General features: G+C 67.2%; 46 protein-coding genes and 4 tRNA genes. 22 read left to right on the forward strand and 28 right to left on the reverse strand.

Annotated features, from left to right (window positions below; genetic code table 11):
- The 6 genes from AC5P5V_RS16085 to AC5P5V_RS16110 all read right to left on the reverse strand — a co-directional run.
- Positions 1 to 258: GTP-binding protein (locus tag AC5P5V_RS16085; protein ID WP_308140924.1), on the reverse strand; the 258-nt coding region annotated here is incomplete at its 3' end.
- 41 nt (positions 259 to 299) lie between these two features.
- Positions 300 to 375 (reverse strand) — tRNA-Thr (locus AC5P5V_RS16090).
- 49 nt (positions 376 to 424) lie between these two features.
- A tRNA-Gly gene (locus tag AC5P5V_RS16095) sits at positions 425 to 498 on the reverse strand.
- 24 nt (positions 499 to 522) lie between these two features.
- Positions 523 to 608, reverse strand: a tRNA-Tyr gene (locus tag AC5P5V_RS16100).
- Between the two features lie 137 nt (positions 609 to 745).
- Entirely contained in the window at positions 746 to 1,762 is a 1,017-nt protein-coding gene (locus AC5P5V_RS16105; RefSeq protein WP_082783363.1) for an isoaspartyl peptidase/L-asparaginase family protein, read from the reverse strand.
- Between the two features lie 138 nt (positions 1,763 to 1,900).
- Positions 1,901 to 2,920, reverse strand: coding sequence for a cyanophycinase (locus tag AC5P5V_RS16110; RefSeq protein ID WP_111202210.1), 1,020 nt, complete (start codon positions 2,918 to 2,920; stop codon positions 1,901 to 1,903).
- Between the two features lie 170 nt (positions 2,921 to 3,090).
- Here AC5P5V_RS16110 and AC5P5V_RS16115 point away from each other — a divergent pair, with 170 nt between their 5' ends.
- Positions 3,091 to 5,829: a TonB-dependent receptor plug domain-containing protein gene (locus AC5P5V_RS16115; protein WP_134968935.1), complete on the forward strand. Its 2,739-nt coding sequence runs from the start codon at positions 3,091 to 3,093 to the stop codon at positions 5,827 to 5,829.
- A 609-nt stretch (positions 5,830 to 6,438) separates the two neighbouring features.
- Here the strand turns inward: AC5P5V_RS16115 and ychF are convergent.
- The 9 genes from ychF to AC5P5V_RS16160 form a co-directional block, all read right to left on the reverse strand.
- Complete coding sequence (ychF, locus tag AC5P5V_RS16120) at positions 6,439 to 7,530, reverse strand: redox-regulated ATPase YchF (RefSeq protein WP_134968934.1); 1,092 nt, start codon at positions 7,528 to 7,530, stop codon at positions 6,439 to 6,441.
- Between the two features lie 98 nt (positions 7,531 to 7,628).
- The gene (locus AC5P5V_RS16125; protein WP_181357902.1) at positions 7,629 to 8,210 is read right to left on the reverse strand and encodes a DMP19 family protein; all 582 of its coding nucleotides are present in this window, start codon (positions 8,208 to 8,210) and stop codon (positions 7,629 to 7,631) included.
- A gap of 41 nt (positions 8,211 to 8,251) precedes the next feature.
- Positions 8,252 to 8,830: an aminoacyl-tRNA hydrolase gene (pth, locus tag AC5P5V_RS16130; protein WP_134968932.1), complete on the reverse strand. Its 579-nt coding sequence runs from the start codon at positions 8,828 to 8,830 to the stop codon at positions 8,252 to 8,254.
- A gap of 48 nt (positions 8,831 to 8,878) precedes the next feature.
- Positions 8,879 to 9,496 carry a 50S ribosomal protein L25/general stress protein Ctc gene (locus tag AC5P5V_RS16135; RefSeq protein ID WP_005408191.1) on the reverse strand — a complete coding sequence of 206 codons (618 nt, stop codon included), beginning with the start codon at positions 9,494 to 9,496 and terminating at the stop codon, positions 8,879 to 8,881.
- 110 nt (positions 9,497 to 9,606) lie between these two features.
- Positions 9,607 to 10,566: a ribose-phosphate diphosphokinase gene (locus AC5P5V_RS16140; RefSeq protein ID WP_005415400.1), complete on the reverse strand. Its 960-nt coding sequence runs from the start codon at positions 10,564 to 10,566 to the stop codon at positions 9,607 to 9,609.
- Positions 10,567 to 10,706: 140 nt separating this feature from the next.
- Positions 10,707 to 10,783 (reverse strand) — tRNA-Gln (locus tag AC5P5V_RS16145).
- 11 nt (positions 10,784 to 10,794) lie between these two features.
- Positions 10,795 to 11,664 carry a 4-(cytidine 5'-diphospho)-2-C-methyl-D-erythritol kinase gene (gene ispE, locus AC5P5V_RS16150; protein WP_231352562.1) on the reverse strand — a complete coding sequence of 290 codons (870 nt, stop codon included), beginning with the start codon at positions 11,662 to 11,664 and terminating at the stop codon, positions 10,795 to 10,797.
- Positions 11,661 to 12,320 carry a lipoprotein insertase outer membrane protein LolB gene (gene lolB / locus AC5P5V_RS16155; RefSeq protein ID WP_134968931.1) on the reverse strand — a complete coding sequence of 220 codons (660 nt, stop codon included), beginning with the start codon at positions 12,318 to 12,320 and terminating at the stop codon, positions 11,661 to 11,663. The genes ispE and lolB overlap by 4 nt, the downstream gene beginning before the upstream one ends.
- Complete coding sequence (locus AC5P5V_RS16160; protein ID WP_172412111.1) at positions 12,317 to 14,002, reverse strand: tetratricopeptide repeat protein; 1,686 nt, start codon at positions 14,000 to 14,002, stop codon at positions 12,317 to 12,319. Before AC5P5V_RS16160 ends, lolB begins: the two co-directional genes overlap by 4 nt.
- Before the next feature lie 63 nt (positions 14,003 to 14,065).
- Here AC5P5V_RS16160 and hemA point away from each other — a divergent pair, with 63 nt between their 5' ends.
- From hemA to ppk2, 4 genes are read left to right on the forward strand one after another with little or no spacing between them, the layout of a single operon-like run.
- Positions 14,066 to 15,349, forward strand: a complete 1,284-nt coding sequence (hemA, locus tag AC5P5V_RS16165; protein WP_231352561.1) for a glutamyl-tRNA reductase — start codon at positions 14,066 to 14,068, stop codon at positions 15,347 to 15,349.
- Positions 15,327 to 16,409, forward strand: a complete 1,083-nt coding sequence (prfA, locus tag AC5P5V_RS16170; protein WP_005415394.1) for a peptide chain release factor 1 — start codon at positions 15,327 to 15,329, stop codon at positions 16,407 to 16,409. The genes hemA and prfA overlap by 23 nt, the downstream gene beginning before the upstream one ends.
- Positions 16,410 to 16,414: 5 nt before the next feature.
- Positions 16,415 to 18,121 (forward strand): O-linked N-acetylglucosamine transferase, SPINDLY family protein, encoded by a 1,707-nt coding sequence (locus tag AC5P5V_RS16175; RefSeq protein ID WP_231352560.1) that lies wholly within the window; start codon positions 16,415 to 16,417, stop codon positions 18,119 to 18,121.
- A gap of 46 nt (positions 18,122 to 18,167) precedes the next feature.
- The gene (gene ppk2, locus AC5P5V_RS16180; protein WP_049439764.1) at positions 18,168 to 18,950 is read left to right on the forward strand and encodes a polyphosphate kinase 2; all 783 of its coding nucleotides are present in this window, start codon (positions 18,168 to 18,170) and stop codon (positions 18,948 to 18,950) included.
- 534 nt (positions 18,951 to 19,484) lie between these two features.
- On the opposite strand, the gene AC5P5V_RS16185 is transcribed toward ppk2, so the two are convergent.
- Together AC5P5V_RS16185 and AC5P5V_RS16190 are read right to left on the reverse strand one after the other, a co-directional pair.
- Positions 19,485 to 20,057 carry a TlpA family protein disulfide reductase gene (locus AC5P5V_RS16185; protein ID WP_495215953.1) on the reverse strand — a complete coding sequence of 191 codons (573 nt, stop codon included), beginning with the start codon at positions 20,055 to 20,057 and terminating at the stop codon, positions 19,485 to 19,487.
- On the reverse strand, positions 20,054 to 21,328 hold the full coding sequence (locus AC5P5V_RS16190) for a YihY family inner membrane protein (RefSeq protein WP_154350266.1): 1,275 nt from the start codon (positions 21,326 to 21,328) through the stop codon (positions 20,054 to 20,056). The genes AC5P5V_RS16185 and AC5P5V_RS16190 overlap by 4 nt, the downstream gene beginning before the upstream one ends.
- 77 nt (positions 21,329 to 21,405) lie before the next feature.
- Between AC5P5V_RS16190 and wrbA the strand changes: the two genes are divergently transcribed.
- From wrbA to AC5P5V_RS16205, 3 genes are all read left to right on the forward strand, one after another.
- Positions 21,406 to 21,999, forward strand: coding sequence for an NAD(P)H:quinone oxidoreductase (gene wrbA, locus AC5P5V_RS16195; protein WP_049438254.1), 594 nt, complete (start codon positions 21,406 to 21,408; stop codon positions 21,997 to 21,999).
- Positions 21,996 to 22,331, forward strand: coding sequence for a DUF2069 domain-containing protein (locus AC5P5V_RS16200; RefSeq protein ID WP_164262196.1), 336 nt, complete (start codon positions 21,996 to 21,998; stop codon positions 22,329 to 22,331). Before wrbA ends, AC5P5V_RS16200 begins: the two co-directional genes overlap by 4 nt.
- Positions 22,332 to 22,410: 79 nt before the next feature.
- Positions 22,411 to 22,896 carry an asparaginase domain-containing protein gene (locus AC5P5V_RS16205; RefSeq protein WP_010481766.1) on the forward strand — a complete coding sequence of 162 codons (486 nt, stop codon included), beginning with the start codon at positions 22,411 to 22,413 and terminating at the stop codon, positions 22,894 to 22,896.
- A 189-nt stretch (positions 22,897 to 23,085) separates the two neighbouring features.
- Here the strand turns inward: AC5P5V_RS16205 and AC5P5V_RS16210 are convergent, their stop codons facing one another.
- The 3 genes from AC5P5V_RS16210 to sufT all read right to left on the reverse strand — a co-directional run bounded on the left by AC5P5V_RS16210 (position 23,086) and on the right by sufT (position 26,944).
- The gene (locus tag AC5P5V_RS16210; protein ID WP_061480116.1) at positions 23,086 to 24,828 is read right to left on the reverse strand and encodes a S8 family peptidase; all 1,743 of its coding nucleotides are present in this window, start codon (positions 24,826 to 24,828) and stop codon (positions 23,086 to 23,088) included.
- A 410-nt stretch (positions 24,829 to 25,238) separates the two neighbouring features.
- Complete coding sequence (locus tag AC5P5V_RS16215; RefSeq protein ID WP_061480117.1) at positions 25,239 to 26,333, reverse strand: branched-chain amino acid aminotransferase; 1,095 nt, start codon at positions 26,331 to 26,333, stop codon at positions 25,239 to 25,241.
- A 59-nt stretch (positions 26,334 to 26,392) separates the two neighbouring features.
- Positions 26,393 to 26,944, reverse strand: coding sequence for a putative Fe-S cluster assembly protein SufT (gene sufT / locus AC5P5V_RS16220; protein WP_005415385.1), 552 nt, complete (start codon positions 26,942 to 26,944; stop codon positions 26,393 to 26,395).
- A gap of 122 nt (positions 26,945 to 27,066) precedes the next feature.
- Here sufT and AC5P5V_RS16225 point away from each other — a divergent pair, with 122 nt between their 5' ends.
- The gene (locus AC5P5V_RS16225; protein ID WP_061480118.1) at positions 27,067 to 27,486 is read left to right on the forward strand and encodes a hypothetical protein; all 420 of its coding nucleotides are present in this window, start codon (positions 27,067 to 27,069) and stop codon (positions 27,484 to 27,486) included.
- A gap of 111 nt (positions 27,487 to 27,597) precedes the next feature.
- On the opposite strand, the gene AC5P5V_RS16230 is transcribed toward AC5P5V_RS16225, so the two are convergent.
- On the reverse strand, positions 27,598 to 29,058 hold the full coding sequence (locus tag AC5P5V_RS16230; RefSeq protein WP_134969499.1) for an NAD(P)(+) transhydrogenase (Re/Si-specific) subunit beta: 1,461 nt from the start codon (positions 29,056 to 29,058) through the stop codon (positions 27,598 to 27,600).
- Entirely contained in the window at positions 29,055 to 29,375 is a 321-nt protein-coding gene (locus AC5P5V_RS16235) for an NAD(P) transhydrogenase subunit alpha part 2 (RefSeq protein ID WP_005415382.1), read from the reverse strand. The genes AC5P5V_RS16230 and AC5P5V_RS16235 overlap by 4 nt, the downstream gene beginning before the upstream one ends.
- A gap of 98 nt (positions 29,376 to 29,473) precedes the next feature.
- Between AC5P5V_RS16235 and AC5P5V_RS16240 the strand changes: the two genes are divergently transcribed.
- From AC5P5V_RS16240 to AC5P5V_RS16250, 3 genes are read left to right on the forward strand one after another with little or no spacing between them, the layout of a single operon-like run.
- Positions 29,474 to 30,058, forward strand: a complete 585-nt coding sequence (locus AC5P5V_RS16240; RefSeq protein ID WP_082783364.1) for an RNA polymerase sigma factor — start codon at positions 29,474 to 29,476, stop codon at positions 30,056 to 30,058.
- Complete coding sequence (locus AC5P5V_RS16245) at positions 30,055 to 30,381, forward strand: hypothetical protein (protein ID WP_111201058.1); 327 nt, start codon at positions 30,055 to 30,057, stop codon at positions 30,379 to 30,381. Before AC5P5V_RS16240 ends, AC5P5V_RS16245 begins: the two co-directional genes overlap by 4 nt.
- Positions 30,382 to 30,384: 3 nt before the next feature.
- Positions 30,385 to 30,846, forward strand: a complete 462-nt coding sequence (locus AC5P5V_RS16250; protein ID WP_061480123.1) for a DUF3106 domain-containing protein — start codon at positions 30,385 to 30,387, stop codon at positions 30,844 to 30,846.
- A 102-nt stretch (positions 30,847 to 30,948) separates the two neighbouring features.
- On the opposite strand, the gene AC5P5V_RS16255 is transcribed toward AC5P5V_RS16250, so the two are convergent.
- Positions 30,949 to 32,028 carry an NAD(P) transhydrogenase subunit alpha gene (locus AC5P5V_RS16255; RefSeq protein ID WP_231352559.1) on the reverse strand — a complete coding sequence of 360 codons (1,080 nt, stop codon included), beginning with the start codon at positions 32,026 to 32,028 and terminating at the stop codon, positions 30,949 to 30,951.
- 51 nt (positions 32,029 to 32,079) lie between these two features.
- Positions 32,080 to 34,401, reverse strand: coding sequence for a PacR family protein (gene pacR / locus AC5P5V_RS16260; RefSeq protein WP_032953949.1), 2,322 nt, complete (start codon positions 34,399 to 34,401; stop codon positions 32,080 to 32,082).
- 331 nt (positions 34,402 to 34,732) lie between these two features.
- On the opposite strand from pacR, the gene AC5P5V_RS16265 reads away from it, so the two are divergent.
- From AC5P5V_RS16265 to AC5P5V_RS16280, 4 genes are read left to right on the forward strand one after another with little or no spacing between them, the layout of a single operon-like run.
- Complete coding sequence (locus AC5P5V_RS16265; protein WP_061480136.1) at positions 34,733 to 35,314, forward strand: nitroreductase family protein; 582 nt, start codon at positions 34,733 to 34,735, stop codon at positions 35,312 to 35,314.
- Positions 35,311 to 36,246 carry a 5'-3' exonuclease gene (locus tag AC5P5V_RS16270; protein WP_134969297.1) on the forward strand — a complete coding sequence of 312 codons (936 nt, stop codon included), beginning with the start codon at positions 35,311 to 35,313 and terminating at the stop codon, positions 36,244 to 36,246. Before AC5P5V_RS16265 ends, AC5P5V_RS16270 begins: the two co-directional genes overlap by 4 nt.
- Complete coding sequence (locus AC5P5V_RS16275; RefSeq protein WP_061480126.1) at positions 36,243 to 36,797, forward strand: NUDIX hydrolase; 555 nt, start codon at positions 36,243 to 36,245, stop codon at positions 36,795 to 36,797. Before AC5P5V_RS16270 ends, AC5P5V_RS16275 begins: the two co-directional genes overlap by 4 nt.
- Complete coding sequence (locus tag AC5P5V_RS16280; protein ID WP_134969298.1) at positions 36,790 to 37,587, forward strand: N-formylglutamate amidohydrolase; 798 nt, start codon at positions 36,790 to 36,792, stop codon at positions 37,585 to 37,587. Before AC5P5V_RS16275 ends, AC5P5V_RS16280 begins: the two co-directional genes overlap by 8 nt.
- Positions 37,588 to 37,660: 73 nt before the next feature.
- Here the strand turns inward: AC5P5V_RS16280 and AC5P5V_RS16285 are convergent, their stop codons facing one another.
- On the reverse strand, positions 37,661 to 39,073 hold the full coding sequence (locus AC5P5V_RS16285; protein WP_231352557.1) for an MFS transporter: 1,413 nt from the start codon (positions 39,071 to 39,073) through the stop codon (positions 37,661 to 37,663).
- Between the two features lie 105 nt (positions 39,074 to 39,178).
- Between AC5P5V_RS16285 and AC5P5V_RS16290 the strand changes: the two genes are divergently transcribed.
- Positions 39,179 to 40,063, forward strand: coding sequence for a LysR family transcriptional regulator (locus tag AC5P5V_RS16290; protein ID WP_134969135.1), 885 nt, complete (start codon positions 39,179 to 39,181; stop codon positions 40,061 to 40,063).
- 149 nt (positions 40,064 to 40,212) lie between these two features.
- Here AC5P5V_RS16290 and pip read toward each other — a convergent pair whose 3' ends face one another.
- A complete protein-coding gene (gene pip / locus AC5P5V_RS16295; RefSeq protein WP_134969133.1) occupies positions 40,213 to 41,154 on the reverse strand; it encodes a prolyl aminopeptidase in 942 nt (313 codons plus the stop codon).
- A gap of 48 nt (positions 41,155 to 41,202) precedes the next feature.
- Positions 41,203 to 42,060 (reverse strand): peptide chain release factor N(5)-glutamine methyltransferase, encoded by an 858-nt coding sequence (gene prmC / locus AC5P5V_RS16300; protein WP_061480130.1) that lies wholly within the window; start codon positions 42,058 to 42,060, stop codon positions 41,203 to 41,205.
- Positions 42,061 to 42,415: 355 nt separating this feature from the next.
- On the opposite strand from prmC, the gene ahpC reads away from it, so the two are divergent.
- The 5 genes from ahpC (at position 42,416) to AC5P5V_RS16325 (ending at position 47,379) form a co-directional block, all read left to right on the forward strand.
- Positions 42,416 to 42,979, forward strand: coding sequence for an alkyl hydroperoxide reductase subunit C (ahpC, locus tag AC5P5V_RS16305; protein ID WP_049436466.1), 564 nt, complete (start codon positions 42,416 to 42,418; stop codon positions 42,977 to 42,979).
- A 224-nt stretch (positions 42,980 to 43,203) separates the two neighbouring features.
- Positions 43,204 to 44,796 (forward strand): alkyl hydroperoxide reductase subunit F, encoded by a 1,593-nt coding sequence (ahpF, locus tag AC5P5V_RS16310; RefSeq protein WP_134969132.1) that lies wholly within the window; start codon positions 43,204 to 43,206, stop codon positions 44,794 to 44,796.
- Positions 44,797 to 44,881: 85 nt separating this feature from the next.
- A complete protein-coding gene (locus AC5P5V_RS16315; protein WP_049414506.1) occupies positions 44,882 to 45,844 on the forward strand; it encodes a LysR substrate-binding domain-containing protein in 963 nt (320 codons plus the stop codon).
- Positions 45,845 to 45,967: 123 nt separating this feature from the next.
- A complete protein-coding gene (gene rnk / locus AC5P5V_RS16320; RefSeq protein WP_134969131.1) occupies positions 45,968 to 46,372 on the forward strand; it encodes a nucleoside diphosphate kinase regulator in 405 nt (134 codons plus the stop codon).
- A 50-nt stretch (positions 46,373 to 46,422) separates the two neighbouring features.
- Positions 46,423 to 47,379 carry a transaldolase gene (locus tag AC5P5V_RS16325; RefSeq protein WP_134969130.1) on the forward strand — a complete coding sequence of 319 codons (957 nt, stop codon included), beginning with the start codon at positions 46,423 to 46,425 and terminating at the stop codon, positions 47,377 to 47,379.
- Between the two features lie 470 nt (positions 47,380 to 47,849).
- Here AC5P5V_RS16325 and AC5P5V_RS16330 read toward each other — a convergent pair.
- Positions 47,850 to 47,949 (reverse strand): IS3 family transposase (locus tag AC5P5V_RS16330; protein ID WP_197616391.1); only part of this gene is annotated, 100 nt, incomplete at its 5' end.

Genomic DNA, 47,949 nt, shown 5'->3' on the forward strand with positions numbered 1-47,949 from the left:
AGCGTGGCCCGGGCAGTCAACGTGGGCGTAGTGACGGATCGGGGATTCGTATTCGACGTGCGCGGTCGAGATCGTGATGCCACGCGCCTTTTCTTCCGGCGCGGCGTCGATCGAGGAGTAGTCCTTGAACTCGCCACCGAAGCGCTCGGCACCGATCTTGGTCAGTGCGGCGGTCAGCGTGGTCTTGCCGTGGTCGACGTGACCGATGGTGCCGACGTTGACGTGCGGCTTGGTGCGCTCGAACTTACCCTTGGCCATGGCTGCTTATCTCGAATTCGTCTGAGAGGTGATGCTTGAGATGGTGCTCACGAAAGGAATCGAACCTTCGACCTCTTCCTTACCAAGGAAGTGCTCTACCGACTGAGCTACGTGAGCCGAGTTTTGCATTATGACATGAACTCGATAATATTCAAAGTTCATTCAATGGAGCGGGAGACGGGAATCGAACCCGCACCATCAGCTTGGAAGGCTGAGGTTCTACCATTGAACTACTCCCGCGCCGGGAATGTCACAACGTGAAACTGGTGGAGGGAGGTGGATTCGAACCACCGAAGGCGTAAGCCAGCAGATTTACAGTCTGCCCCCGTTGGCCGCTTGGGTATCCCTCCTTACCACCCCAACCCGTTGCCGCCGAAGCGTTGCGGTGTGTGGTGGTGAGCCGCTTATTCTGCTGATCAGGCGGGGGGCTGTCAACGCTTTTTTCCATCTTTTTCACACGTTGTCGCAAACCCATTGATACGCAAGGTTATTGCCCAGGGACCGGCAGGGTCTCGCTGGCGAAAATTGCGACATGGGGGACGCCATCGGCGCCAATCCAGCCCCGATACATGCCCTGGGTGTTGAACGGCATGGCCATTTTTCCGTCTGCGGCAAGCACGATCGCGCCGCCGTCGCCGCCCATCTTCGGAATCATCTCGTTGATCACGCCCCTGCCGGCCTGCTCCGGCGTCTGCCGCTGGTAGCGCATGCGTGCACAGATCTCGTGCGCGGCCGCAGTCCGGATGTAGTACTCGCCCCACCCGGTGCCCGATACCGCGCAGCCCGCGTCGGCCCAGGTACCGGCGCCGATGATCGGCGAATCGCCCACACGGCCATAGCGCTTGTTGGTCATGCCACCGGTGGAGGTGCCGGCAGCAAGCTGCCCCTGCGCATCCAGCGCAACCGCGCCCACCGTGCCGAAGTGCCTTGCGGTCTCCAGGTCGGCGTGCGCCTGGCCACGGGCCTCTTCCTTCAATGCGCGCTGCAGTTGCTGCCAGCGCTTGTCGGTACGGAAATAGGATGGATCGACCAGGCTGATGCCCTGCTCCACCGCGAACGCCTCGGCCCCCTGCCCGACCATCATCACGTGCCTGGACTTCTGCATCACGGTCTGGGCCAGCAGGATCGGGTTGCGCACCCGCTGCACGCCGGCCACCGCACCTGCAGCCTGGGTGGCGCCATCCATCACCGCGGCATCCAGTTCGTTGTGGCCGTCATGGGTGAACACCGCACCCTTGCCGGCGTTGAAGGTCGGATCGTCCTCCAGCACGGTGATTGCCGCAGTGACGGCTGCAAGCGCCGGGCGACCGGCCGCTAGTTCGGCATGGCCCTTCAGCAGCGCCGCGCGCAACGCGCCGCGCGCAGCCTTCTCCTCAGCCGGCGACAGGTCCTTGCGCTCGACGCCGGCGCCGCCGTGGATGACCAGCAGCGGTGAAGCGGCCGGTGCGGCCTGGGCAAGCATGGGCAGGGACAGCAGCATAGACAGCGCCAGGCGCAGTTTCATCGGATACGTCTCCAGCAGGTGGGCAAGGGAGGCATCATCGTAGAGCCGAGCCCATGCTCGGCTGATGCCTCGATTGAAGAGCAGCCGAGCGCGGGCTCGGCTCTACAGCATCCCATGCGTGGCCACAGGATCGCCGGGTCACTGGCGGATGACTTCGATCTCGCCATCGCTGACGTCGGCCACGGCCTGGTAATCGGCCTCGGCCTGGAAATCATCCAGCCGCATGCGGCTGCCGCTGGCGACCACCGTCACCGGCACCGCATGGAAGCGCAGCGGTTCCCCCTCCACCAGGCGATCGGCGTCGCGGCCGGGGCTGACCACCCAGACCTTGCCTTCGCCATCTGCGCTGTAGACCTGGGCCCGGCCATCGGGCTCAACGCACAGGGCGGTGTCCTCATCGACGCCGATGCCGACGATGTCAGGGTCGCCGCTGTCCTGGGCGGCACGTGCCACGAACACGATCAGGCGGCCGAGCCGGTCCCGCTTGTCGAAATGGGTGTCGGTGACCACGCGCTGCAGGTAGGGCATCTGCAGGAAGCCGCTGTCCAGAGTCACGGCACTGCCCATCGGGTCGGCCAGCGCACCGGCCGAGGTGATGCTGCCGCCATCCATGGCGCCATAGGCATAGCCGCCGAGGATGGCCAGGCCAGCGCTGGTACCGGCAATCGGCTTGCCGGCGCGCACATGGGCGTTGAGTGCACGGTTGAGTGCGGTGCCCTTCCAGAAGCGGATATAGCGGGACTGGTCGCCGCCGGCAATGAAGATGGCATCGGCCGCGGCGACCACGCGCAGCACCGCCGGATCATCGGCACCGCGGCGGCTGTCGAAGACCAGGGTCTGCACTGCGGTGGTGCCGCCAATCTCGCGGTACAGGCGGTCCTGCAGTTCGTCGCCACCGGAGGCGCGCAGAATCAGCACACGGCCATTGCCGGCCTGCTTCAGCCACCACTGGAACGCCTCCGGCACCCACTCGCCACCGCCCATCAGCATCATGGCGGGCGCGCGCGGACCGGGACGCGGGGATTCCAGATCGCCGACTTCGTAATAGGCGAAGCCGGGGCCCTGCAGGTCCTGCGCGGGCGCGGCCAGTGGCCAGCCCAGCACCAGCAGCGCCAGCCAAGCGAAGGGGCCAGGCAGGGTCCGGTCGAGGCGTCGCATCTTGATCTCCCTGAACAAAATCGAGTTGCAAGCGTTTTCACTCTTTGCCAGATAGGGGCCCAGTAGTCAAGGACATGAAAAAGGCGTTAAATGCGCGCGCCCATTCCGGAAGTCTGAATGGGGGACAGGGCCCCTCCTCTGCGGGCCGGCTTCATTTCCGAGAATTCTTCATGCGTAGACAGGCGATAGCGTGCTCGATCCAGCTGGCGTTGATGGGCGTGGCTGCTTCCGCGGCGGCCCAGGCACCGGCTTCCTCTTCGGTGCAACAACTGGACGCGGTGCAGGTCACCGGCTCGCGCATTCCGCGCGCCCAGGTGGAAGGCCCCGCTCCGATCACGGTGATCAATGCCGAGCAGATCCGCTCCAGTGGCTTCACCAGCGTGCCGGACGTACTGCGTGCAATGACCCAGAACGGCGGTGAGACGCAGAGCCAGCAGTCTTCCAGTGGCGCCGACTTCTCGCCGGGCGCCCAGCAGGTGGACCTGCGCGGCCTGGGCCCGAACCACACGCTGGTGCTGGTCAATGGCCGGCGCATTGCCGATTTCCCGATGCCGTTCAAGGGCCGCAGCAACTTCACCGATGTCTCCAACATCCCGCTGGGCATGATCGAGCGCATCGAAGTGCTGACCGGCAGCGCCTCGGCCATCTACGGCTCGGACGCGATCGCCGGCGTGGTCAACTTCATCCTGAAGAAGAAGGCCGACGGCACCACGATCGACATGCGCATGGGCACCACCAGCGAAGGCGGTGGCGACTCGTTCGACATGAGCCTGGCCAGCGGTTTCAGCCGCGGCAATTTCAACGCGGTGTACAGCGTCGAGCTGCAGTCGCAGCGCCCGCTGTGGGCGTACGAGCGCGACATCCAGGATTCGACCCAGGACGGCCCCACCGAGGGCTCGCGCATCGCCCGCCGCGCTTACCTGCGCACGGACTACAACGACGACTACCTGGATCCGGGTACGGCCACCTGCGAAGCGCTGGCCGGGCAGAATCAGGGCAGCACCTACCGCGCGTACCGCCCGCGCTACGGCTACTACTGCGGCAGCGACAGCTCGATCGGCTACGGCACCATCCTCAGCAAGCGTCGCGGCGCCAATGGCTACGCGTCGCTGAGCTACGACTTCGACAACGGCCAGCAGTGGTTCGCCGATGTGCAGCTGGGCTACCACACGATGTCGCTGATGCGCGACGTCACCCAGTGGGGCCGCATGGATGCCAACGGTGATGAGTCGGGCTACTTCAACAACGAAGCCACTGGCGAGATCGAGTTCTGGCAGCGCCAGTTCTCGCCCGAGGAAATGGGCGGCCTGCGCAACGCCATGGTGCGCAGCACGCAGAAGACCTTCAGCGTGACCACCGGCTTCAAGGGCAACCTGATTGGCAACTGGGATTACGAAGCGGCGTTGAGCCATTCGCAGTACCAGTCGCGCATCAGCTGGGCACAGATCATTGCCGCCAAGGCCAATGACCTGTTCCTGGGCCCGCAGCTGGGCGTGGACGACGACGGTTTCCCGGTCTACAACGCCGATCCGTCACGGCTGTACCGTCCACTGACCCGCGCCGAGTACGACTCGATCGCGGCGCGTACCACTTACACCCCGAAGTCGCGGACCGAGACGGCCGCGTTCACGCTGACCAATTCCACGCTGTTCGGCCTGCCGGGCGGTGACGCCGGCTTCGCCGCGACCGTGGAAGTGGGCCAGCAGGCGTACTCGCTGAATCCCGATCCGCTGGCGACCCAGTACTACTACTACAGCTGGAAGGATTCGGGCGGCAACGGTTCGCGCAACCGCTGGGCGACGGCTGCGGAGCTGCGCATGCCGCTGCACGAGACGGTCAACCTGAGCGTGGCGGGCCGCTACGACCAGTACCGCTATTCCGGCCACACCATCGGCAAGGCGACCTGGAGCGGCGGCCTGGAATGGCGCCCGATCGATACCCTGCTGGTGCGCGGCTCCTACGGCACCGCATTCCGTGCACCGGACCTGCACTATGTGTTTGCCGGACCGGGCAACGACGAGACCAGCGCCGAGGATCTGTACACCTGCCGCCTTGAGGAAGCCAGCGACTGTTCCGATTACGAGCGCAACCTGATCCGCAGCCGCACCGGCAACCGCCAGCTCGACCCGGAAACCAGCACCTCGTGGAGCGCCGGCTTCGTCTGGTCGCCGGCGATCGGCCTGGACCTGTCGGTGGACTGGTTCGACATCGACATGCGCAACCAGGTGCAGGACATGGACGTGCGCGCGATACTGGCCAGTGAAGCGAACTGCCGCCTGGGTACTGCCGACATCAACTCGCCGACCTGCGTGGACGCGCTCGACCGCATCACCCGCACCAGTGATGGCCGCCTGTACGGCGTGCGTGTCGCCCCGATCAACGTCGCCCGCGAATCTACCTCCGGCATCGACGTCGGCCTGCGCTACCGCCTGCAGACCGGCATCGGCGACTTCGTCCTCAACGGCACGCACACCTGGGTGAAGAAGCACGACTTCCAGCGCTACCCCGGTGACCCCGTCGAAGATCAGTTCGCGGTCAACAGCGGTTTCGACATTCCGCGCACCAAGACCAGCCTGAGCGTGACCTGGGAGAAGGATGCGTGGTCGGCCACGGTCTATGGCTCGCGCCTGGGCAAGCTGCCGACCTCGGACAGCTACGACCAGATCTTCGAGTGGGACAGCGGTGACAGCCCGTACATCAAGGCGACCTACCGCTACAACGCGTCGCTGCAGTACCGCTTCGACGACCACGCGCGCCTGTCGCTGTCGGTGGTCAATGTGTTCAACAAGATGCCGCCGAAGGACCGTACGTACACCGCTTACCCGTACTACGACGTGTCCTGGTTCGACAGCGTCGGCCGCACGATCAACCTGCAGTACACCCACAAGTTCGGTGGCAGCGCATTGTAAGCGCGGTTACGCAGGACGTGGACGACGGGGCCCGCCATTGGCGGGCCTTGTTGTTTGGGAACCTGGCTCTGGTAGATGCCCACCTTGGTGGACACTGATATGCCACGCGCCCACCAAGGTGGGGCGACTACCAGAGCGGGCCACGCGGGTTTTCCACACCGCACGTGGAAAGCGATGGGAACTTGGTGTGGACAAGTGGGCGCGATCCTTGTCTCACAGGCATTTCCGGGCGTGGTGATTTTTTGTCCACGGCCCCGATTGTTTTCCACACGGTACGTGGAGAGCGATGGGAACTTGATGTGGACAAGTGGGTGCGAGCATTGCACCGCAGGCGTTTCGAAGCGCGGTGAAAATTTGTCCAGGTCACGCGGGCGAGAGCCGAGCCCACGCTCGGCTCCTGCTGGCATCAGCCGAGCATGGGCTCGGCTCTACATCAGGTTCGTCGGTTTTCCACACCTGGCGTGGAAAGCGATGGGAGTTTGCTGTGGACAAGTGCCGGCGAACGTCACGCCGCAAGCGTTTCGCAGCGTGGTGATTTTTTGTCCATCGCCGGAAACGCGAACGCCCCGCACAAGGCGGGGCGTCCGGGGTCGATCCGTTGCCGCCGGATCAGACGTTGAAGCGGAAGTGCAGGATGTCGCCTTCCTGCACGCGGTATTCCTTGCCTTCCAGGCGCAGGCGACCGGCTTCCTTGGCGCCAGCTTCGCCCTTGTACTTGATGAAGTCGTCATACGCGATGGTTTCGGCGCGGATGAAGCCCTTCTCGAAGTCGGTGTGGATGACCGCGGCGGCCTGGGGGGCAGTGGCACCCTTGCGCACCGTCCACGCGCGGACTTCCTTCACGCCTGCGGTGAAGTAGGTCTGCAGGCCCAGCAGGCTGTAGGCCGCATTGATCACGCGGTTCAGGCCCGGCTCGCTCAGGCCCAGGTCGGCCAGGAAGGTATCGCGGTCTTCGTCGTCGAGCTGGGACAGCTCTTCCTCGATCGCGGCCGACACCGGCACCACCTGCGCGCCTTCTGCGGCGGCATGCGCGCGCACGGCTTCCAGGTGCGGGTTGTTCTCGAAACCGTCTTCCAGCACGTTGGCGATGTACATCACCGGCTTCAGGGTCAGCAGGAACAGGTCGCGCACCAGCGCCTTCTCTTCCTCGTCCAGGCCGGCCGAGCGGCCGGCCTTGCCGTCGGACAGTGCCGCCTGCAGCTTGGCCAGCACCGGCTTGCGCGCCGCTGCATCCTTGTCGCCGCCCTTGGCCGCACGCTCGGCACGGTTCAGTGCCTTCTCGACGCTGTCCAGGTCGGCCAGCGCCAGCTCGGTATCGATGGTTTCGATGTCCGAGATCGGATCGACCTTGCCGGCCACGTGCACGATGTCGCCATGCTCGAAGCAGCGCACCACGTGAGTGATCGCATCGACTTCGCGGATGTGCGCCAGGAACTTGTTGCCCAGGCCTTCACCGCTGGCGGCACCGGCCACGAGGCCGGCGATGTCGACGAACTCGACCGCGGTCGGGATGACCTTCTGCGGGTTGATGATGCCCGCCAGCTCGTTCAGGCGCGGATCCGGCACCGGCACGATGCCGACGTTCGGCTCGATGGTGCAGAACGGGAAGTTCGCCGCGGCGATACCCGCCTTGGTCAGCGCATTGAACAGGGTCGACTTGCCGACGTTGGGCAGGCCGACGATGCCGCATTTGATACCCATGGGTTGAATCCGGGTTTGAGTGTAAGTGGATGATTCGGGATTCAAGGCTCGCCTGCGGGCATGCCCTCAATCCCCAATCGTCCTTCCAGTAGCCCAAGCTAGAACGCAGCGTACAGCTTGTGCTTCTCAGCATAGGCCTGCAGTGCAGCAGAAAGCTCTAGCCTCTCCTCAGTCTCACAAAATCTCTGGCTCAAGCGGTCCAGCAGAACTTCGACACCATCCGGCAACTCATTATGCTGACCGTACATTTTCTCCCACCGGACACCTTCGTCCTTGGGCACGGCGTCGTCACCGAACAGCACCATCTTGGCTTCTTTGAGCACGTCGCCCAATTCGACCAGCCCCATTTCTTCAAGACCTGCGAGCGTCTCTTCGTAATAGGCACCCGAGTAACTGTCGAAGTACGTACCAATGCCGCCACGCCAGACTTCGCTACTTGTCACCGAAACCGCGAAGTAGCGCTGATCTGGCGTCAGCATTCCTGAGAATCCACAGCCCGAACCGCCTTCCTGTTCCACCAGCCAGTTCCAGTGGCGCCCCGCAGCGGAATTCTCGTATCGGTCCAGCTCTTCGCGCATTTCCTTGTTTCGCACCTTCGCCTCTTCCATGCTTTGCCGCGTGCCATTCCGGCACGGCATGCATAGCCCATCGTTCCGGGCCGCCGTCGCCAGCAGGATCATGGCGCCACACACGGTGCAGGGAGTACGCGGGTCGGTCATGGTCAGCGCGGAGTATGCAGCCGCTTCATCGCTTCGTTGAAATCGCCCTGCACCGCCAGCGGCAGCACGTCGATCGCATCGTCGATGGCGCGCGCGATCAGCACGTCGTCTTCCTTGGATGGGCGACCGAGCACCCAGCCCACCACGCGGTCCTTGTGGCCGGGATGGCCGATGCCCACGCGCAGGCGATGGAACTTGCCGTGGCCGAGCAGGCGGATGGTGTCACGCAGGCCGTTCTGGCCACCGTGGCCGCCGTCGAACTTCAGCCGCGCCACGCCGGGCGCCAGGTCCAGTTCGTCGTGGGCCAGCAGGGTTTCTTCCGGTTCGATCTTCCAGAACCGCTGTGCGGCGGTGACCGACTTGCCGCTGAGGTTCATGAAGGTGGCGGGCTTGAGCAGCCACACCGTCTGCCCGGCGATCTCGACCTTGGCGGTCTCACCGAACAGCTTGCTGTCCACATTCCATCGCGCACCGGCTTTCTCCGCCAGGGCCTCAACGAAATGAAACCCGGCATTGTGCCGGGTCCGGGCGTGTTCCGATCCGGGATTGCCCAGACCGACGATCAGTCGCAGTCCTGCCATGGTTCCTTCCAATACGGTGCCTGCCCGCAGGCAGGCACCGTAACGGTATTACTCGGCGGCAGCCGCTTCTTCGTCAGCCTCGTCGGCCTTGCCGGCCTTGGCGGTGACGATGGCGTCGTCATGGTCCTTGCCCAGCGCCAGGGCCGGGATTTCCACGCCCTTCGGCAGCTTGATGTCGGACAGGTACACCACGTCACCGGCCTTCAGCTCGCCCAGGTCGACTTCGATCGACTCCGGCAGGTCCTTCGGCAGGCAGGTGATGGTCACTTCCTTCAGTTCGTGGGTGACCACGACGTCGGCAGCCTTGCCGGCCGGCGAGGTGTCTTCGTTGACGAAGTGCAGCGGGACCGAAGCGGTCAGGGCTTCGTTCTCGTTCACGCGCTGGAAGTCCAGGTGCATGATCAGCTGCTTGTACGGGTGGCGCTGCATGTCACGCAGCAGGACCTTCTGCACCTGGCCGTCCAGGTTCAGGTCCAGGATCGAGGCATAGAACCACTCGTTCTGCTGGGCCAGCCAGATTTCGTTGTGGTCCAGGCTGATGGCGACCGGCTCGGCGTTGCCGCCGTACACGATGGCCGGGATCACACCCGCGTGACGCAGGCGGCGGCTCGCACCCTTACGCTGCAGTTCACGCTTGGTGACCTTGATTTCATGGGTCTTCGACATTTTCGACTACTCAGGTTGTTGCCTCGCCTTTCGGCGTGGCGGTTGAAGATGCTTCCGCGACCAGAAGCACCCGGGGTATGTCCCCGCCGTTGCCGGCAGGGACGAAAAACTCAGTCGACGTACAGCGAGCTGACCGACTCGCCGAAGGCGATGCGGCGCATCGTTTCGGCCAGCATCTCCGCCACGCTCAGCTGGCGGATCTTGCTGCATACCCGCGCGGCATCCTTCAGCGGGATGGTGTCGGTCACCACCAGCTCGTCGAGCTGGGAATTGGTGATGTTGTCCACCGCCGGGCCCGACAGCACCGCGTGGGTGCAGTAGGCGGCGACCTTGAGCGCACCGCGCGCCTTCAGGGCAGCGGCAGCGGCGCACAGGGTGCCGGCGGTATCGACGATGTCATCGACCATCACGCAGGTCTTGCCTTCGACGTCACCGATGATGTTCATCACGGTGGAGACGTTGGCGCGCGGGCGGCGCTTGTCGATGATCGCCAGGTCGGCGTCATCCAGGCGCTTGGCCACCGCACGGGCGCGGACCACGCCGCCCACGTCCGGCGAGACGACGATCAGGTTCTCGGTGCCGTAGGCGCGCCAGATGTCGGCCAGCAGCAGCGGGGACGCATACACGTTGTCCACCGGAATATCGAAGAAGCCCTGGATCTGGTCGGCGTGCAGGTCGACGGTCAGCACGCGATCAGCGCCCGCGGTGCTGAACATCTTCGCCGCCAGCTTGGCGGTGATCGGCACGCGCGAGGAGCGCATGCGGCGATCCTGGCGCGAGTAGCCAAAGTACGGCACCACGGCGGTCACGCTGGCCACCGATGCGCGCTTGAGCGCGTCGATCAGCACCAGCAGTTCCATCAGGTTTTCCGCGCTCGGCGCGCAGGTCGGCTGGATCACGAACACGTCCTGCTTGCGGACGTTCTCTTCGATCTCCACCTGCACTTCGCCATCGGAGAAGTGCGAGACCAGCGCCTTGCCCGGGCGAACCCCCAGTTCCTTGCAGATGTTCTGCGCCAGACGTTTGTTGGCGTTGCCGGAAAAGACCAGCAGGTTCGGGGACTCTTGCATCATGATTGTCTCGGGCGGGGACGAGTGGCGGGGATCCGGGGGCGGCAAGGACCCGGATGGACCCTTGCTGCTGACAACACCGCGGTTGTTTCCACGTCCCGCGCGGGCGATGCGCTGGAAGGCGCGGACACAGCCGCTATTGGCAGGGGCGGTAGGATTCGAACCTACGAATGCCAGGATCAAAACCTGGTGCCTTGGGCCTCTTGGCGACGCCCCTGCATTGATAAATCAGTGTTGCTCGAGTGCATCCAGCAGTGGCGAACGCGCAACGCCCGCAGCCACCCTTGCCCGCAACTCCTTCGGCAATTTCGACCGTCCCTGCTCTGCAGCAGACTGCGACGCGAATTCGACGAAACAACCACTCCCCGAACCGGTCAGCCGCGCCGTGCCGATGTCGCTCAACGCGGCAAGCGCTGCCTCGACGGCAGGCTCACGGCGGCGCAGCACCGGTTCGAACGCGTTCCCGACCAGGGTCCCGGAAGCGAAGTCCTCTATTTTCGCCACTGGGCTGTCGCGCGTCAAATCCGGGTCTGCAAACAGGGCCGGCGTGGGAACATGAACGCCCGGTTCGACCACCACATACCAGGCCGGCGCCAGCGTGATCGGCTGCAGGCGCTCGCCCACCCCTTCGGCCCAGGCGTTGCGGCCGCGCACGAACACCGGCACGTCGGCGCCCAGGCGCAGGCCCAGCGCGGCCAGCGCCTCTTCGTCCAGCCCGGCCTGCCAGAGCCGGTTCAGCACCACTAGTACCGTGGCCGCATCGGACGAGCCGCCACCGAAGCCGCCACCGGCTGAAACATGCTTTTCAACGATGATGTCCGCACCTTGCGCGACATTGGTCGACTCTTTCAGCAGCTTCGCGGCACGTACCGCCAGATCGTCGGCCTCGGCCACGCCCGCCAGGCCCTCGCCGTGCCGGCGCACCTGGCCGTCTTCACGCAGGCGCAGGCCGATGCGATCGCCCCAGTCCAGCAGGCGGAACACGGTCTGCAGTTCGTGGTAGCCGTCGGCCCGGCGGCCGGTGACGTGCAGGAACAGGTTCAGCTTGGCCGGGGCCGGCCACCAGGACCAGCCCGCGTCGTCGACTGCCCCGCTCATGGCGTGACCTGGCCCCACTGGTCCACCAGCAGGCGCACCTTGGCGTCACCATTGCTGGCCTCGATCCGGCGCGGCAGCGCCGGCCGTCCGGCGTCGGCCGGGTACCAGTCCAGATACTGTACCTGCCAGCCCATCTGCTGCATGCGGCGGGGCCGGCCTTCGCCGTCGCGTTCGACCGTCTCGGGGCCGGCGGCGTCGCCGGCCACCAGGCCACGGATCCACTCCGGCAACTGGTTGACCGGAATGTCCCAGCCGGTCGCCTCCAGCAACAGCTGCTGGGCGTCCTCGCCGTCGCGCGGGCCGCCCGCCAGTCCTTCCAGGCGGCCAGCTTCGGAATGGGTATCGCCGGTCAGCTTCCAGCTCTGCCGGGTCACCGGCGCGCTCAACTCCACCACGTAGCGGCGGCCTTGCTGCTTCCAGTCGATGCGACCGCTGCCGCCGTCCTTGCCCTTGCTGACCGCGACCCGGCCCTGGAAGGCCCAGTCCGGCTGTGCATGCAGGGCGGCCACACGCGCCGCTTCGGCCTGCGCCGCTTCGGCCGAAACTGTCTCGACCACCGCCGGTGGCGGGGTCTTCTGCGTGCCCACGCTGGTACAGGCGGTCACCGCCAGGGTCGCAGCCGCCAACAGCAGCGGCCGGATCAGGGAAACACTCATGGATTGAATTTCTCGCGGGCGCGCAGCAGCGCGCGGTTTTCAGGGTCGAGCTTGGCCGCTTCGTCGAAGAAGTGGCGGGCCTCGTCATGCTTGCCCAGCACCCACAGCACTTCGCCGACATGGGCGGCAATCTCCGGGTCCTTGGCCAGGGTCCAGGCCCGGCGCAGCTGCACCAGCGCTTCGTCCTTGCGGCCCAGGCGATACAGCACCCAGCCATAGCTGTCGACGATGGCAGCGTTGTCCGGCTCGGCGACGCGGGCGCGGTCGATCAGCTCCAGCGCCTCCTGCAGGCGCCCGGTGCGGTCAGCCAGGGTATAGCCCAGCGCGTTCAGCGCCGGCACGTTTTCCGGATCGGTCACCAGGATCTTGCGCAGGTCGGCCTCGGCGCGCGGAATATCGTCACGACGCTCCCAGGTGAGCGCGCGGGCGTACAGCAGGCCATTGTCATCCGGGTAGGCGGCCAGGCCGCGGGCCAGCGCATCCAGTTCGCCAGCACTGTCATCGCCGCGCTGGCGCAGCTCGGCCTCCAGCAGATACGCGTCACGGCGCACATCATCATCGACCACCGCGTCGGACTGGATCGCGTGCACCTCATCCAGTGCCTGTGGCAGCCGTCCGGCCAGGGCCTGGGCGTTGGCCGCACGCAGGCGCGCCTCGCTCAGCTCATCACCGCCGGGCACACTGTGGTACCACTGCACCGCCTCGGGATAGCGCTTCAGGTATTCGGCGATCTTGCCCAGCAACAAGCGCTGCGCGGGGTCCGGCTTGGCCGCCTGCCGCGACAGTTCGTTGTAGAGGTTGGACAGCGCCGCCTTGTCGCCCTGCTTGGCCAACAGTGAAGCGCGCATGCCCCAGGTCTGCACATCCTGCGGGCCGAATGCCAGTACGCGCTCGGCCGCAGCCGGTTGCCCCAGGCTGTCGTAGGCGATGGCCACCGCATTGCGCAGCTCGGGGTCCTGCCGGGTCTTCGGCTCGACGTCGTGCAGCAGCGACAAGGCCTTGTCGGTCTCGCCGGCCTGCTGCAGCTGGCTGGCACGCAGCAACGCTACGCGCGGTTCTTCGGGGAAGCGCCTGACCACTTCATCGATCATGCGCCGCGCCAGGTCGGGCTTGTCCATGCGCAGGGCGAGGCGGCCGAACTCCTGCCAGGCCTCGATCTTCGGTGGAATCGCATTGGCATCGACCAGCTCGCCGAGCACCTGCGCCGGCACCGCCGGGTCGCGGCCACCGCCGATCAGCGCGGCCAGGGCGAACTTCCAGCCGCGCTCGTCGGGGTCGGCCAGCAGCGCCTGCAATTCAGTGCGGGCGGCCTTTACATCGCCCTGGCGCATGGCCAGCGCACCGGCGGCGCTGCGCATGGTCAACGAACGCGGGGCGCGCTGCTGCCACAGGGCCAGGCCCTTGGCGGCGCTGGCGTCATCGTTGGCAAGCATGGAGATACGGGTCGCGCGCTCGGCCAGGCCAGCATCGCCGTCAGTCTGCTGCGCGGCCTGCAGGTACCAGCGCGCGGCCTCGGCCAGCTTGCCGGCCTGCAGGGCGAACTCACCGGCCATCACCGGCTCCAGCGCCAGTTCCCCGGTGGCCGCGGCCCGCACGGGGGCCTTGGGCGGCACCGCCGCCAGGGCCTGGGCGCAGGCCAGGGACAGCAGCAGAACACTGGGGATGCGAATCAATGCGGGCATCGTCGGCATCGGGGCCTTAAAATGTCGTCCAATGGCCAGCAGCTTATCGCAAGCAACTGAACAATGACCCTGTGGGTGCTCGGACTGAATCACCAGACCGCACCGGTGGAGCTGCGCGAGCGCGCGGCCTTCGCCGGTGAGGCGTTGCCGCGTGCGCTGGGCTCGCTGCGCGATACCCCGCAGATCGCCGAGGCGGTCCTGCTGTCCACCTGCAACCGCACCGAGCTGTACGCCGTGGCCGAGTCGGCACAGGCGCTGGACCAGTGGCTGCGCAGCCAGGCCGGTGACCTGCAGGGTTATCTGTACCAGCATGCCGATGCCGAGGCTGTGCGCCACCTGTTCCGGGTCGCCACCGGGCTGGATTCGATGGTGCTGGGCGAACCGCAGATCCTCGGCCAGGTGAAGGACGCCTGGTCGACCGCGCGCGACCATGGCCTGCTCGGCCAGCGCCTGGACCGCCTGTTCCAGCAGACCTTCTCGGTGGCCAAGCGGGCGCGCACCGATACCCAGGTCGGTGCCAACCCGGTATCGGTGGCGTCGGCCGCGGTGCGCCTGGCGCAGAACGCGTTCGCCCGGCTGGACGACTCCACCGTGCTGCTGGTCGGTGCCGGCGAGACCATCGAGCTGGCTGCACGGCACCTGAGCGAAGGCAAGGTGCGGCGGCTGCTGATCGCCAACCGCACCCTGGCCCACGCGCAGGAACTGGCCAGCCGCCACGGCGGCGTGGCCCTGCCGCTGACCGAACTGGACCGCCACCTGGGCGAGGCCGACGTGGTGTTCTCGGCCACCGCCGCGCGCGAGCCGGTGATCCATCGCGAGATGGTGGCCAAGGCCCTGCGCGCCCGCCGGCACAAGCCGATGCTGCTGTTCGACCTGGCCGTTCCGCGCGACATCGAAGCCGAGGTCGGCACGCTCAACGATGCCTTCCTCTACACCGTCGATGACCTGGAACGCGCGGTGGAAGACAACCGCCGTGGCCGCCGCGAGGCCGCCGCCGAAGCCGAGGCGATCATCGACCTGCAGGTATCGCGTTACGTCGAGACCCAGCAGGCCAGTGCCCATCAGGCGCCTTTGCGGCAGCTGCGTGCGTTCGGCGAGGCCACCCGCGCCGAGTTGCTTGAGCGCGCACGCCAGCAGCTGGCCAACGGCAAGCCCGCCGACGAAGTGCTGGAACTGCTGGCGCACGGCCTGACCAACCGCCTGCTGCATCCGCCGACCGCCGCACTGCGCGCCGCCGCGCTGAGTGGCGATGCCGACCTGACCCGCGCCGCCGCGCGCCTGTTCCCGGCCACGCCGGGCTACCGCCACCCACCCGTGAGACCCGATGACGCCGACCCTGCGCCGTAAGCTGGAAGCGCTGGCCGAGCGCCGCGAAGAACTGGAACGCCTGCTCGCCGAACCCGATGTGGTCGCCGACAACACCCGTTTCCGCGACCTTTCGCGCGAATTCGCCCAACTGGAGCCGGTCGCTGCCGCGCTCGCCGATGAAGCCCGTGCCAAGGCCGACCTGGCCGCCGCCGAAGGCATGCGCGCCGACCCCGACCTGCGCGAGCTGGCCGACGAGGAAATCGCTGCTGCACAGGCGCGCCTGCAGGAACTGGAGCAGGAGCTGGCGCTGCTGCTGGTGCCGCGCGATCCGCGCGACGAAGGCAACCTGTTCCTGGAAGTGCGCGCCGGCACCGGCGGCGACGAAGCCGCGATCTTCGCCGGCGACCTGTTCCGCATGTACGCCCGCTATGCCGAGCGCCAGGGCTGGAAGGTCGAGATCGAATCGGACAACCCCGGCGAGCATGGCGGCTACAAGGAAGTGGTGGCGCGTGTGGTCGGCCGTGGTGCGTTCTCGCGCCTGAAGTTCGAATCGGGCACGCACCGCGTGCAGCGCGTGCCGGCCACCGAATCGCAGGGCCGCATCCATACCTCGGCCGCGACCGTGGCAATCATTCCCGAGGCCGACGAAGTCGATGACATCGTCATCAACCCGGCCGACCTGAAGGTGGATACGTTCCGCTCGTCCGGTGCCGGTGGCCAGCACGTCAACAAGACCGAGTCCGCGATCCGCATCACCCACGTGCCAACCGGCGTGGTGGTGGAGTGCCAGACCGAGCGCAGCCAGCACGCCAACCGCGACAAGGCGATGAAGCGCCTGAAGGCGCAGCTGCTCGATGCCGAGCGCCAGCGCCAGGACGCGGCACAGGCCGAGTCGAGGCGCCTGCAGGTCGGCAGCGGCGATCGCAGCCAGCGCATCCGCACCTACAACTTCCCGCAGGGCCGGATCACCGACCACCGCGTGGAAGGCCTGACGTTGTACGACCTGCCCAACATCCTGGCCGGTGACCTCGACCCGCTGCTGCAGCGGCTCAGCCACGAACACCAGGTCGACGCCCTGGCCCAGCTGTCGGCGGGCTGAGCACGATGACGGCCTGGCAGCAGCGGCAGCACCTGCAGCAGGCGATCGCACGCCAGCCCGGCGACTTCGTCGCCTGGGTGATGCTGGCCGACCTGGAACTGGAAGCCGGCGACATCGCTGCCGGCGAGCAGGCCGCACGACGTGCCCTGCAGCTGCGCCCCAACCACCCCGAAGCGCTGGCGCGGCTGGGGCGCGTGGCGTGGATGGCCGGCGCGCACGCCGACGCGGCGAAGCTGCTCGGCCAGGCCTCGGCATTGGCCCCGCAGCACCCGGGCATCGCGTTGTGGCTGGGCCACGCGCTGGAAGATGCCGATGACGCCGAAGGGGCGGCGACGGCCTATCGCCGCGCGCATGCGCTGATGCCGGGCGAACCCTACATCGCGGCCCAGCGCCTGGCCTGGCAGCGCCGCCTGTGCGACTGGCAGGACGTGGACACGCTGGCTGCGCAGGTGCGCAACGCGCTCGCCGCGGGTCAGGGCGCGGTGGAACCCTTCGCCTTCCTCAACGAAGACGCCAGCGCTGCGGAGCAGTTGGCCTGTGCGCGCGCACGCGCCGCGGTCGTTGCGTCGGCGGTGCGCCCCCTTCCTGCAGTGAAGGTTCGCGAGCACGGCGCGTTGCGCGTCGGCTTCCTCTCCAATGGCTTCGGCGCCCATCCCACCGGGCTGCTGACCGTGGCCCTGCTCGAACACCTGCGCCCTGACCCGGCGCTGCAGCTGCACCTGTTCGCGCTGAACCGCGCCGATGGCAGCCGCATCCGCGAACGCCTGCAGGCTGCGGCCCGCCTGCATGACGTGGCCGCACTGCGGCATGCCGACATCGCGGCCCGCATCCGTGCACAGGGCATCGACCTGCTGTTCGACCTGCGCGGCTGGGGGGGCGGCGGCACGCCCGAAGTGCTGGCCATGCGCCCGTCCCCGTTGCAGCTGAACTGGCTGGCCTACCCCGGCACATCAGGTGCGCGCTGGCTGGATGCCGTGGTCGCCGACGAATTCGTGCTGCCGGCATCGCTGGAACCTCACTTCAGCGAACGCGTCCTGCGCCTGCCACGTGCGTTCCAGCCCTCGGACAACACCCGCGTACTGGAACCGGCACCGTCCCGCGCCGAGTGCGGGCTGCCCGAACACGGCGTGGTGTTCTGCTGCTTCAACAACAGCTACAAGCTCAACCCGCGCAGCATGGGCCGCGCCTTCGCGGTGCTTCAGGCCGTGCCCGGCAGCGTGCTGTGGCTGCTGTCCGGGCCCGGCAAGGCCGATGCGCGCCTGCGTGCGGCCGCGCAGGCCGCCGGCCTGGATCCGGCGCGCCTGGTGTTCATGACCAAGCTGCCGCATCCGCAGTACCTGGCCCGCTATCAGCTGGCCGACCTGTTCCTCGACACACATCCCTACAACGCGCACACCACCGCCTCCGATGCGCTGTGGGCCGGCTGCCCGGTACTGACCTGCCCGGGCGATACCTTCGCCGCGCGCGTGGCCGGCAGCCTCAACCATCATCTGGGTCTTTCGCGGATGAACGTTGCCGACGATGCGGCGTTCATCGCCACCGCCAGCGCGCTGGGCAACAACCCGGCGGCGCTGGCAGCGTTGCGAGCCGAACTGGCGCAGGCACGCGAAGACAGTGGCCTGTTCGACATGGCCGGATTTGCCCACGACCTTTCGGCGCTGCTGCAGCATCTGGCGGGCGAACAGGGCTGGCAGGGCCTCGACATCGCCTGAGCGATCCCTGCGCTACGCTCGGGATTCCTCCCCGCGTGGTGTGACGATGGCCAAGCTCAAGCGCAAGGACTACGACGAACTGCTGCTGCCGCTGCAGCTGGAACTGACTGCAATGGCGCGCTGGGTTCAGTACAGCGGGCAACGCCTGCTGGTGCTGTTCGAAGGCCGCGATACAGCCGGCAAGGGCGGTGCGATCCAGGCCATCAGCCAGCATCTCAACCCGCGCCAATGCCGGGTGGTGGCGCTGCCCAAGCCCACCGACCGCGAAGCCACGCAGTGGTACTTCCAGCGTTACGCCGCGCATCTTCCCGCCGCCGGCGAGATCGTGCTGATGGACCGCAGCTGGTACAACCGTGCCGGTGTTGAACGGGTGATGGGTTATTGCAGCGAAACCGAGTACCAGCAGTTCCTGCGCCAGGCGCCGGTGTTCGAACAGCTGCTGGTGGACGACGGCATCCTGCTGTTCAAGTACTGGTTGTGCGTGGACCAGGAGCAGCAGGAAAAGCGCTTCGCCGAACGCCATCTCGATCCGCTGAAGGGCTGGAAGCTCTCACCGGTCGACCTGAAATCACGCAGCAAGTACAGCGCGTACACCGAGGCCCGCGAGGCGATGCTGCGTGCGACGCATCGCGAGGCGGCGCCGTGGACACTGGTGGATTTCAACGACCAGCGGCTGGGCCGGCTGACCCTGGTGCGAAACCTGCTGGACCGGTTGCCGGATACGCGGGTGGATGCACCGTTGCCGGAGCTGCCGAAGCTGAAGGGCAAGCTGCATCGCGAGCACTACGATGTGCTGAAGCCGATCGAGGACTTCCCGGTCGAGGGATAGGGTTGGTCGGCAGGGCCTGCGGCCCTGCACCTGCCGAAGCCAGAGCAACGGCAACAGCAACAGCAACGGCGGGCTTCCTGCGGGATGGCGGGGCGGGTCCGGGTGCGGGGGGCGCTGCAAGTACGTCCATGCAAGCTCGGTCGCCGCATCCATGCGGCTCACGCCCCCGCACCCGGCCCCACCCCGCCTTCGACAGATTTCCGCGATCTGTCGTTGATCCACACCATGTGTGGATGCTCTTCGAATTCAATTCGAAATATTCGATTTGTCTGGAGAATCATCCACGCATGGCGTGGATCTACCAGACATGAGGAATCTGTCAGAGGTGGGGCGGTGTCGGAGTGCGGGGTGTCAGCCGCATGGATGCGGCTGCCAAGCCTACATGGACGTACTTGCGGCGTCCCCGCACTCCGACACCGCCCCGCCATCCCACGGATAGCCCGCTGTTGCTGTTGCTTCGGCTGTTGCTGTTGCTGCCGGCCAGCGGCCGGCACTACCGCGGGTGCAGGGCCGCAGGCCCTGCCGACCAACCCACTACTTGGCAGCAGCGATCTGCTTTTCGATGTCGGCGGCGGTCACCGGGCCGAGGAACGTATGCGCCAGCTTGCCCTGCGGGTCCAGCAGATGGGTCAGCGGCAGGCCACGCGGCGTGGCGAAGTCGGCCGGCGGATCGAACGGGTCCACGATCACGATCGGATAGGTCACCGGATGCTTGGCCAGGAACGACTGCATCTCCGGCACTTCGATGTCCTCGTAAGCCAAGCCGACCACTTCGATGTTGCTGCGCATCGCATGCAGGGCCGACAGCTCGGGCATCTCCTTGCGGCACGGCGCGCACCAGGTGGCCCAGAAGTTCACCACCACCCACTTGCCGCGAAGCGCGGCCAGGTCGTAGTCGCTGCCATCCACCGCCTTCATCTTCAGCGTCGGGAACTCGGCGGTGGTGCGCTCGGCCGGGGTTTCCTCGACCGGTGCCGTGCTCGCCGTCGGCGCCTGTGCCGGCGGCTGGCTGCTGGCCGGTGCCGGCTCCTGGGCCGGTTTGCAGGCCGCCAGGGCCAGCAGCAGGGTCAACGGGAGCAGCAGCGGCAACGACGTGTTGCGGGTCATGGGGTCTCTCCAGAGTCGGTATAGATATCACTGACCTTGCGCTTCAGGCGTTCGCGCAGGGGCAGTCGCAGGTCATCCAGCGCCGCCAAGGCGGCACGGCCCAGGCTGTCGTCGCGATACGGCAGGTGCTGCTCGGCTACCGGGATGCGCAGCTGGGTGCATTCGTACAGATCGGCCAGGCTGACCTGGTCCAGGTCGCGCGACAGCAGCCACTCGCCGCGCTCATCGCGGCGCAGCAGGTCGATCTCCTGCAGGTTGCAGATCAGGTCCTGCAGCAGTGAATCGGTCAGCATCGGCTCCAGCCGCAGGATTTCGTCATCGGCCAGGCCTTTGCCCTTGGCCCGTGCATGCTGGAAGCGGCCAAGCAGGCGCAGCAGCCCATAGAACTCGTACCCCTGTGGCAGGCGCAGCTCGACCGGCTGGTAGCGGAAGGCGGCCATCGAGGAGGCCAGCGACGCACCCAGCAGCACCGCCACCCAGCACAGGTAGATCCACAGCAGCAGGATCGGCACGAAGGCGACCGTGCCATACAGCTTCTGGTAGGACTGGAAGCTGCCCAGATACGCGCCGATGCCCCACTTCACCAGTTCAAGGATGACCGCCGCCAGGATCGCGCCGGGCACGGCATGCCGCCATTTCACCGTGTGGTGCGGTACCACGCGGAACATCAGCGTGATGCAGACGAACTCGATCAGGATCGGTGCCAGCCGCAGCGCCAGTTCGGCCAGCCAACGGCCCTCCTGGGTACCGAACAACGGCATCGCGAACACCCTCGCCGATACTGCCAGCGACGCGGCGGCAAGCATCGCGCCCAGGGTCAGCACGGTCCAGTAGACCAGGAAGCGGGTCAGCTTGGGCCGGCTCGAGCCGACCCGCCAGATCTGGTTGAAGGTCTCTTCCACGCTGTTGAGCGTGATCAGCAGTGAAGCGACCAGTGCGATGAAGCCGGCGGCCGTCAGCTGGCCGGCACTGGCCGAAAACTGCCGCAGGTAACCCTCGGCCGCGCGCGCAGCGGAGGGCACGAAGTTGGAGAAGACGTAGTCGCTGAGCTGGTCGCTCCAGCGGTCGAAAACGGGGAAGGCCGAGAGCACGCCGAACACCACGATGGCCAGCGGCACCAGCGCGAACACCGTGGTGTACGCCAGCGCCGCCGCTGCCTGGAACAGGCGGTCGTCGAGGAAGCGATGCCACAGGAAGCGGCCGAAACTGATGGCCCGTGCGCGATCCCGCGCGCGCTCCATCCACAGGTTGAGCGTATCCAAAGGTTCCATCGGTGGAAGGGTACCCGATGCGGAATGCTCGCAGGATAGCCATACTGGTGACCACACGACGAGGAGAAGCGGGCACGATGGGCGAGATTCTGGTGCTGTATTACAGCCGGGGCGGTTCGGTGGCACGGCTGGCGCGCCAGATCGCGCGGGGCATCGGCGAAGTGCCGGGCATGACCGCGCGCCTGCGCACGGTGCCGCCGGTGGCCGCAGTGACCCAGACCGCGCAGCCGCCGGTACCCGACGATGGCGCCCCCTATGTAAGCGTGCAGGACCTGGTCGAATGCCAGGGCCTGCTGCTCGGCAGTCCGACCCGCTTCGGCAACATGGCCGCGCCGGTGAAGCATTTCCTGGATGGGCTGGGCGCCGAATGGGTCAATGGCACCCTCTCCGGCAAGCCGGCCGGCGTGTTCACGTCCACCGCATCCATGCATGGCGGGCAGGAATCGACCCTGCTGTCGATGCAGGTGCCGCTGCTGCACCATGGCTGCGTGATCGTCGGCATTCCGTTCACGGAACCGGCGCTGAGCCATACCACCAGTGGCGGCACACCCTATGGCGCCAGCCACGTCGCCGGTGCCGCCGACGACCCGCAGCCGACCGACGACGAAGCCGTGCTGGCGCGCGCGCTGGGGCGTCGGGTGGCCGGCATCGCGCAGCGGTTGGCCCGATGACCGCCGCGCCGCGCACGGTCCTGCTGCTGGCCCTGATGGGGCTGGCCGCGCTGTTCGCCGGCTGGTTCATCAATGACAAGCACTGGCTGGCGACCCAGCTGGTGTTCACCGCGCCGCCGCTGGCGCTGGCCATCGCCGTGCGCCTGGGCTGGCGCAAGGCCGGTTTCTGGGCCTCGGTGCTGGCGCTGGGCTGGTTCAGCCACGGCGTGATGAGCGCCTGGAGCCATCCGGAAACGCGCTGGCTGGCGCTGATCGAGATCGCGCTGGCCCTGCTGGTGATCTTCAGCGCCAGCCTGCCCGGCCTGCGCGCCCGCTTCGGCAAGCAACGCTGACGCTGCGCCCGCTGGGCCGTATCATCTGCATTCCTGGCCCCGCGCCGCAGTACCTGTCCTGGTTTCGCGCATGCACATGATGGAAGAGCTCCTGGTCGTCACCACCGGTGGCACGATCGACAAGATCTACTTCGACGACAAGTCGGACTACCAGATCGGCGATCCGCAGATCGGCATGATCCTGCGCGAGCTGGGCGTGACGTTCCGCTTCAACGTGATTCCGATCCTGCGCAAGGATTCGCTGCACATCAACGATGAGGACCGCGAGCTGATCCGCGCCACCATCGCCGCGCAGCCGACCCGGCACGTCCTGGTGACCCACGGCACCGACTCGATGGTGCAGACCGGCAAGGTGCTGGCGACGATCCCGGACAAGACCATCGTGATGACCGGTGCACTGAGCCCGGCACGCTTCCGCGGCTCGGATGCCGAGTTCAACATCGGCTGTGCGATCGGTGCGGTGCAGTCGTTGCCGAGCGGCGTGTACATCGCGATGAACGGGCGGATCTTCGACCCGCAGCACGTGCGCAAGAACGTGGCCGCGAACCGCTTCGAGTCGGTCTGAGGAACCGCGTGCCGACCAAGCTCGGCACCTGCCAGAGCGCTGCCCTTGTAGTGCCGAGCCATGCTCGGCAACCGCGTGCCAGCGCGGCACAACGGTCCGCAGCCAGAGCAGCCGAGCATGGGCTCGGCCCCACAGAAGCAAGAACGCCCCGGCCGAAGCCAGGGCGTGCCCTTGGAGAGGGACTTGGGCTCAGTACTGGGCGTTGAGGGTCACGCCCGAGAAGGTGCTGTAGGCCTTCACCCGCACATACCACGTGCCAGCGGCAGGGCTGTTGATGGTGCAGGTCTCGCTGTTGCCACTCAGGTACGGACGGCAGGTGTAGCTGGTATCGGTCGGGGCACTGCCCTGGCGCACGTACAGGTCGGCATCGCCGCTGCCGCCACTGATCGTCACGCGCAGCTGGCTGCTACCGGCCGGAACGGCGACGGTGTAGTTCAGCTCGGCACCGGTCGCGGCGCCCAGGCCGGTCACCGGCACGTTGTTCTGCAGCACGTTGCCACCCGGGTTCGGGTTGCCACCGCCGTTGATCGCCGCATCCACGGCCGCGTTGGCGTCGACGATGCCGGCGCCGCAGCCACCCGAGCAGGCGCCCGGCAGCGGGCGTGCAGTGCTCTTGATGATGCTTTCGACCTGTGCCGGACTCAGTGCGCTCGGCGCCACCGACTGCATCAGCGCAACCACGCCGGCCACGTGCGGCGCCGCCATCGAGGTGCCGTTGTAGGACGCATAGGTGGCGCTGCCCGGCGTGGTGGTGCCGGTGTTGAGGGTGGACAGGATGCTCTGGCCCGGGCCGGAAATGTCGATGCCGGCGCCGTAGTTGGAGAAGCTGGCACGCGCACCGGCCGAGGTCGTGGCCGCCACCGCGATCACGTTCGCGCAGTTGGCCGGCACCGACGAGGACACGTTGGTGTTGCTGTTGCCGGCGGCGACCACCACGGTGGTGCCACGGCTGACCGCGCCGTTGATGGCGTTCTGGTAGGTGGCCGAGCAGGTGCCGCCACCACCCAGCGACATGTTGATGACCTCGGCCGGGTTGGCGTTGGCCGGCACGCCACTGACGGTGCCGCCAGAGGCCCACACGATCGCGTCGGCGATGTCGGAGGTGTAACCGCCGCACTTGCCCAGCACGCGCACCGGGACGACCTTGGCATTGAACGCAGTACCGGCCACGCCGGTGCTGTTGTTGGTCACCGCCGCCACGGTGCCGGCGACGTGGGTACCGTGCCAGCTGGAGTTGGAGGCCGGGATGCCCGAGCCGCACTCGTTGGCGCCGTACCAGTCGCCCTCGTCATTCGGGTTGTTGTCGCGGCCACCGCCATCGCGCGCCATCGCGGCATCGCTGATGAAGTCATAGCCAGGCAGGATGTTGGCGTTGAGATCGGGATGGTTGGTGATGCCGGTATCGATCACGGCCACCACCACGCCGGTGCCGGTGGCCTTGTCCCAGGCCGGCCGCACGTTGATCGACGCGTTGGAGGTACCGAAGCCCCACTGCTCGCTGAAGCGGGTGTCATTCGGGGTCAGCGTCGCACGCATGATCTGGTCGACTTCGACGTATTCCACGTTCGGGTCGGCGGCGAGCTTGCGCATCAGCAGCTCGGATTCGGCCTGGTCAAGCGGGCGATCGGTCCTGACCAGGGTCGGGCCAACGGCCAGCTTGCGGACCTCCTGCAGGCCCAGCGCGCGGCCCTGGCTGCTGGCCAGGCCGGCGGCGGCAGTCTTCAGCGAAGAGGCCAGTGCGGTGGTGTTGGCCACCGGCGCACTGCCGTCGCGGTACTTCACGATGAAGCGCTGGTGCGTCGGCGCGGACTGCAGGCCGCTGAGCTGGACGTCACCGGCCAGCGCAGGCGTGGCCAGCAGCAGCGATGACAGAACGGACGCACCAAGGACCACCCACACTCGACGCACACGCGGTTGCGTTACCTGGGACATCAGTATTTCCCTTTCTTGTGGTGTGAATGCCGGAATCGGCAGAAGCACCGGCCCGAACCCTGGGCTGGCTTGCGTTGGCGAGGTTCGAAGTCCGATGAGTCAGCGGATCCCCCTAACGATCCGCCGTACATATGACGCTAATGGCCGAAACCGGACACCACAAGATTTTCAGCGTCTTTTCAGCAAGATGAAATGTTCGTTCTGAGACTTTTAGGGTCAAGGGTTTGTGAAGGTGAAGGAACTTCCTCGTGTCCTGCACAGACCTGACCGGGTCGTCACGTGTCCTGGAATGACTTTGCCGACATCGGCGTTCGGCCCCGGGCCCACAACGCAGAAAACCCGTCACGGGGACGGGCTTTCCGGAAGAGCAGCCGAGCGTCGGCTCGGCTCTACAGTTCAGCGTTGGGCGATCAGCCCAGCTTGACCAGCCAGTTGTGGCGGTCCGGCAGGCGGCCGTACTGGATATCGGTCAGTTCCTTGCGCAGCGACATGGTCACTTCGCCGGCCGGCGCGTTGATGTCGCCCACCGAGAAGCCCTCGCCCTTCAGCTGGCCGATCGGAGTGACCACCGCGGCGGTGCCACAGGCAAACACTTCGCTGATCGCACCGGAGGCAACGCCGTCCTTCCACTCGTCGATGCTGACCTTGCGTTCTTCGACCTTCATGCCACGGTCGCGGGCCAGCTGCAGGATGCTCTCGCGGGTGATGCCCTCGAGGATGCTGCCCGACAGTTCCGGGGTGACCAGCGTGCCGTCCTTGTAGACCAGGAACACGTTCATGCCGCCCAGTTCTTCCAGGTACTTGCCTTCGACCGGGTCGAGGAACAGTACCTGCGAGCAGCCCTGCGCCTGCGCCTTCTGCTGCGGGAGCAGCGAGGCGGCGTAGTTGCCACCGCACTTGGCGGCACCGGTGCCGCCCTTGGCCGCACGCGCGTACTCGGTGGACAGCCAGATCGACACCGGGGCAACACCCTTGGCGAAGTACGGGCCGGCCGGGCTGGCGATGACGTAGTAGCCGGCCTTGTGCGCGCCGCGCACGCCGAGGAAGGCCTCATCGCCGATCATGAACGGGCGGAAATACAGGCTCGACTCATCGGCCGAAGGCACCCAGTCACTGTCGACGGCGATCAGCTGCTTCAGCGATTCGACGAAGATCTCCACCGGCAGTTCCGGCAACGCCAGGCGCTGCGCCGAACGCTGCAGGCGACGGCCGTTGGCATCCGGGCGGAAGGTCCAGATCGAACCGTCGGCATGACGGTAGGCCTTGATGCCTTCGAAGATTTCCTGGCCGTAATGCAGCACGGCGGCGGCCGGGTCCAGCTGCAGCGGGCCGTAGGCGCGCACGTTGGCGTTGTGCCAGCCGGCATCCTTGTCCCAGCGCACTTCCACCATGTGGTCGGTGAAGTGCAGGCCGAAGCCCGGCTTCTCCAGGATCTGGGCGCGCTCTTCAGCGCTGCGCGGGTGGTCCGAACGGGTGACGGCGAAGCTGGGAATGGACTGGGACACCGGAGATTTCCTGTTCTGGTTGCGGGTAATGCCGGGCCCGCGTCACTGCGGGCCGTGGGTCAAAGCATGCCGGTCTCGAGCCGGGCCGCCTCGGACATCATGTGCTGGTTCCACGGCGGGTCGAACACCAGGTCGACGTCGGCCTCGGCCACCGTCGGGATCATTTCAAGCTTGCTGCGCACGTCGTCGACCAGGATCTCGCCCATGCCGCAGCCCGGGGCGGTCAGGGTCATCTTCACGTCGATCTCGCGCTTGCCCTCATCCAGGTGCTTGATCTCGACTTCATAGACCAGGCCCAGTTCCACGATGTTGACCGGAATTTCCGGATCGAAGCAGGTGCGCAGCTGCTGCCACACCAGCTGCTCCACCTGTTCATCGGTGGCGTCGGCCGGCAGCTCGAGCGGCGCCGGTGCCTCCTTGCCGATGGCATCGCCGTCCTTGCCGGCGATGCGGAACAGGTTGCCCTCGACGAACACCGAATAACTGCCGCCCAGCGCCTGGGTGATGTACCCATAGCTGCCGGCGGGCAGGGTCACGGTGTCGCCCTGCGGGACCATCACGGCCTCGCAATCGCGTTCGAAGTGGACAGGTTCGCTGCTACGGGAATACATGGGGACCGATATGGGGCCGTGGCCGAGGCCACGCAAGACGGCATTCTAGCCCAGCCGCCCCCGCACCGCCGGTGCACTGCGGCAAACCACAGTATCCTGTGGGTGATCTTCTGGGAGCTTCGATGTCCTCCAATGCCGCGCGTGCCAGGACCGTGACCTGGCTCTGGCCCCTCATGCTGCTGCTGGGCCTGTTTGTCGCTCCCCTCGCCTGGATGGTCCTGGCGCTGATGACCGGCCGGCAGGTCGGCTGGATGGCGGTGCTGGCCGCCCTGGAACTGGTGTTCATGCTGCGCCTGGGCACGCTGGGCCCAGGCCGGCTGCGCGTCGCCCTGGTCGTGCTCGGCACCCTGCTGGTGGCCGCCGTGGCCAACTGGGCCATCGCCAGCGCCTGGATGGGCGGCTCGATCGGCCTGGATCTGTGGGACGCCACGATGCGGATGGGCCCGCACCTGGCCTGGACCCTGATCACCCTCGCCAATGGCGCAATGGAATGGCTGTGGCTGGCCCTGGGCGTGGCCGTGGGCGCCTGGCTGGCGCGCTGAGCGCGCAGATTCACGCCACGCGTGGATGAGGGTAGCGCCGGGCCATGCCCGGCGAGCGCAGCGGTCCGCACGAAACGCCGCCGGGCATGGCCCGGCGCTACCGGTACGGCCTCAATGCCCGCCGTCGAGCGCCTTCAGCTCGCTCACCAGCGAGGCCGCCGCTTCGGCGCCGTCGCCATAGAGCATGCGGGTGTTGTCGGCGTAGAACAGCGCATTCTCGATGCCGGCAAAACCGGTGCCCTTGCCGCGCTTGATCACCACCACGTTGCGCGCGTTGACCACGTCCAGCACCGGCATGCCGTAGATCGGGCTGGCCGGGTCGGTCCGCGCCACCGGATTGACCACGTCGTTGGCACCGATCACCAGCACCACGTCGGTATTGGCGAATTCGGGGTTGATGTCGTCCATGTCGGCGATCAGGTCGTAGGGCACGCCGGCCTCGGCCAGCAGCACGTTCATGTGCCCGGGCATGCGCCCGGCCACCGGGTGGATCGCGAACTTCACTTTCACGCCACGCTGGCCCAGCCGCTGCGCCAGTTCCCAGATCTTGTGCTGGGCCTGCGCCACCGCCATGCCGTAGCCGGGCACGATCACCACGCGCTCGGCAAAGGCCATCATCGCCGCGACGTCCGACGCTTCGATGGGCTTCTGCGCGCCGGTGATCGCCTGTGCCTCGCCTCCGGCACCGCCGCCGAAGTTGGAGAAAAGCACGTTGCGGATCGGCCGGTTCATTGCCTTGGCCATCAACCGGGTCAGCAGGATGCCGGCCGCGCCGACCATCATGCCGGCGATGATCAGCGCCTCATTGCCCAGCACATAACCTTCGAAGGACACCGCCAGGCCGGTGAATGCGTTGTACAGCGAGATCACCACCGGCATGTCGGCGCCACCGATCGGCAGCGTCATCAGCACGCCCAGCGCCAGTGCCAGCACGAAGAAGGCGACGATTGCCGAGGTGTTGAGCGTGCTCGCGGCGATGATCGCCAGCACCACCACCGCCAGTGCCACCAGCAGGTTCATCACCTGCTGGCCGGGCCAGGTCACGCGCTTGTCCAGGCGCCCATCCAGCTTGGCCCAGGCGATCACCGAGCCGGACAGCGACACCGCACCGATCGCCGCGCCGACCACCGCCAGCAGCAGCACCATGCCCGACGGCTGCCGTGCGGCCAGGTCGGCCAGCGCCTGCTCGCTCCAATGGCGGGTATCGCGGTTGGCAAGGAAGGCATAGCGCAGCAGTTCCACCGCACCGATCGCCGCCGCCGAGCCACCGCCCATGCCGTTGTACAACGCCACCATCTGCGGCATGTCGGTGATGGCCACCTTGCCGGCCGACCACCAGGCCAGGCCCGCGCCCAGCAGCAGTGCGACCAGGATCAGCGGCACGTTGTGCAGTTCAGGCAGGAAGAAGGTCGCCACCGTGGCCAGCAGCATGCCCAGCCCGGCCCAGCGGATGCCGCTGCGCGCGGTCAGCGGCGAAGCCATGCGCTGCAGACCCAGCAGGAACAGCGTGGCGGCGACGAGGTAGCTGGCCTTGACCAGCCAGTCGAGCAGTTCGACGGTGCTGATGTTCAAGCCTGTGGCTCCTTCGGTTCGTCCCTGCCGCCCTTGGGCGCGCTCGGCTTGAACATCTCCAGCATGCGCGCGGTGACCACGTAGCCACCGGCGGCATTGCCGGCACCGAGCACCACGGCAAGGAAGCCCAGCGCCTTTTCCAGCGGCGTCTGCGCGTGCCCCAGCACCACCATCGCGCCGATCAGCACGATGCCGTGGATGAAGTTGGAACCCGACATCAGCGGGGTATGCAGGATCACCGGCACCCGCGAAATGATCACGTGGCCGGCGATGGCCGCCAGCATGAAGATGTACAGCGCTACGAACCCGTCACTCACTGGCAACGCTCCCGCTCTGTCTTCGTCGGCCCATCATAACCACGGGCTGAACCCGGCGCGCACCCGGCGTCAACCGCGGCGACGCTCACGCGTTGTCGATGGTGAGCCCGAGCGAGGAACCGTACCCTGTGCTGGTGAGCAGCCCCGTCCCCCCGAGCGCCGACACCGATGCCCTGCCGGCATCGCTGGAGGCGTTCCTGGCCAGCGTCGGCCCGCGCGCGTTCCGTTTCGCCGAGGCCGGCCTGCGCCAGCGCGAAGACGCCATGGACGCGGTGCAGGACGCGCTGATGCGCATGCTGGACTACGCCGACAAGCCGGCGGCCGAATGGGCGCCCCTGTTCTGGAGCATCCTGCGCCGCCGCGTGATCGACCTGCAGCGCCGGCGCCGTTTCCGCCTGCCGTTCTGGCGCGACAACCAGGACGCCGACGGAGTCGGGATCGACTGGGCCGACCCCGGCCCGGACCCGGCGCAGGCGCACGAACAGCGCCAGCAGTACCAGCAACTGGTGCAGGCGCTGCGTACCCTGCCCGCACGCCAGCGCGAGGCCTTCACCCTGCGCGTGCTGCAGGACCTGGACGGGGCCACCACCGCCCGCGCCATGGGCTGCAGCGAAGGCGCGGTAAAAACCCATCTGGCACGCGCCCGGCAGGCGCTGCAGGACTACCTGGAGACCCACCCGTGAACCGCTCCCTGCCTTCCGATGACACCCTGCGCGACCTGCACGCGCAGTCGCTGCAGGCGCTGTCGCCGGCCACGCTGGCACGGCTGCGCCTGGCGCGCCACGGCGCCAGCGCGGCCCGTCACGGGCGCTGGCGCTGGTGGCTGGCCAGCGCCTGCTCTCTGGTGGTGGCGCTGGGGATCGGCCTGCAGTTCAGCGGCCACAGCCCCCTGTCGCCCGCCGTGCCGGCACCGGTGCTGGCCTCGGTGGAAGACAACAGCGCCCTGTACGACGAAAATCCCGATCTGTACCTGTGGCTGGGCGATACCGACCTGGCGATGGAGTGAACCATGTCCCGACTGCATACCCTGCCGCTGCTGTTGACCCTGTTGCTGCTGCCGGTCTTCCCGGTACTGGCGCAGAGCGCAGCGCCCGCGCCTGCTGCACGCCCTGCGCCGGGCGCCACGCTGCCTGCGTGGGAGCAGCTGAGCGAATCCCAGCGTGAGTCCCTGCTGGCGCCGCTGCGCGACCGCTGGAACAGCGCCGATGCCGGCCAGCGCCAGCGCATGCTCTCGCATGGCCAGCGCTGGCAATCGATGAGCCCGGAGGAACGCGACAAGGCCCGCCGCGGCCTGCGCCGCTTCGAGCACATGAGCCCGGAACAGCGTGAGCAGGCCCGGGCCCTGTTCGGTCAGATGCGGGATCTGCCGCCCGCGCAGCGCGACGCACTGCGCGAGCGCTGGTCACAAATGACGCCGGAGCAGCGCAAGGACTGGGTGCGGGAGAACCCGCCGCCGGCGAAGCCGCGGTAAAGGCAACGTTCAACCCTTTGTGGAGCCGAGCCCACGCTCTGCTGCTCCATCGCGCCTGCGCAAGCCGAGCATGGGCTCGGCTCTACAGGAGCCACATGAGGTTCACGCCTGCCAGCGTGTCTTCGCCAGCAGTTCGTCGTCCCAGTCGAACGCCAGCTGGCCCTCGCGCACGAACAGCGCGACGAAGTTCAGCAGATTGCGTGCATACATTTCGCTGGCCTGGGTCGCGCCGCGGCTGGCCAGGCCCAGCGGACCGTCGATGGTCACGCCCTGGTGTTCGATGCACTGCCCCGGCAGGGTCAGTGCACAGTTGCCGCCGCTTTCCGCTGCCAGATCAACAATGACGCTGCCGGTGGCCATGCCTTCCACCATCGCAGCGGTCACGATGGTCGGCGCCGGGCGGCCGGGTACCGCAGCCGTGCAGATCACCACGTCCACACTGCGCAGGTGGTCGGCCAGCCGACGCTGCTGCTCGGCGCGCTCGTCATCGGTCAGCGCCCGCGCATAGCCTCCCTCGCCCGCCGCGCTGACCCCGAGGTCGAGGAAGCGTGCACCCAGTGACTGGATCTGCTCGCGGGTTTCCGGGCGCACGTCGAAGCCTTCCACCTGTGCACCGAGGCGGCGCGCAGTGGCGATGGCCTGCAGGCCCGCCACGCCGGCACCGATCACCAGCACCTTGGCCGGCCGCACGGTGCCGGCCGCAGTGGTCAGCATCGGGAAGAAGCGCGGCGCGCGTTCGGCGGCGATCAGCGCCGCCTTGTAGCCGGCCATGCCGGCCTGCGAACTGAGTACATCCATCGCCTGCGCACGGGTGGTGCGCGGCAGCTGCTGCAGCGGGAACAGCTGCAGGCGACCATCGGCCGCCAGCGCGGCCAGCGCCGGATCGCTGGTCGGGGCCAGCAGGCCGACCACGCTGGCGCCGGGCTTGAGCTGTTCCAGCACCGCCGCAGGCGGGGCCTGCACGCACAGCAGGATATCGATCTCGGCCCAGCGGCCCGCGTCGAAGACGCGTGCACCGGCATCGTCATAGGCGGCGTCGGTGAAACCAGCGGCCAAACCCGCGCCCGCCTCATACCAGACGGCAATGCCCAAGGCCCCGAGCCTGCGCGCGGTCTCCGGCGTCAGTGCCACGCGCCGTTCGCCCGGCGCGGTCTCCTTCATACCCAGCAACGCCACGGCCATGCAGGTCCCCGCTGATCGGTGAGTTTCCCGATCCTAGCAGGCAGCCCCCGCTCAGTGCAGCGTGGCGCTGCCGGGGTCGAGGCGATCGATCACGCCCTGCATGGCGCTGTCGAAGGCGCCATCATCAACGTGGGCACGCAGGCGGCCCAGCCGCATCATCACCGCCAGCTCTTCCGGCGAGGCCACGCAGAAGCGCACGCCGCGACGGTTGACGAACAGCAGGCGCGAGGAAATCGGGCTGACCCAGGACAGCTTGCCCGCCTGCACCTTGCCATCCTTGTCGACGAAGTCCAGCCAGTTGCCGATTTCCATGCGGCGGAAGCGGTCGGCATCGGCGTTGTCGAAATCGTCGGCATCAATCTGTCCGCCAAGCTCAACCGCCGGCGATTCAGCCACTGGCGGCGCCGGCAAGGCAACCTGCGGCAGCTCCGGCAGCGCACGCTGCAGTTCCGGCCGCGATTCGGCGATGCCCTGCAGGGTGTCATGCAGGGCATCAATCGCGGCGGTGGCCGCATCGCCGTGCACGCCGACGCTGGCAAACACCTTGGCCAGCACCGGCTGCCAGGCCTGCAGCCACGGCTTGCCGACGATCTGGCGGCGGGCCTCGGCCACTTCCTCAAGCAGGCCATCGCCAAGGCTCAATGCCTCGGCCACCGACGCGCCTTCTTCTCCCTCGCGCAGCAGCGCCAGGGTCAGATGATGCTGCCACGGCTGGCGCAGGAACTCGGCAATGGCCGGCGGCAGCGTGGCGTCACCGATGCGGCGGTCCAGTTCCGCACCGGCCCGGCTGCGGGCCATTTCCAGCTTTTCCTGGCCGCGCTGCGTTTCTGCGGCACGGCGCTCGGCGATTTCCACGCGGCGACGATGCTGCACCAGGAACTCGCGGAATTCCTCTTCCAGGGTCAGGAAGATCGCCAGGTTCTCGTTGAACTCGGCCACCAGGCGCTCGATGATCTCTTCGACCTTGGCCATCAGCATGCGCTCGGCCTGGCTCTCGCCGGTGTTGCCCTCGCAGGCCTCGGCCAGCGAGTTGAGCAGCTTGCGCGCCGGGTGGGTCTTCTGCACGAACATGCGGCGGTCGAGCATGGCGACCTTGACGAAAGGCACCACCAGGCGGCCGATCAGTTCGCGCGAGCGGCCTTCCAGTTCACGCTCGTCCAGCATCACGTCGAACAGCATGCCGACCAGGTCGATGGCGTCCTCATCCTGCGGGTCCAGCCGGGTCTGGCCCGGATCGACGCCAAGCTGGGTGGCGCTGGACAGCACTTCGCTCTTCAGGCGCTGCGCCAGCGATTCGCCGTCCTCGCCGATGGCCGCGCGCAGGGTGGCGCTGGGCGTGGCCTGCAGCAGCGACAGCACCGACATCATTTCGCGCTGGCTGAGCGGGCGCTGCTGGCCAACCGCCACCTGTGCCGCAGACGTGGCGTCCTCACGCACGTGGCGGGTCTGCTGCAGCAGTTCGTGCAGCGCTTCCAGCAGCATGCCCTGCTGGCCAGCGTAGGCCTCGCCGGTGGCGCCGTCATCGCCGCCCAGGTGCTGCTGCATATGCCCGCGGCGCTCGGACCAGCGGGCGGCGAAGCGCTGCGCCCAGGCCGGTGCAGCCTGCTCGTCATCGCTGAACCCCGGATCGACGCCCGCGCCGTGGCGATGCTCGACCAGGTCATCCAGCATGCCGGCCATGCGCGGATCCGGTGCCGGCGGTTGTGGGCGCTGCGGAGCCCCCATCTGCGACATCACGCCGGCTGCGGCCAGCTGCTCGTCCAGCTTCTCGTAGATGCGACCGACCGGTGCACGCAGGTCGCGCTCGCACAGCTTGATCAGCACCAGATGCACTTCCGGGGCCAGTTCACAGCCGGCAAAGGCTTCGTGGATGGCCACGCCCAGGTGTTCGGGGCTGATCGGATTGTGGTCGGCGTCCAGTTCCGCGCCACCGATCAACCGGCCCAGGCGGCGATCCAGCCGCGCCAGCACCGGCTTGAAGTCACGCAGCAACACAGTGGCGAAATTGCGCACCGCCAACCGGGATTCCAGCACATGCTCGGCCAGCAGGCTGAGCCCATCCTCGGCCGGCCCGGACAGGGTCGCCTCGGCTGACAGCGGCTCACCAGCCTCCAATGCGGCCCAGGCCTGCTGCAGGTGGCCTGCGAAAGCAGCCGCGATGTCCTCACGGCGCCGGCGCAGTTCGCGCATCGCGTCCAGGAACAGCAACTGCGACGAGCCGGCATTGCCGGCGCGGTCGAACAGGGCATCGTCGAAACGCGCCAGTGCCGCCCCGAAGGCCTGGCACAGCGCGGGCAGGACCATGTCCCGGGCACGCTGGAGCTGGGCCGGGTCACGGCCCGGCGATCCCATCGGTGTGGGCACGCTCATCATTCGGGAAGGCTCCCCACCTTCTCTGGTACGACAGACAGCATGGACATCGCGGCTTCCGGCACACCCCATGTACCGGAACGTCGATGGTAGGCCGGCCAGCCCGTCACGGACAGTGAAACAGTCCTCACTTCAAACCTCATGACCGGCGGCCCGGCAAGACAGATATCGTAAGCCGTGCAAGGCCCACGAGGCGAGGGGAAGCGGCTGTCCGTTTCCCGCCAGTGGCATGATGTTCATCACAGTTTGGTATTCAAGGGCCGGACGCGACACAAACGGCGTCATTGACCACCCCGACTATAATCAAACGCCCGTGATGACCGGTTCAGCCTCCATGCCCGACCCTGCCGCCCTGCTCGCCCTGGATGCCCGCCGCTCGGTGCCCTCGCGGCAACTGGGCGAGCCCGGGCCGGACCCGGCCACCCTGCAGCGGATGCTGGCCTCGGCGGTGCGCGTGCCCGACCACGGCAAGCGTGTGCCGTTCCGCTTCCTGAAAATCGCAGGCGATGCACGTCACACTCTGGGCGAGTTCCTGGCTGAACGCAGCCGCCAGCGCGACCCACATGCGGGCGAGGCCGTGTTCGAGAAGGACCGCCAGCGTTTCAGCCACGCACCGCTGGTGATCGTGGTGGTGGCCAGCCCGCGGCCGGACCCGAAGGTGCCCGAACAGGAACAGCTGATGACCGCCGGCTGCGTCTGTTTCGCCCTGCTGCAGGCCGCGCAGGCGCTGGGTTTCGGCGCGCAGTGGCTGACCGCCTGGATGGCCTTCGATCCGGCCGTGCAGGCCCACCTGGGCCTGGTCGACGGCGAACGCATCGCCGGCTTCATCCACATCGGTACGCCCAAGGCCGACGTACCCGAACGCGAGCGCCCCGACCCGGCGGCCCTGCTGCGCGACTGGACGCCCCCAGCATGACCCCGCCGGCCGCCCCGCCGTCGCTGTACCTGGTTGATGCCAGCATCTACGTGTTCCGTGCCTGGCATTCACTGCCAGACCAGTTCCAGGACGCACAGGGCTGGCCCACCAATGCGGTGCACGGCTTCGCCCGCTTCCTGCTGGACCTGCTCGAGCGCGAGCGCCCGCGGCACATCGCCATCGCCTTCGACGAAGCGCTCGACAGCGGTTTCCGCCATCGGCTGTATCCGGCCTACAAGGCCAACCGCGAGCCGGCACCGGAGGCGCTCAAACGCCAGTTCGTGCACTGCAAGGCGCTGTGCGCGGCGCTGGGCCTTGCGGTCCTGGCCCACCACGACTACGAGGCCGACGACCTGATCGGCAGTGCCCTGCACGTCCACCGCAGCAGCCATCGCGGCGTGATCATCTCCGCCGACAAGGACCTGTCGCAGCTGCTGGTCGACCATGACGAGCAGTGGGACTACGCCCGCAACCAGCGCTGGGACGTGGCCGGGGTGAAGGCGCGGCACGGCGTGCACGCCCACCAGATCGCCGACTACCTGGCGCTGTGTGGCGATGCGGTGGACAACATTCCCGGTATCAGTGGCGTCGGCAGCAAATCGGCCGCCGTGCTGCTGGCCCATTTCGGCAGCATGGATGCGCTGTTCGAACGACTGGACGAAGTGCCGTTCCTGCGCCTGCGTGGCGCTGCACAGATGGCAGTGCGGCTGCGCGAGCAGCGCGAGCACGCCCAGCTCTGGCGCCAGCTGACCACCATCGCGCTGGACGCGCCGTTGGAGGGCAGCCAGCCCGGACTGCTGCGCCAATCGGCCGATCCAGAGCTGCTCGGTGGCCTGTGCCAGACCCTGCGCTTCGGCCCGATGACCCGCCGCCGGCTGTTCGACGCCGCCGGCGTGGCCGATCCTCTTCCCTCCCACAGCGAGCCCGCATGAGCCAGCGCAATACCGAAGCCCCGCGCGTCGTCTACGAAGGCAAGTACCAGCGCATGCTGGTGCGCGGTACCTGGGAATACAGCGAACGCACCCATGCCGGTGGCCTGGCCGCGATCATCATCGCCGTCACCCCGGAGGACAAGGTGCTGTTCGTCGAACAGTTCCGTGTACCGCTGCAGGCGCCCACCATCGAAATGCCGGCCGGCCTGGTCGGCGACATCCACGCCGGCGAATCGATCGAAGTCTCGGCGGTGCGTGAACTGGAAGAAGAAACAGGTTGGACCGCCGATCACGCCGAAGTGCTGATGATCGGCCCGACGTCTTCCGGCGCCAGCAGCGAGAAGATCGCCTTTGTGCGCGCCACCGGCCTGCGCCGCATCGGCGAAGGGGGCGGTGATGACAGCGAGGACATCACCGTGCACGAGATTCCACGCAATGAGGCTGCAGCGTGGCTGGTGCAGAAGATGGGCGAAGGCTACGAGCTGGACGCCAAGCTCTGGGCCGGGCTGTGGATGATCGAGCACCACCTGGACGGGCGCCCGCGTGGCTGACGCGGACCTGCACAGGCTGCCTGCGTTGCTCGGCGCCGACGACCCGGCGATCTACACGATCCACCGGGCGCAGGGCGTCTCGCCCTACCTCCTGCTGGCCGACCACGCCGGCCAGCAGGTGCCGCGTGCGCTGACCGGGCTCGGCCTGCCCCAGGCCGAGCTGGACCGCCATATCGGCTGGGACATCGGCATCGCCGGCACCACCCGTGCACTGGCCGAACGGCTCGATGCCTGGGCGATCGAACAGACGTACTCGCGGCTGCTGATCGACTGCAACCGCCCACTGGCCTCACCGACGCTGATTCCGGAGGTGAGCGACCACACCGTGGTGCCGGGCAATGCCGGGCTGTCGGCGGCGCAGCGCCAGCAGCGCATCGATGCGATCCACGCGCCGTACCATGCACGCATCGAGACCGAGCTTGATGCGCGCCGTGATGCCGGCCAGCCCACCCTGCTGGTGATGATGCACAGCTTCACCCCCGTGATGAACGGCACGCAGCGGCCCTGGCACGCCGGCGTGCTGTACCACCAGGACACGCGCTTCGCGCATGCCTTGCTGCAGGCACTGCGCGACGAAGGCGATCTGGTGGTGGGTGACAACGAACCGTATTCGGTCAGCAGCACCAGCGACTACGCGGTGCCGGTGCATGGCGAAGGTCGCGGGCTGGTGCACGTGGAACTGGAGATCCGCCAGGACCTCATTGCCGATATGGCAGGGCAGCAGGCGTGGGCCGAGCGGTTGGCGCGGATCTTCAGCGCGCTGCAACCGGAGTTGCTGGCGCGGGGTTGAACGCGCGTGCATCCATGCCGAACCGGTAGTGCCGGCCGCTGGCCGGCACATCCTTCCACGGCAACCCCTTCAATCATGCCTCGTTGGCCGGGCAGACGGTGGCGGCCGATTCGGCCGGTGCCGGGCGCAGGCCCAGCGCGATCACCACGCCGAACAATGAAAACAAGGCGGCACCGTATTCGGCGCGCACCAGCCCGGCCAGTGCACTCGGCGAACCGGCTGTACCGGCATCGGCATTGGCCACCATCACCAGCACCGCCAGGCCCAGCGCGCCACCGATCTGCTGCGCGGTCGCCGCCATGCCAGATGCAACACCCTGCTGTGCGGACGGCACGCCCTGCCCGGCCACGATCCACATCGAGGTCCAGGTCATGCCCTGGCCGATGCTCAGCACTACCACGCCCGGCAGCAGCGGCCAGAAGTTCGCGCCGTGCGGCAGCGTCGCGGCCACCCAGGCGATACCGATGGCGCCGGCCAGCTGCCCGACCACCAGCACCTTGCGCGCGCTCCAGCGCTGCAGCGTCCACTCGGCCAGCTGGATGCCGACCGTGCACACCGCGGTGGCGGGCAGGAAGGCCATGCCGGCCTGCAGCGGGCTCCAGCCGTAGCCGTCCTGGAAGTACAGCGCCATGAAGTAGTACTGCACCCCATAGCTGCTCATGAAGGCGAAGGTCAGGCCCAGTGCCGCGCGCAGTCCGGGCAGCCGCAGCAACGCGAACTGCATCAGCGGATCGCGGCTGCGCTGTTCGATCTGCACGAACGCCACCAGCAGCAGCACCGACAGCAGCAGGCAGCCCAGCGTGGCCGGCGCAGTCCAGCCCCACTCCGGCCCTTGCACGAGGGTAGTGACCAGCAGGCTGCCGCCGGCAGTGACGGTGATGCAGCCGGCCAGATCGAACGAGCGGCCCTGCGCACGCGGGCCATCGGCCGGCAACCACGCACCCGCAGCCACCGCGCAGGTGGTGGCCAGCGGCACGATCACCGCCAGCACCGCCGGCCAGCCGAACGCCTGGGTCAGCACGCCACCGAGCAGCGTGCCCAGCGCCAGGCCCACCGCGCTGGCCATGCTCCAGATCGCAAGTGCACGGTTGCGCACCGGACCTTCCGCATACAACGTGTTGATCAGCGCCAGCGTGGCCGGGAACAGCAATGCCGCGCCGATGCCCTGCGCCGCACGCGCGATGATCAGCAGGGTGGCGTTCGGCGCCAGCGCGCCGAGCAGCGATGCCAGTGCGAACAGCAGCATGCCCAGCCGGTAGAAACGACGGCGGCCGATCAGGTCGGCGGCACGCCCGCCCAGCAGCAGGCTGCCGCCAAAGGCCACGGTGTAGGCACTGACCACCCATTGCAGCTGCTGTGCGTTGATCTCCAGCGCGCGCCCCATGTCATGCAGGGCGACGAAGATGATGGTGGCGTCCAGGGCGATGATCAGCTGGGCGGTGGCCAGCAGGGCCAGCGCCCAGCGCGGGTACTTGAGGGGAGGCATCGACGGTCCGGTGCTGTGGGGGAGCGCAGTCTCATTGATGCAGAGCTATCAATAAACCCCTTTCCGGCCATATCTGTCATGATTTTCAGCATGAATGGAACCTCGATGGACCTCAATGCCGTCCGCATGCTGGTGCAGGTGGCCGAAGCACGCAGTTTCACCGTCGCCGCCGGGCAGCTGGGCCTGAGCCAGTCAGGCCTGTCGCGCGCGATCAGTCGGCTGGAGGCCACGCTGGGGGTGAAGCTGCTGCAGCGAAACACCCGCAACGTGGCACTGACCCCGGATGGTCGCCAGTTCGTCGATCAGGTCGCGCCCCTGCTGTGCGGTCTCGAGGATGCCGAACGCCAGTTGGCCGACCGTCCGTGCACGCCCTCGGGCACCCTGAAGATCAGTGCGCCCTCGATGTTCGGGCGCAAGGTGCTGGTACCGCTGCTGGGGCCGATGCTGCAGCAGCACCCGCAACTGCAGGTGGAAGCCGTGCTCAACGACCGTCTGGTCGATCTGGTCGAGGAAGGTTTCGATGCCGCGCTGCGCACCGGCGTCATCGCCGACCAGCGCATCGTCGCGCGGGCACTGCGGCCGCTGCGCTGGGTGACGGTGGCCAGCCCGGACTACCTCGACCGCTGTGGCGCGCCCGACGATGTGGCCGCCTTGCGGGATCATGCCTGCCTGGCGGTGCGCAACCTGCGCAGTGGCCGGCTGGTGGACTGGCAGTTCCTGCAGGACGGCCAGCTTCACGACTTCACGCCACCGACGCGGATGGTGTTCGACAGCGGCGATCCGCTGGTGGAAGCGGCGATCGCCGGCATCGGCATCGTGCAGGTGATGGATTTCGCGGTGGCCGACGCCTTGGCCGACGGCCGCCTGCTGCGCGTGCTGCAGCCGTTTGAAGGCCGCAGCCGCGCGCTGTCACTGATCTACCCACCGTCGCGCCAGCATTCGCCGAAGCTGCAGGTACTGGCCGACGCATTGCTGGCTGGGGACTGGTAGCGCCCGCCGCTGGCCGGCGCCTGCGCAAATCCAGACGTTTCACGTGTGGACTGCGGTAGATCCACGCCATGCGTGGAGGGGGTTGGCAGCGTCGGGCCATGCCCGGCGCCAACGGTGCGGCGTTGCCGGCCAGCGGCCGGCACTACCGATCAGGCGAAGCTATCGGTGGCGCGCACCAGCGCATCCACGTTCTCGGCCTCGAACGCCGAGTGGCCCGAGGCCGGGGTGATTTCCAGCTTCGCCTTCGGCCACACCTGGGTCAGGTCCCAGGCGTTGGCCAGCGGGCAGACCACGTCGTAGCGGCCGTGCACGATCACGCCCGGGATGTCGGCGATGCGGTGCGCGTCGCGCAGCAGCTGGTCTTCCACCTCGAAGAAACCGCCGTTGACGAAGTAGTGGTTCTCGATGCGGGCAAACGCCAGCGCGAAATGCGGGTCTTCGTGGCTGTTGATGAAGTCATCGTCCACGTGCAGGAAGCTGGTCGCCCCTTCCCATACCGCCCACGCCTTGGCCGCTTCAAGGCGGGTGGTTTCGTCGTCGCTGGTCAGGCGGCGGTGGAAGGCCGAGATCAGGTCATGACGCTCCACCAGCGGAATCGGCTTGAGGTAGTGCTCCCACGCATCCGGGAACAGGCGGTTGGCGCCTTCCTGGTAGAACCACTCCAGCTCCCAGCGACGCAGCATGAAGATGCCGCGCAGGACCAGTTCGGTCACGCGCTGCGGGTGGGTTTCGGCATAGGCCAGGGCCAGGGTCGAGCCCCAGCTGCCACCGAACACCTGCCAGCGATCGACCTTCAGGTGCTCGCGCAGCTTCTCGATATCGGCGACGAGGTCCCAGGTGGTGTTGTCCACCAGATCCGCGTGCGGGGTGGAACGGCCAGCACCGCGCTGGTCGAACAGGATGATGCGGTACTTGGATGGGTCGTGGAACTGGCGCATCTTGTCGCTGCAGCCGCCACCCGGGCCACCGTGCAGCATCACCACCGGCTTGCCTTCCGGGTTGCCGCACTGTTCGAAGTACAGCGTGTGGCGGTCGTCGACCTTCAGGGTGCCGACGTCGTAGGGGGTGATGGCGGGGTACAGCGTACGCATGCTTGCAGCTCCAGGGTGATGCCCTGCCGGGGCAGGAGAACCTCCATTCTAGGCCGGACGCCGGCCCAGGGTGATGCGGTCGCGCTGCTCCAGGTCCTGCACGGTCTGCACCTCGGCAAATCCCGTCGCCTCGAACAGTGCCCGGATCGCGGCGCCCTGGTCCCAACCGTGCTCGATCAGCAACCAACCGCCGGGCCGCAGGTGGGCCTGGCCACCCTCGACGATGCGGCGGATGTCATCCAGGCCGTCCATGCCCGAGGCCAGCGCGGTAGACGGTTCGAAGCGCAGGTCGCCCTGTTCCAGATGCGGGTCATCGCTGGCGATGTAGGGTGGATTGCTGGCAATCAGGTCGAAGCGTGCCCCCCGTAGCGGCGCATACCAGTCGTGCCCGCCCTCGGCGAAACGCACGTTGCGCAGTTCATGGCGGGCGGCATTGCGCGCGGCCACGGCCAACGCGCCCGGGCTGGCATCGGTGGCCAGCACCTGTGCCCGGGGCCGTTCGCTGGCCAGTGCCAGTGCGATCGCACCGCTGCCGGTACCGAGGTCGGCCAGCTGCAACGCCTGGTCCGGCGGCAGTCGCTCCAGCGCCAACTCGACCAGCAGCTCGGTTTCCGGGCGCGGGATCAGCGTGGCCGGGTCGACCTCCAGGTCCAGCGTCCAGAAACCGCGGCGCCCGGTCAGGTAGGCAACCGGCTCACCGGCCACACGGCGGGCCAGCAAGGCTTCGAAGGCGGCCTGGTCATTGGCGGCCAGCGGATCGGTGGCATGGGCGAACAGCCAGCTGCGCGGGCGGTCCAGTACATGCAGCAGCAGAAGTTCGGCTTCGTGGCGGGCGTCGACACCGCCCAAGCGGGCACTGGCGTCGGCTACGACCTGACGCAGAGTGGGTTCGGGTTGGAAAGACATGTCTCAATTGTAGAGCCGAGCCGATGCTCGGCTGCTGCTGGAACAGCCGAGCATCGGCTCGGCTCTACAGATCCACCGTCGAGCATGGCTCGACGCTACAAAAAAGCTGGAATCCGTTCAGGTTTCGCCAGAGGGTATAAGGAGGGGCTATCAGCCCTCTTCACACATCCCGGGCGATTTTCCTTGCCACACAAGCAGTTGCAGGATGGGAGCGGCATGGTTCAGTGCTGGCTCATGGCCTTTTGATAGACTCCATCTATCAAATAGATGCAATCAATGGATTGTTCTTATCGCCAGCGAGTCGGTAACCTAGCTCCTGTCGATTCACCCACTCCCCTTCACCAGAGGAAAAATGATGTCCCTCATCAACACCCAGATCCAGCCGTTCGAAGCCAACGCTTACCACAATGGCGAGTTCATCAAGGTTTCCGACAACAGCCTGAAGGGCCAGTGGTCCGTCCTGATCTTCATGCCGGCCGCCTTCACCTTCAACTGCCCGACCGAGATCGAAGACGCGGCCGACCACTACGCCGAGTTCAAGAAGGCCGGCGCCGAGGTCTACATCGTCACCACCGACACCCACTTCTCGCACAAGGTGTGGCACGAAACCTCGCCGGCCGTCGGCAAGGCCCAGTTCCCGCTGGTCGGCGACCCGACCCACCAGCTGACCAACGCCTTCGGCGTGCACATTCCGGAAGAAGGCCTGGCCCTGCGCGGCACCTTCATCATCAACCCGGAAGGCGTGATCAAGACCCTGGAGATCCACTCCAACGAGATCGCCCGTGACGTGTCCGAGACCCTGCGCAAGCTGAAGGCTGCCCAGTTCACCGCCGCCAACCCGAACCAGGTCTGCCCGGCCAAGTGGAAGGAAGGCGAGAAGACCCTGACCCCGTCGCTGGACCTGGTCGGCAAGATCTAAAGCATTACCGGCCTGCCGTGGCCCCACGCCACGACGCGCCTTCATCCCCGTGCCGGTGCCCCCGCCGGCGTGGGGGTGAACCCAAGACAGCCAACGCGCGCCAGCTTTGGCCAGCCAGCCCCTTCCACGGTCGCTGTCTTGGGTTCACCCCTACCCCCTGCTGGTCCGCTACCTTCTACAGCGGTGCCACGCCCCCTGTTTGCCTGAAGCCAGGAGATGACCCGATGTTGGACGCCAACCTGCAGTCGCAGCTGAAGACCTATCTGGAGCGCGTGACCCGCCCGATCCAGATCACCGCGCACGCCGACGATGGCGCCAAGTCGCAGGAAATGCTGGACCTGCTGCAGACCCTGGAGAGCCTGTCGGACAAGATCTCGCTGCAGGTCCTGCGCGATGGCCAGGGCCGCGTGCCGTCCTTCGACCTGGGCACGCCGGGCCAGGACATCCACCTGACCTTCGCCGGCCTGCCGATGGGCCACGAGTTCACCTCGCTGGTGCTCGCCCTGCTGCAGGTCGGCGGCCACCCGTCCAAGGCCACCGCCGAGCTGATCGAGCAGGTGCAGAACCTGGAAGGCGAGTACAGGTTCGAAACCTACTTCTCGCTGTCCTGCCAGAACTGCCCGGACGTGGTGCAGGCGCTGAACCTGGCCGCGGTGCTCAACCCGCGCATCCAGCACGTGGCCATCGATGGCGCCCTGTTCCAGGACGAAGTCGAGAAGCGCGAGATCATGTCGGTGCCGACCGTGTACCTCAACGGTGAAGTGTTCGACCAGGGCCGCATGACCCTGGAGCAGATCGTGGCCAAGCTGGACACCAACGCCAGCAAGCGCGATGCCGAGAAGATCGCCGCCAAGGAAGCCTTCGACGTGCTGGTGGTGGGCGGTGGCCCGGCCGGTGCTGCAGCGGCGATCTACGCCGCGCGCAAGGGCATCCGTACCGGCATCGCCGCCGAGCGTTTCGGTGGCCAGGTGCTGGACACCATGGCGATCGAGAACTTCATCTCGGTGAAGGAGACCGAAGGCCCGAAGCTGGCCACGGCGCTGGAGCAGCATGTGCGCGAGTACGAGGTGGACATCATGAACCTGCAGCGCGCCAGTGCGCTGGTGCCGGCCGGCGAAGACGGCCTGGTGCAGGTGCAGCTGGAGAACGGCGCGGTGCTGAAGTCGCGTTCGGTGATCCTATCCACCGGCGCGCGCTGGCGGCAGATGAACGTGCCGGGCGAAGACCAGTACCGCAACAAGGGCGTGGCCTACTGCCCGCACTGCGATGGTCCACTGTTCAAGGGCAAGCGCGTGGCGGTGATCGGCGGCGGCAACTCCGGTGTGGAAGCGGCCATCGACCTTGCCGGCATCGTGTCGCATGTAACCCTGCTGGAGTTCGATTCCAGCCTGCGTGCCGACGAAGTGCTGCAGAAGAAGCTGCGCAGCCTGGGCAACGTCACCGTGCTGACCAGCGCACAGACCACCGAAGTGCTCGGCGACGGCAGCAAGGTCACCGGCCTGGTCTACAAGGACCGCATCGGCGGCGATGCCCACCGCGTCGAGCTGGAAGGCATCTTCGTGCAGATCGGCCTGCTGCCCAACACCGAGTGGCTGAAGGATGTGGTGGCGCTGTCGCCGCGTGGCGAGATCGTCATCGATGACCGCGGCCAGACCAACCTGCCGGGTGTGTTTGCTGCTGGCGATTGCACGACGGTGCCCTACAAGCAGATCATCGTCGCCATGGGCGCCGGTTCCACCGCCGCACTGAGCGCGTTCGACCACCTGATCCGCTCGTCGGTGAGCAACAGCAGCGGTGCCGTTGCTGAAGCGGCCTGATCCACCGTTCCCAGATCACCGGGAACATTGTCTGCCTGTCGGGTAACCACGCCGTCAGCCGGTCCGTTACCCCTGGGGTGTAAGGATGAACCTACGTGATCTGAAGTACCTGGTAGCCCTGGCCGACCACAAGCATTTCGGCCGGGCTGCCGCGTCCTGCTTTGTCAGCCAGCCGACGTTGTCCACGCAGATCCGCAAGCTGGAGGAAGAGCTCGGCCTGCCGCTGGTGGAACGCGCACCGCGCAAGGTGATGCTGACCCCGGCGGGCCAGGAAGCAGCAGCACGAGCGCGGGTGATCGTGTCCGAAGTGGAACAGCTGAAGGAAGCGGCGCGACGCAGCCGCGATCCGGAAGCCGGCACGGTGCGCCTGGGAATCTTCCCGACCCTCGGCCCGTACCTGCTGCCGCATGTGATCCCGCGCATCCGCGAGCGCTTCCCGGAGTTGGAACTGCTGCTGGTCGAGGAAAAGAGCGATGTGCTGCTGGACCGCCTGCGCGAAGGCAAGCTCGACGCTGCATTGCTGGCGCTGCCGGTGATCGACGACCAGCTGCATGCCGAGTTCCTGTTCGAGGAACCGTTCCTGCTGGCCGTCTCCGGTCGCCACCCGCTGGCTCGTCGCGAACATCTGGACGTGCAGGAACTGGCGACGCAGAAGCTGCTGCTGCTGGAAGACGGGCATTGCCTGCGCGACCAGGCGCTGGAAGTCTGCCGCCTGTTCGGCGCCAACGAGAAGTCCGAATTCCGCGCCACCAGCCTGGAAACGCTGCGGCAGATGGTCGCCGCCGACGTCGGCATCACCCTGCTGCCGAGCCTGTCGGTGCAGCCGCCGGTGCCGCGCTCGAACAACATCCGCCTGCTCGACTTCACCGGCGAGGGCCGTCCCAGCCGCCGCATCGCCATGATCTGGCGCCGCAGCTCGGCCATGAACGACTTCCTGATGGACCTGGCCGACCAGTTCAAGCGTCTGCCGCAGGCGCTGTTCACGCTGGAGGCGCTCGATGCCGGCAGCGATGCACCGGCCCTGCCCGGCCCCGCGCTGAACGGCTGAGCCCCCGCCGTACCGGCCTGGAATCGGCAGGAGTCGATTCCGGCCGCATTTGTCCCCACAATACAGACAGGCGGCGCCAGCAGGTGCCGCCTTTTGCATGGCTTTCAACCAAGGAGCGTCACCATGAACACCGCCAGCGGCCTGCCGCCGTCGATCACCGTTTCTACCTTCGACATGGACCGCCTGGACGCCATGCTCGAATCTCCCGCGCTGAGCCAGACGCCTGCCGCGCTCGCGCTTGCTGAAGAACTCAACCGGGCCACCGTGCTGGCACCGGACCAGATTCCCGAAGGCATCGTCATGATGCATTCGCGCGTGGAGTGCGAAGATGAAGTGTCGGGCGAAAAGCACGTCCTGACCCTGGTCTTCCCCCGCGAAGCCAACGTCGATGAAGGCAGGGTTTCCGTGCTGGCCCCGGTCGGCAGTGCCCTGCTCGGCCTTTCGATCGGCCAGAGCATCGACTGGACCGCGCCCGGCGGCCGCAAGCTGCGCCTGCGCGTGACCGCGGTCCACAACGACCGCCCCTGATTACCGCTGCGCACCGCGCGCGATTCGATCCCCCTGTCCCAGGAGCCGTAATGAGTACCCCGTCCAAACTGTCCCAGCTGCGCGAACTGTCCGTGGTTGTTGCCGATACCGGTGACTACGAGGCGATCAAGCGCCTGCAGCCGGTAGACTGCACCACCAACCCGACCCTGGTGAAGAAGGCGCTGGACCTGCCGGTCTACGGCGAGCTGATCGAACGCGAACTGGCCTGGGGCCGCCAGCAGACGGGCGACCGCGAAGCCGTGGTGCACGCCGTGGCCGACCGCCTGACCATCGGCGTCGGCGCGCTGCTGAGCACGCTGGTGCCGGGCCGGGTGTCCACCGAGGTGGATGCCGACCTGGCTCACGACACCGCTGCCACCGTGGCCAAGGCCCGCCAGTTCATCCAGATGTACGCCGATGCCGGCGTGCCGCGCGAGAAGATCCTGATCAAGATCGCCGCGACCTGGGAAGGCGTGGAAGCCGCGCGCATCCTGCAGGCCGAGGGTATCGACTGCAACCTGACGCTGATCTTCAACCCGACCCAGGCGCTGGCCTGCAGCGAAGCCGGGGCGTTCCTGATCTCGCCGTTCGTCGGCCGGATCCTGGACTGGTACGTGGCCAACGGCCAGGCCCCGGCCACCATCGATGAAGACCCGGGCGTGAAGTTCGTGCGCGGCGTGTATGCCGAATTCAAGCGTCGCGGTTCGCCGACGGTGGTGATGGGCGCCTCGTTCCGTTCGACCGCGCAGATCGAAGCACTGGCCGGCTGCGACCGCCTGACGATTTCGCCGGACCTGCTGGAGAAGCTGGACGCCGACCACGGCGAGCTGCCGCGCAAGCTGGTGGCCGGTGCCGCCGATGGCGCGGCGGTGACGCCGATCGATGCGGCCAAGTTCGCGGCGGACCTGGCGGCCGATCCGATGGCCACCGAGAAGCTGGCAACCGGTATCGAGGCGTTTGCCAAGGATCTGGAAGCGCTGCGCGAGCGGATCCGCGCGGCACTGTGAGGATTCCGGCCAACGGCTGAGCCCCTCGTGGCGGGGGGCTCAGAGCAAAAGCCGTGCTGGGTCGGGCGGGTTGGGTTCGCGGGAGACGCCGTGAATCCATCCCTGGAGGCTTGGCCGCCGCATCCATGCGGCGGACACTCCCGCGAACCCAACCCGCCCGCCCTCTGACAGTTTCCTGCGGCCGCCCGCCACGGAAGAAAGAAAGAAGAGCAACAGCGGGTCGCGCGCTTCGCTTGCTTGGAGCGGAGCATGGCTCCGCTCTACAGAAAGCACTGCAGGATCAAACAAAAAGGACGCGGCAAACGCCGCGTCCTTTTTGTTTTTCTTCAGTTCGTCAGTAACCCACGCTCTCGCCCACCGTCACCGGGAAATGATCGGAGGCGGGACGGGTACAGATGGCGGGACCGTCCACGGCATGGATGCCGTGGCCGAGCCCCCAGGGTGAAGTGACCCCCGAGACTTGGACGGGGTCAGGCGGCCGATTGAGCCTGCTCCCGGTACTTTACCGGGCTCAGGCCTTTCAGTTTCAGTTTGATGCGCTCTTCGTTGTAGTACTGGATGTATTCCACC

The organism is Stenotrophomonas sp. YJH_SMC_130 (assembly GCF_059369035.1).

Bases quoted from the DNA above. Each gene is read 5' to 3' on its own strand.
- AC5P5V_RS16105 (WP_082783363.1), bottom strand. From the start codon at position 1,762: ATGAAACTGCGCCTGGCGCTGTCTATGCTGCTGTCCCTGCCCATGCTT.
- AC5P5V_RS16110 (WP_111202210.1), bottom strand. From the start codon at position 2,920: ATGCGACGCCTCGACCGGACCCTGCCTGGCCCCTTCGCTTGGCTGGCG.
- AC5P5V_RS16115 (WP_134968935.1), top strand. From the start codon at position 3,091: ATGCGTAGACAGGCGATAGCGTGCTCGATCCAGCTGGCGTTGATGGGC.
- ychF (WP_134968934.1), bottom strand. From the start codon at position 7,530: ATGGGTATCAAATGCGGCATCGTCGGCCTGCCCAACGTCGGCAAGTCG.
- AC5P5V_RS16125 (WP_181357902.1), bottom strand. From the start codon at position 8,210: ATGATCCTGCTGGCGACGGCGGCCCGGAACGATGGGCTATGCATGCCG.
- pth (WP_134968932.1), bottom strand. From the start codon at position 8,830: ATGGCAGGACTGCGACTGATCGTCGGTCTGGGCAATCCCGGATCGGAA.
- AC5P5V_RS16135 (WP_005408191.1), bottom strand. From the start codon at position 9,496: ATGTCGAAGACCCATGAAATCAAGGTCACCAAGCGTGAACTGCAGCGT.
- AC5P5V_RS16140 (WP_005415400.1), bottom strand. From the start codon at position 10,566: ATGCAAGAGTCCCCGAACCTGCTGGTCTTTTCCGGCAACGCCAACAAA.
- ispE (WP_231352562.1), bottom strand. From the start codon at position 11,664: ATGAGCGGGGCAGTCGACGACGCGGGCTGGTCCTGGTGGCCGGCCCCG.
- lolB (WP_134968931.1), bottom strand. From the start codon at position 12,320: ATGAGTGTTTCCCTGATCCGGCCGCTGCTGTTGGCGGCTGCGACCCTG.
- AC5P5V_RS16160 (WP_172412111.1), bottom strand. From the start codon at position 14,002: ATGCCCGCATTGATTCGCATCCCCAGTGTTCTGCTGCTGTCCCTGGCC.
- hemA (WP_231352561.1), top strand. From the start codon at position 14,066: ATGACCCTGTGGGTGCTCGGACTGAATCACCAGACCGCACCGGTGGAG.
- prfA (WP_005415394.1), top strand. From the start codon at position 15,327: ATGACGCCGACCCTGCGCCGTAAGCTGGAAGCGCTGGCCGAGCGCCGC.
- AC5P5V_RS16175 (WP_231352560.1), top strand. From the start codon at position 16,415: ATGACGGCCTGGCAGCAGCGGCAGCACCTGCAGCAGGCGATCGCACGC.
- ppk2 (WP_049439764.1), top strand. From the start codon at position 18,168: ATGGCCAAGCTCAAGCGCAAGGACTACGACGAACTGCTGCTGCCGCTG.
- AC5P5V_RS16185 (WP_495215953.1), bottom strand. From the start codon at position 20,057: ATGACCCGCAACACGTCGTTGCCGCTGCTGCTCCCGTTGACCCTGCTG.
- AC5P5V_RS16190 (WP_154350266.1), bottom strand. From the start codon at position 21,328: ATGGAACCTTTGGATACGCTCAACCTGTGGATGGAGCGCGCGCGGGAT.
- wrbA (WP_049438254.1), top strand. From the start codon at position 21,406: ATGGGCGAGATTCTGGTGCTGTATTACAGCCGGGGCGGTTCGGTGGCA.
- AC5P5V_RS16200 (WP_164262196.1), top strand. From the start codon at position 21,996: ATGACCGCCGCGCCGCGCACGGTCCTGCTGCTGGCCCTGATGGGGCTG.
- AC5P5V_RS16205 (WP_010481766.1), top strand. From the start codon at position 22,411: ATGGAAGAGCTCCTGGTCGTCACCACCGGTGGCACGATCGACAAGATC.
- AC5P5V_RS16210 (WP_061480116.1), bottom strand. From the start codon at position 24,828: ATGTCCCAGGTAACGCAACCGCGTGTGCGTCGAGTGTGGGTGGTCCTT.
- sufT (WP_005415385.1), bottom strand. From the start codon at position 26,944: ATGTATTCCCGTAGCAGCGAACCTGTCCACTTCGAACGCGATTGCGAG.
- AC5P5V_RS16225 (WP_061480118.1), top strand. From the start codon at position 27,067: ATGTCCTCCAATGCCGCGCGTGCCAGGACCGTGACCTGGCTCTGGCCC.
- AC5P5V_RS16240 (WP_082783364.1), top strand. From the start codon at position 29,474: ATGGTGAGCCCGAGCGAGGAACCGTACCCTGTGCTGGTGAGCAGCCCC.
- AC5P5V_RS16250 (WP_061480123.1), top strand. From the start codon at position 30,385: ATGTCCCGACTGCATACCCTGCCGCTGCTGTTGACCCTGTTGCTGCTG.
- AC5P5V_RS16255 (WP_231352559.1), bottom strand. From the start codon at position 32,028: ATGGCCGTGGCGTTGCTGGGTATGAAGGAGACCGCGCCGGGCGAACGG.
- pacR (WP_032953949.1), bottom strand. From the start codon at position 34,401: ATGATGAGCGTGCCCACACCGATGGGATCGCCGGGCCGTGACCCGGCC.
- AC5P5V_RS16265 (WP_061480136.1), top strand. From the start codon at position 34,733: ATGCCCGACCCTGCCGCCCTGCTCGCCCTGGATGCCCGCCGCTCGGTG.
- AC5P5V_RS16270 (WP_134969297.1), top strand. From the start codon at position 35,311: ATGACCCCGCCGGCCGCCCCGCCGTCGCTGTACCTGGTTGATGCCAGC.
- AC5P5V_RS16275 (WP_061480126.1), top strand. From the start codon at position 36,243: ATGAGCCAGCGCAATACCGAAGCCCCGCGCGTCGTCTACGAAGGCAAG.
- AC5P5V_RS16285 (WP_231352557.1), bottom strand. From the start codon at position 39,073: ATGCCTCCCCTCAAGTACCCGCGCTGGGCGCTGGCCCTGCTGGCCACC.
- AC5P5V_RS16290 (WP_134969135.1), top strand. From the start codon at position 39,179: ATGGACCTCAATGCCGTCCGCATGCTGGTGCAGGTGGCCGAAGCACGC.
- pip (WP_134969133.1), bottom strand. From the start codon at position 41,154: ATGCGTACGCTGTACCCCGCCATCACCCCCTACGACGTCGGCACCCTG.
- prmC (WP_061480130.1), bottom strand. From the start codon at position 42,060: ATGTCTTTCCAACCCGAACCCACTCTGCGTCAGGTCGTAGCCGACGCC.
- ahpC (WP_049436466.1), top strand. From the start codon at position 42,416: ATGTCCCTCATCAACACCCAGATCCAGCCGTTCGAAGCCAACGCTTAC.
- ahpF (WP_134969132.1), top strand. From the start codon at position 43,204: ATGTTGGACGCCAACCTGCAGTCGCAGCTGAAGACCTATCTGGAGCGC.
- AC5P5V_RS16315 (WP_049414506.1), top strand. From the start codon at position 44,882: ATGAACCTACGTGATCTGAAGTACCTGGTAGCCCTGGCCGACCACAAG.
- rnk (WP_134969131.1), top strand. From the start codon at position 45,968: ATGAACACCGCCAGCGGCCTGCCGCCGTCGATCACCGTTTCTACCTTC.
- AC5P5V_RS16325 (WP_134969130.1), top strand. From the start codon at position 46,423: ATGAGTACCCCGTCCAAACTGTCCCAGCTGCGCGAACTGTCCGTGGTT.